Below are 56,620 nucleotides of genomic sequence, written 5' to 3' on the forward strand. Positions count from 1 at the left end.
GATCTACACCGAGCGCGGTTCCGAAGGCATCACCATGGGTGCCATGGACGTGCTCTACAGCTATGGCTTCCAGTACGAAAACTCGAAGAAGCCCTACGAGATGGAAGGCCTCGTCAACTCCGAGAAATCGGTGAAGGGGCTGGAATTCTACAAGGCGCTCTACGACTGCTGCACCCCTCCGGGCGCCTCGAACAGCTACATGGGTGAAGGCGTCGATGCCTTCAAATCCGGCCAGGTGGCGATGCACATGAACTTCGCCTTCACATGGCCGGGCCTGCAGAAGGACGAGAATGTCGGCGGCGACAAGATCGGCTATTTCGTCAATCCCAAGGGGCCGGACGGCGACCAGTTCGCGCAGCTCGGCGGCCAGGGCATTTCGGTGGTGTCCTATTCCGACAAGCAGGAAGCGGCGCTGAAATACATCAAGTGGTTCGCCAACAAGGACGTGCAGGCCAAGTGGTGGTCGCTCGGCGGCTATTCCTGCCTGAATGCGGTGGTCAAGGATCCGAAATTCCCGGCCAGCCAGCCCTATGCTCAAACCTTCCTCGACTCGATGGCCATTGTGAAGGACTTCTGGGCCGAGCCGAGCTACGCACCGCTGCTGCAGGCGTCGCAGAAGCGCTTCCACGACTATGTCGTCGCCGGCCAGGGTTCGGCCAAGGATGCGCTCGACGGGTTGGTCAAGGATTGGACGCAGGTCTTCCAGGACGATGGCAAGATGTAGCCGCGAGGCAATATCCAGGCTCCTCCCGAGCTGTGACCGCCGCGTCCCGTGCCGACCTTGGCACGGGACGCGGTTCAGATAAATTCCATCACAGAGACGCCCAAGTGACCGAAGCAGGACTCACCATGCTCAATCGGACCGCGGAGAACGTTGCCCGGGCAACCCCGGAACCGTTGGCGCGCAAGGTCCGGGGCATCAGCGACAAGGGCCTCGCCTGGCTGTTCATCTCGCCGACGATCCTGTTGCTGCTCGCCATCAATATCTTCCCGCTGTTCTGGGCGATCTATCTGTCGTTCACCAATTTCCGCGCCAACCGCCCCAACGAAGTGGTGAAGAACCTCGGTTTCGCCAACTACCAGCGCATCCTCGGCGACCAGGACATCTGGATCGCTATGCAGACGACGGCGCATTTCGTGTTCTGGACCATCCTCTTGCAGACGCTGATCGGCTTCACACTGGCTTGGCTGATCGACAGGAAGTTCCGCGGCCACGCCTTCTGGACGACGCTGATCCTGGTGCCGATGATGCTGTCGCCGGCGGTGGTCGGCAATTTCTGGCGCTTCCTCTACGAGCCTCAGATCGGGCTGTTCTCTTATGTGATCTCGTTCGTGTCGGGCATTCCGCCGACAAGCATCCAGATGCTCTCCAACGTCTCGCTGGCACCGTGGTCGATCATCATCGTCGACACCTGGATGTGGACGCCATACGTGATGCTGATCTGCCTCGCGGGCCTGCGTTCCATCCCTGAATACATCTATGAGGCGGCCGAGGTCGACCGTGCCTCCAACTGGCGACAGTTCTGGTCGATCACCCTGCCGATGGCGCTACCCTTCATCATGCTGGCGGTGCTGTTTCGCGGCATCGAGAACTTCAAGATGTTCGACATGGTCAATCTGCTGACCGGCGGCGGACCGGGCTCCACCACCGAGGTGGCCTCGATCACGCTGAAGCGGCAGGCCTTCGAAAGCTGGCGCACCGGCTATTCGTCAGCCTTCGCCATCATCCTGTTCGTCGCGGTGTTCGGTCTCGCCAACATCTACGTCAAGGCGCTCAACAAGGTGAAGCAGAGATGAGCCTGACCACTGCCCATTCGGTCGTCGCCCCCTCGGCAGGTTCGAAGCGCATCGCCGGCGCCATCATCATCGCCTACGCGCTGATCTCGATCGTGCCGCTGTTGTGGATCTTCGCCACCAGCTTCAAGACGCCGCCGGACTCGATCGCCTATCCGCCGAAGATCGTGTTCCAGCCCAGCATCGAGGGCTACTGCAATTTGTTCACGACGCGGACCAGGCAGACGCCGGAATACATCAACTCGCTCGGACCGGCGACCGGCTTCTGCGACGAGACGGTGCGCAAGCGCAACATGGTGATCGCCGGCCCGTCCAACTTCCTGCCGCGCTTCATCAATTCGCTGGTCATCGCCTTCGGCTCGACCTTCTGCGCCGTCTTCCTCGGCACGCTGTCGGCCTATGGCTTCTCGCGCTTCAAGGTGCCGCTCGCGGACGACCTTCTGTTCTTCATCCTGTCGACACGCTTCATGCCGCCGATCGCGGTCGCCATCCCCATCTATCTGATGTACCGCGAGCTTGGGCTGTCGGACACCGCGCTCGGCATGATCCTGCTCTACACGGCGGTCAATGTATCGCTGGCGGTTTGGCTGCTCAAAGGTTTCATCGACGAGATTCCGCGCGAATACGAGGAAGCCGCCATGATCGACGGCTACACGCGGCTGCAGGCCTTCTGGCGCACCGTGCTACCGCAGGCGACCACCGGCATTGCCGCGACCGCCATCTTCTGCCTGATCTTCGCCTGGAACGAATACGCCTTCGCCGCGCTCCTGACCTCGGGCACGGCGCAGACGGCGCCGCCCTTCATCCCGACCATCATCGGCGAAGGGGGACAGGACTGGCCGGCGGTGGCGGCCGGCACGACGATCTTCCTGGTGCCGATCCTTGTCTTCACCATCCTGCTCCGCAAGCAATTGCTGCGCGGCATCACCTTCGGCGCGGTACGCAAATGAGCATGACCAAGCCCATCAAACGCAAGTCGCGCTGGCCGCGCTGGGCAAGGCGCGGGCTGATGGAAAACATCGCGACCGCACTGATCGCCATCGGCTTCCTGATGCTGTTCCAGCCCTTCGCGCTGTCGCTCTACACCTATTCCTTCATCACCATGCTTGCCGGCACGGTGATGTTCATCGTCGTCTCGAAATTCCCGGAATAATCATGGCCGAAATCCGCGTCCAACATCTGAGAAAGGCCTTCGGCGATTTCGTCGCGGTGCAGGACTCCAACTTTGTCGTCGAGGACGGCGAGTTCTTCGTCATGCTCGGGCCATCGGGTTGCGGAAAGACGACGACCTTGCGAATGATCGCCGGGCTCGAGCTGCCGATGCGCGGCCAGATCCTGCTCGGCGGCGACGACGTCACCATGCTCCGGGCCCGCGAGCGCGACATCGCCTTTGTCTTCCAGCTGTTCGCGCTCTATCCGCACATGAATGTGCGCAAGAACATCGGTTTCCCGCTTTTGGCGCAAGGCATGCCGTCGGCCGAGATCCGCACCCGCGTCGAGGAGACCGCGAAGCTTCTGCGCATCGACCATCTGCTCAACAAATCGGTCTCGGGACTGGCGGGCGGTGACCGCCAGCGCGTCGCGCTCGGCCGCGCCATCGTGCGGCGGCCGAAATGCTTCCTGATGGACGAACCGCTGGGGACCCTCGACACCGAATTTCGCGATTTGATGGTCCATGAGTTGCGCGAGCTGCACAACCGTATCCATGCGACGACTGTGTACGTCACACATGACCAGATGGAAGCGATGTCGATGGCCGACAAAATCGCCGTCATGAACCACGGCGTTATCGAGCAGTTCGGCACACCGCGCGAGATCTACGACCGCCCCGCTACCATGTTCGTCGCCGACTTCATCGGCTCGCCGCCGATGAATTTTCTGGGCTTCGGCGGCGGGCTCGCCAAAGGTGCCAAGGAGATCGTCGTCCAGGGTGCCAAGGTAGCGGTGCCGGAAGTGCGCGAGGACATCGCGCCGGCCGACATGGCGCTCGGCATCCGGCCCGAGCACATCCGCTTCGACGATGCCTCCAAGCTGCGCGGCGCGATCTACGGCACCGAATATCTCGGCACCACGCAGATCGTGGCGGTGGAGACGGCAGACGGCATCATCAAGGCGCGCGTGCCGGCCGAAATTCGGCTCAACACCGGCGACCATGTCGGCCTGACGCTGAACAGCGCGCGGCTGTCGCTGTTCGACAAGGGCTCCGGGCGCGCGGTGAGGACGGCGATCCACGATACTGCTTCGGAGCGGAGAGTGCAGTATGGCTGATGTGCGCATCAAGGGCGTGACCAAGAATTTTGGCGAGCAGACCGCCGTCAACAGTCTCGACCTGCATATAACGGACGGCGAATTCGTCGTGCTGCTCGGACCGACCGGCGCCGGCAAGACGACGACGCTGCGGCTGATCGCCGGGCTGGAGCGGCCGGATGCCGGAACGATCGAGATCGGCGGCCACAATGCCACGAACCTGTCACCGGCCGAGCGCGACACCGCTTTCGTCTTCCAGCAATATTCGCTCTATCCGCATTTGTCGGTGTTCGACAACCTCGCCTTCCCCCTGCGCTCGCCGGCACGGAAAATACCGGAAGACCAGATCCGCCGCCGGGTCGAGGAGGTGGCGAAGATGGTGCGCATTCATCACAAGCTTGCCAACCGGTCGACGAAATTGTCGGGCGGCGAAATGCAGCGCGTCGCCATCGGCCGCGCGCTGGTGCGCAAGCCGTCCATCTACCTGATGGACGAGCCGCTGTCGTCTCTGGACGCCAAGCTGCGCGCGGATCTCAGGCTCGAATTGAAACGCATCCAGTCCGAGCTCGGCGCCACCATGCTCTACGTCACGCACGACCAGATCGAGGCCATGACCATGGCCGACCGGATCGGCATCCTCGCCGACGGCGTGATGGTGCAGATCGGCTCACCACGAACCATCTATTCCGAACCGGCAAACCTGCATGTCGCGGCACGGCTTGGCCAGCCCGCGATCAATCTTCTGCCGACCGGGCTTCTGCCTGATAGCGGCGCGCCGGCCGGCACCAGGACGATCGGCGCACGCACCGAGCATCTGGCTATCGAGAAAGCCATGCACGGCCATGCCGACGGCGTCGTCGACTGGGTCGAACATCTCGGCGACCAGAACCATCTGCAAGTGACAGTGGGGCCGAAGAAACTGGTGACGCTGACCGATCCCGACACGGATCTGGCGCAAGGCGACAAAGTGATGATCCGCTACCGGTCGCCGCTCTATTTCGGCGCCGACGGACAACGACTGATGTGAATGGTTTTCGGCATCCCCGCCAAGGTGATGCCAGCTTCTGATTGACGATTGCGAAATACGGGACGAATTCGATGAAGCACTTTTTCAACCGCAGGGAAACGATCGTCACCGAGGCGCTGGACGGATTGTTGCGCACCATTGGCTCAGGCGACCTCGCGCGCCTCGACGGCTATCCCGAGATCAAGGTCGTGCTGCGCGCCGATTGGGACAAGTCGAAGGTTGCCATCGTCTCCGGCGGCGGCGCCGGGCACGAGCCGTCGCATGCCGGCTTCGTCGGCAAGGGCATGCTGACGGCTGCCGTCTCGGGCGAGATCTTTGCCTCGCCAAGCGTCGAAGCGGTGCTGGCGGCCATCCGCGCGGTCACCGGGCCGGCGGGTTGCCTGCTGATCGTCAAGAACTACACCGGCGACCGGCTCAATTTCGGCCTGGCGGCCGAGAAGGCGCGCGCCGAAGGCTTTCGTATCGAAATGGTGATCGTCGCCGACGACATCGCGCTGCCCGATATCGCCCAGCCGCGCGGTGTTGCCGGCACATTGTTCGTGCACAAGATCTCAAGCCATCTGTCTGAAGCCGGCCGCGATCTGGCCGAGATCGTGTCAGCCGCACGTGCGGCTGCGAAGGATATCGTCTCGCTCGGCATGTCGCTGTCGTCCTGTTCGATCCCAGGCCAACAGCACGAAGACAGGTTCGGCGCCGACCATGGAGAGCTTGGACTAGGCATCCACGGCGAGCCCGGCGTTGAGCGCATCGCGGTGCAAAGCGCCGACCGGCTGGTGGCTGTTATGGCGGAGCGGCTCGTGGTGCGGCTCGACCCGACGGCCACCTATGCCTTGCTGATCAACAATCTGGGCTCGGTGCCTCCGCTCGAAATGTCGCTGGTTGCCAATGCGGTGCTTGCCTCGCCGCTCGCCAAGACCGTCAAGCTGACGATCGGCCCCGGGCCGCTGATGACGGCGCTCAACATGAACGGTTTCTCACTGTCGCTGATCAAGCTCGATGCGGCGCGAGAGGCTGCCTTGCTGGCACCGGTCGGCCCGCATGCCTGGATGCCGGCAAAGCCGGTCGTTGCGCCTGCTGTCGAACCTATGACCAAGGCAGCCGGACAAGGCGCGGCGCGCAAGGCCAGCCAGGATGCAGGCACCAGGCGCTTGATCGCCACTGTCTGCGAAAGGCTGATTTCGCTCGAAGCGACATTGAACGGACTGGACGCCAGGGTGGGCGACGGTGACACCGGCTCGACCGTGGCGACCGGCGCGCGCAGCATCCTCGAACGGCTCGATACGCTGCCGCTTGCCGGGCCGGCCGCGACCCTTGGCGCGATGGGCGATATCCTGAGCGCCTCGATGGGTGGCTCCAGCGGCGTGCTGCTATCGATCTTCTTCACGGCGGCGGCGCAGGCAATGGACAGCGATGCGAAGCTATCCAAGGGGCTGCTCGCCGGGCTTGAACGAATGACCTTCTACGGTGGCGCAGAACCGGGCGATCGCACCATGGTCGACGCGCTGGAGCCGGCCTTGAAGGCGCTCGACGGCAAGGGTCTGGAGGAAGCCGCGATAGCGGCCCGACGCGGCGCCGAGGCCACAGCCGCGATGGACAAGGCCAAGGCCGGACGGTCCGCCTATGTCGGCGCCAAATTGCACGGCGTGGTCGACCCCGGCGCCCATGCGGTGGCCGAAGTGTTCGCGGCCGCCGCCACGCTGCTAGTCACGGCCTGACGCATGCACCAGTTGTCGAACGACCGTTCTTTCGCTACTGCGGGCAAGGTGGAAACCGGGAATTCGGGCGACATGACGGCGCTGGACCTTTCGAGGCTGATCACGGCGGCCGCGGACACGATTGCCGCTCACGCCGAGGAATTGACGGCGCTCGACCAGGCGATCGGCGACGGCGACCATGGGCTGAACATGAAGCGCGGCTTCGAAGCCGTGCGCGCCGAGGCCGATGCGTTCGCGGCAAAGCAGCTGCCCGACGCCCTGAAGGCGATCGGCACCAAGCTGGTGATGACGGTGGGCGGTGCCTCCGGCCCGCTCTTCGGCACGCTGTTCATGGCGCTCGGCAAGGAGATTTCGGCGGAGCCCGACCATGCCAACCTGACGGCTGCCTTCGGCAAGGCGATCGAAGCGGTGGCCGCGCGCGGCAAGTCACAAGTCGGCCAGAAAACAATGCTCGATGTGCTGCAGCCCGTGCGTGACGCGTTGGCCGGGGGAAAGACGGCGGCTGAAATAGCCGACATCGCCGACGCCGCGGCCGAAGCGACCGTGCCGATGAAGGCGCTGCGCGGCCGTGCCTCGTTCCTCGGCGACCGCTCCATCGGCCATATGGATGCCGGCGCGCGCTCGACCGCGCTGCTGGTGCGCACGGTGGCGCAAATCATCGGGGACAAAGCATGAGCAATGTCGGGATCGTGATCGTGTCGCATTCGCCGCTGGTCGCGGAGGGCACGGCCGACATGGTACGCCAGATGGTGGGCGACGAAGTGCCGCTTGCGTGGTGCGGTGGAAATGGCCATGGCGGGCTCGGCACCAATGTCGAGGCGATCATGGGCGCCATCGACAGGGCCTGGTCGGAAGCTGGCGTTGCCGTCCTTGTCGATCTCGGCGGCGCCGAGACCAACAGTGAAATGGCGGTCGAGATGATCGGCGAGCCGCGTGCGCACAAAATCATCGTCTGCAACGCGCCGATCGTCGAGGGCGCGGTGATGGCGGCGACCGAGGCATCCGGCGGCGCCTCGCTGCGGGAAGTGGTCGCGACGGCGCACGAATTGTCGCCGTCGTGAGTGAACGGGATTTTTGAAGACATGTCGGAAACCGCCGAAGCGACCGTCCTGATCACCCACGATGTGGGCCTGCATGCGCGTCCTTCGGTGAAGTTCACCAAGCTGGCCAAGAGCTTTGCCGCCGACGTGGAAATTGCACTCGCCGCCAACGGCCCATGGTTCGATGCCAAGAGCATCGTCAAGGTGATGGCGGCCAAGGCACCGAAGGGCACGGTGCTGCACATCAGGGCCAAAGGCGATGGTGCCGATGATGCTGTCCGCGCGCTGATCGAACTGGTGCAGCGCGATTTCGACGAGGATGCCGGCCATGTCCGCTCGGCTTGAGTGCGATCCATGCCTTGGCCTGCCCGCTGGGAATGCGGGCCATGCGCATTGAGGGTGTTCCAGCCTCGGCCGGCTATGCCGAGGGGCCTCTGTTCGACCTCGGCCGGCCTGCAAGCATCTACGCGAGCAAGGCAAGCGCCGCGGAAGAGAAGATGTCGCTGGAGGCAGCGATCGGCAAGGCGGTGAACCGGCTCGTGGTCATGATCGAAACCGCCGACAGCGATGCCGCCGGCATACTCGAATTCCACCTCGCCATGCTGGAAGATGACGCGCTTAGCGGACCGGCCTTCGCGTCGATCGCTTCCGGAAAACCCGCCGACGTGGCCTGGCGGCAGGCACTCGATGCCGAGATCGCCGGCTACGACGCCTCGGACCAGGATTATTTCCGCGCCCGCGCCACGGACCTGCGCGACATCAGGGATCAGGTGCTGCGCGCCCTGACCGAGGACGGTGGCAGCACGGCACCGGCCGGCGCCATCCTCCACGGCGAGGACATCGCGCCGACGCGCTTTCTCGAAACCGACTGGAGCAATGGCGGCGGCATCGCGCTGGAGGCAGGCAGCACCGCCAGCCACGTCGCCATGCTGGCGCGCTCGCGTGGCGTGCCGATGGTCGTGGGTCTGCGCGAGCCGCTCACCGCTGTTGCCGGCATCGCGCTGCTCGACGCGGAGCACGGCAATATCGTTCTGGCGCCCTCGCCTGTGGAGATCGGCTCGTTCCGGCAGGCATCCTCCGCCTTCACCGCCCGCCAAGGCGACGCGCGCACCTTTCTGGCACGGCCTGCGGCGACGAAGTACGGCACCGCGGTGCGGGTGCAGGTCAACATCGCCGACCCCAGCGATGTCGAGGCCATCGACATCGCGACTTGCGACGGTGTCGGCCTGATGCGCACGGAATTCCTGTTCGGCAAGACGCTGCCGGATGAAGAGACCCAGTATCGCGCCTATCGCAAAGTGCTGGAATGGGCCGGCGAAAAACCAGTGACGATCCGTACCGTCGATGCCGGAGGCGACAAGCCGGTGCCGGGCTTCACCGTCGAGGAAGGCAATCCGTTCCTTGGCCTGCGCGGCATCAGGCTGTCGCTGGCCAGGCTCGACATATTCCGTGTTCAAATCAGGGCATTGCTGCGCGCCGCACCACACGGCAATCTCAAAGTCATGTTTCCGATGATCGCCACATCAGAAGAGTATGAACGCGCCGCCACCCTGTTCGCCGAGGAACGGGCAGCCCTTGCCGCGCGCGGCATCGCGCAAGAAATGCCGCCGCTCGGCATCATGGTCGAAGTGCCTTCGGTGGCCATCGCGCCGGAGGCGTTCGCCGGCGTCGCCTTCCTGTCGATCGGTTCCAACGATCTGACGCAATATGTAATGGCGGCCGCGCGCGACAATGCCGCTGTGGCCCACCTGAATTCTGTTCGTCATCCCGCGGTGCTTAGGCTGATCGGTTCGGTCTCGGCCTTCGGACGGGAAACCGGGATTCCCGTCAGCCTGTGCGGGGATGCCGGCGGCGACCCCGCCTCGATCCCGTCGCTGCTGGAGGCCGGCCTGCGCGATCTCTCGGTCGCGCCGGCGCAACTCGCCATGGCCAAGGCGGCCATCGCGGACGTCCCGGTCTAGGCGGCAGGCATGATCGATATCAAACCCGAGCCCGGCTCCGAAGAAGCGATCCGCGCCTACAAAACGATCCTGTCGCAGGTCATCGACCAGCGTCCGTCCGGCATGCGCCAGCGCCTTGCCGACGCGCTTGGCAAGCACCGCAGTTTCGTCACGCAGATTTCGAGCCCCACCTATTCGATCCCGATTCCGTCGAAGCATCTGCCCGCCATTTTTTCCGTCTGCCATTTCAGCCAGGCCGAGCGGGACCAGTTTCTCGCCGCCTACCATCAGGCCCATCCAGGGAAGATCTCGATCGCCGCGGGCGCGCGCAAGACAAGGCACGTTTCGCTCATCGTGCCGGATTTCGGCGACGACAAACAGAATGCGGCGCTCGACCGCGCGATCAACGAATTCATCCAGAAGGTCACCAGCATCACCGGCAAGAGTGGCTGATTGCCCCTTGATGTCAGGCTATTTCGGGAGGAGACGGCCGTGAAGAAATTCATGAACTCGGTGGACACGGTGCTGACCGAGAGCCTCGACGGTTTCGTGGCCGCTCATGCCGACATCCTGGTGCTAGGCGAGGAGCACAAATTCATCCGCCGCAAGATGCTCAAGCCGGGCAAGGTGGCGCTGATCTCCGGCGGCGGCTCCGGCCACGAGCCGCTGCATGGCGGCTTTGTCGGCCATGGCATGCTGGACGCCGCCTGCCCCGGCCAGGTGTTCACCTCGCCGACGCCGGACCAGATGCTGGCGGCCGCGCAGGCTGTCGACACCGGCGCCGGCTGCCTGTTCATCGTCAAGAACTATGAGGGCGACGTGATGAACTTCGACATGGCGGCGGAAATGTCGGAAGGCGTGCTTCAGGTGGTGACCAATGACGACGTCGCTGTCGAGAATTCGTCCTACACGACCGGACGGCGCGGCGTCGCCGGCACGCTGGTGGTGGAAAAGATGGTCGGCGCCGCCGCCGAGCACGGGCTGGCGTTGCCGGCGTTGAAGGCGCTGGGCGAGCGTGTCAACGACGCGACCCGCTCGATGGGCGTGGCGCTGACCAGTGGCACCGTGCCGGCGGCCGGCAAACCGACCTTCGACATCGGCGATGGCGAGATGGAATTCGGCGTCGGTATCCATGGCGAGCCCGGCCGCCGCCGCGACACCTTGAAGAGCGCCGATGCGATCGCGCAGGAGATCTGTGCCACGATCCTTGGGGATCTGGATGGCCAGGCGAAAGGCCCGGCGCTGCTGTTCGTCAACGGTTTCGGCGGCACGCCGCTGATGGAGCTCTACTTGATGTACAACAGCGCTCGCCGGATTTTCGAGAAGCATGGCATGACGATTGCCCGCTCGCTGGTCGGCACCTATGTCACCTCGCTCGACATGGCCGGCTGCTCGATCACGCTGACCCTGCTCGACGACGAACTGACGGACTGGTGGGACGCACCTGTCCACACGGCCGCGCTGCGCTGGGGCCTATAAGGCTGGCTTCGGCCGCGCTTTTCTGCAACCATTCTGGACAATCCACTTAGCCATGGATTTGCCCGGGTTGATGCTGCCCTCCCTCACCTTCGCCGAAGAAAGACTGCTGCTGCGCTTGGCCGATCCGGAGGCCGCGGCGGTCGAGGACAATTTGTCGGCGAAGGCACTGTCGGCGTTGCTCGACAATGCCGAATTCCACGGTGTCCTGCCGATTATGCTGCGTAAGCTCAGGGAGCGCGGCGACGCGCGCCTGTCTCAAGATTCAGGCCTGCAATCCAAGCTGGATGATCTGCGCCAGAAGGCGACGATCGCCACCGGCCATTCGATGCTGCTGCAGTATCATGGTGACCGCATCATGAAGGGGATGGCGGCGGAAGGCATTCCGGCGCGGATCGTCAAGGGACCGGTCTTCGCGCGAAAACTCTATCGCAACATTTCCGACCGGCCGTTCACCGACATCGACATCCTCGTCGAGCCCGCCAACCTTGCGCGGGCAAACCAGGTGATCGCGGCGTCAGGCTTCGAGCTTGGCAGCAACGAAGCCGAATCCTACCAGCTGCAGGAGTTCAAATGGCAGGAGAAGGAGAACTCCAGCCTGCTGGTCGAGCTGCATGGCGACCTTGTGCACGACACCGGCATGCGGCGGCGCCTGTCCCTGGGCTTTCGCGAGCTGGGCATCATTGACGGCGAGGCGACGGACACGCCGGCAGCCCTTTTGACGATCGCCATCGTGCATGCGGCAGGGGGGCATAAATTCCACCGGCTGCAGCTTTGTGTCGACGTGCTGCAAGGCGTACGGGCGCTACAGTCGCCGAAAGCCGAGGAACGCTTGCTCGACGCCGCCCGCATGACCGGCATCGAACTCGAACTGGCGATCGTGCTCAACGTGACCGGCCAGTTGTTCGACGAATCGCATGCGCTCGAACTCGCCGCTCGGATCAAGCCCGACCTGTCGATACGGCTGGCCAAAAAGCTGATCACGACGAACACGCTGCTCAGGGTCAATTCCCGGGAGAAGATCGGCTCGCGCCTGCGTCGCGATGCGTTCCGCTGGATCCAGCGGCTGGCCAAGGCCAGGCCATACGCGGCTTGAAGTGGCCGTCAGTCCCGTGACGTCAATGTGGCGCTTATCAGCGCCGCCGCATCGGCCGGACGCGCGCCCACTTCCAGGGTGAAGGCCGGCACCGAGGAGACCAGCTTGCCGATCGTCGCCAGCCGGCGCTTCTGCAGCGGCAGCAGGCCGGTCATGCCGGTGCGGACATTGTCCATCGCCAGCGCCACCGTCGCGTCGGTCCGGGCCATGGACGTGAGCCGGGTTTCTTCGTCGGCCGATCGCGCAAGGTGCAGGAGTGCTGCTACCGGACGGGCGGTCGGGTTCTCGATTTTTATGATCCCACCCAGCTTTTCCAGCGAAACAGCCTGTTCGCCGTAACGGTCCCAGGACGGCCCGAGACATGGCGCCACAAGCGGGATCATCCGCGCGGTCTTCTCATGGATCTTGACGTGGCGGGGCAAACCCCAGGCAACAGGCCTGGCGGAAGCGACATCCAGGATCATGGCATCGTCGGAGCACAGGCCGAATCCTTGCGTTGCCAAGGCCAGCGATGTGGTGGTCTTGCCGGTACCGCTCGGGGCATGGACCAGCACGACGGCGTCGCTGCCCGGCAGCGTCAGGCCCGCCGTGTGCAGCATATGTTGGCCGCCGGCATCGAGTGCTGCGTCCAGCATCAGCATCGATGGCGTCCAGGCGGCCTTGCTGTCGGGCACGATGCGGAGTCGAGCCCAGCCCTTCTCGTTGATCTCGACGGTCTGGCGCCCCGGCAAGACCAGATGCACGCTGGCGCCGTCCGTGATCATCCGGCAGTAGCCGTCGTCCGGTATCTCGCCGTCAAAGACCAGGGATCCGGCGGGTGTCTCGTCCAATGTTTCCGCCTCGACGATGTCGAGATGAAAATCCGCTTCGGTCGAACCTTCGACGCGCAGGCTGGCGAGCATCCTGTCGAAGCCCAGCCATAGTCCGGCGCGGTCGGCCGAAATGCCGAGGACATGGCCGTTGAGATCATAGAAGGCGCAAGGTCTGGTCAAGCGGCGCGCACTTTCGAGGCGCGGTCATGGTGGCGATAGATCTCGACCATGCCGGGAAGGCTGTCGCTGACCACCGGCCCGCCGTCGAGGCAGACCCAGCAATGCGCCGACAGCCGCGACGCTTGCAGCGACTTCGGATCGACGCCGAAGCGCAACTCCGGATCGAAGCCGGCAAGGCGCAGGAAACGGTGGCCGAGCAGTCCTTCCCGCAGGCATCTGCGGTCGCGCATCAGCCAGGGACGGCGCACGGCACGGTTGACACGGGCGATAATGTAGGGGGCTGGCAAGCCGCGATAGGGCGTCGGCGAAGCGAGGGGCGCCCATTTCAGCACCTCCTCGAAGCTGCGGTTGGCAATGAGGACCGGCATCAGCCGCGCGCTTGCCCAGAGATGGCAGCGAAACAAGGCGCGCAAGAGAGGACTGTCCGCCATCAAGCAGTCCTTTCAGCTATCGAGTCCTGGAGCGGCGAGAATGCCTTCCGAAACAAGATCGGTGGCCAGCGCCGCCATGTCCTCGTCAAGCGTGCCCTTGTCGACCTCGAACTCCTCGCAAAGCAGGCCGACGATCTGGCCGAGGTTGCGCGCGCCATCCACTTTGTCGAGAAAAGCTTCGGTCGTGCCGTTGCAGGTATAGAGTTGACCGCTGCGCGCCAAAAGCACGACCGCGCCGTCGCCGACATGCTGAACCGAGGCATCGTCCGCCAGCCGCAGAACCGTTCCAGAGGCAATTTCCATCACGAACCCCAAAAGCGATGCAAAACCCCGAAATGAGATAGCGCGGTGGTGGGGCGCTGTCTATCGGCCGGCTGGGTAGGGCCCGCAGGCCTCTATGTTTGCGACAGGCTCTCGTCAGGCCGCAACGTCCATCCACGGCCGAAATCGTCCCAGAAGCAGTCGTCGGAATGACGCGGCAGGCGAGTGCGTTGACCGGCAAGACCGTTGCTTTTCTTCCCTTGGGTAAGGTAAGAACTCCCCGGGACCTGGGGAGATAAGCGTATGCGTTACAATTGGGAGCGGGCTCCAACGACTTTCGAACGTCATCGAAAAGCTCTTGCGACAGCCATTTTGATCTTCGGCGGTGTCGGCCTCATGCTGGTGGCCTTGCCGATCTAGTGCAATCCACATTTCCAGCGAATCCTGTTCGTTAGACGGCTATCGATGGATCGCTCAGCGGAGCTGTCCGGTCACGGCGATGAAGCGGCGATCACGCCCTTCAAAGCCTTGGCTGAAGCGCTGCACCAGCACGACGATCACCGCCGGCTTGCCAGCCGGTGTGTATTCATAGGATTCCGACAGGCTGTAGGAGCTCGGGCAGTTCCTCGAGCCCGGTACGGCCTTGTCCTCATGCAAGGTCCTGAAAGGCTTGCCGTCCTGGCCTTGCAGCGTCAGCCGGAAACCGAGCGCCTTGCCCGATGTGTCGCCTTGCTGGGTGTCATCGAAGCTCGCCGATCAATCGGCCGTGCTGCCGGCCAGAATCTGTTCCAGCTGGATCGTCGAAACCCCGGTTTCGTCATAGAGCGGCGAAAGCCATTTCCGTGACACCTGCTCAAGGCGAGGAATGTCGTTGTAGGCGACCATCTCACCGGGAAAGGTGAACTTGTCGGAAGCCGTCTGCTTGCCGCGCGATGCGATGGCATATTTGGCAAGGGTGGGTCCTGCCTTGGCGGCCGCTTGCGCCCTTGCCTAATCAAGGCTCAGCGTCGATTCCTCGGATTCGTCGACAATCAGGATCGGCTTGCCACCGACGAACTCGTCGGTTCTGATATCAATGATATCAATCTCGGAATAGCCGGAGGCCGAGGCACCGGCGTCAAGCGTTCCATATTGTTCGAAGGCGAAATAAACGCCATCGGGCGAGAAGCCGATGATGCGCCGTGCCGCGGCATCTCCGGCATGGGCGCTCCCGGCTGAAACCGCCAGTGCCACGCCAATTGCCAGCCCAATCGCCGGCCTTGCCGCGATAGACCACCGATGGTGCATTCGTTCCCCCCTCAGGTACCGCACTTCACGACACCGCGCGTGTCAGGTCAAGACGCGGCCGACTGAGACGAAAATGCAGGGAGACATCGCCCGAAGAAACAACATAGGCTATTGCCGAGGACCGCAAATCGTTCCTGGGGAGGTTACGGATGGCTTCACGCTATCACGAGGTCTATGACGGCTGGAAACGCGACCCGGAAAAATTCTGGGCGAAGGCGGCCGAGGCCATCGACTGGTATTCGCCTTGGGACAAGGTGTTCGATACGGCCGCCGGCGTCTATGGCCGCTGGTTCACCGGCGCGACCTGCAACACCTGCTACAACGCCCTTGACCGGCATGTCGCCGGCGGGCGGGCCGACCAGATCGCACTGATCCATGACAGCGCCATCACCGGAACGGTGAAGAAGTTCACCTATGCCGAGTTGAAACGCGAAGTGGTGGCGCTGACCTCGGTGCTCAAGAACCGCGGCGTCGGCAAAGGCGACCGCGTCATCATCTACATGCCGATGGTGGCGGAAGCGGCCATCGCCATGCTCGCCTGCGCCCGCATCGGCGCCGTGCATTCGGTCGTGTTCGGCGGCTTTGCCTCGCATGAGCTTGCCACCCGCATCGACGACGCAAAACCGAAACTGATCATCTCGGCCTCCTGCGGCCTGGAGCCGGGCCGGGTGGTCGCCTATAAGCCGCTGCTCGACAAGGCGATCGAGATGTCCCGCCACAAGCCGGACGCCTGCCTGATCCTGCAGCGCGACCAGTTGCGCTGCGATTTGAAGGACCATTTCGACATCGACTATGCCGATGCCGTCGCCCGCGAACGGGCGGCCGGCGCCAATGTCGACTGCGTGCCGGTGCTGGCGACCGACCCGCTCTACATCATCTACACGTCGGGCACGACCGGCCAGCCCAAGGGCATCGTGCGCGACAATGGCGGCCACATGGTCGCGCTGAAATGGACGATGGACAACGAGTTCGGCGTCAAGCCGGGAGAAGTGTTCTGGGCGGCGTCCGACGTGGGCTGGGTGGTCGGCCATTCATACATCGTCTACGGACCGCTGCTGCATGGCTGCACCAGCGTGATGTTCGAAGGCAAGCCGATCGGCACGCCCGATGCCGGCACCTACTGGCGGGTGATCTCGGAGCATGGCGTGGTCGCGTTGTTCACCGCGCCGACCGCCTTCCGCGCCATCAAGGGGCAGGACCCCAAGGGCGAGTTCGTGCCGAAATACGATCTGTCCAAATTCCGCACGCTGTTCCTCGCCGGCGAGCGCGCCGACCCCGAAACCATCAAATGGGCGGAACAGAAGCTCAACGTGCCGGTGGTCGATCATTGGTGGCAGACCGAGACCGGCTCGCCGATGACGATCAATCCCGCCGGGCTCGGCCTGCTGCCGGTGAAATACGGCTCGCCCGGTGTGCCCATGCCGGGTTACGACATCCGCGTGCTCGATGATGCCGGCCACGAGGTGCAGCGCGGCACGCTGGGCAATGTCGTGGTCAAGCTGCCGCTTCCGGCGGGCTGCCTGCCGACGCTGTGGAATGCCGATGCCCGCTTCCGCCAGGCCTATCTCGATGAGTTCCCCGGCTTCTACAAGACGGCCGATGCCGGCATGATCGACGAGGACGGCTATCTCTACGTGATGGCCCGCACCGACGACATCATCAACGTCGCCGGGCATCGGCTGTCGACCGGCGCGATGGAAGAAGTGCTGGCCGCCCATCCCGACGTCGCCGAATGCGCCGTCGTCGGCATCGCCGATGCGATGAAGGGCCAAATTCCGCTGGGCTTCGTTGTGCTGAACGCCGGTGTCGCGCGCGAAGGCGGCGCCATCGAGAAGGAGGTCGTCGCGCTGGTGCGCGAGCGTATCGGCCCGGTCGCCGCCTTCAAGACGGTGGTGACCATCAAGCGGCTGCCCAAGACGCGGTCCGGCAAGATCCTGCGCGGCACCATGCAGAAGATCGCCGACAAGGAAGCTTGGACGATGCCGGCGACCATCGACGACCCCGCCATCCTCGAGGAAATCACGGCGGCGCTGAAGGCGCGTGGCATCGGCGTGTAGGGAGCACTGCCGGCATCTGGGTGGCGCTACCGTTCCGCGATGTTGCGGCGCTGCGAACTTTTGTGACGGCCGCAGGGCGGGACGGCCGAAACTTTGCGCAATCTCGAAATGAGAGCGGCGGCCTATCTCAGGCCGCTGTCTTCGACCGCACTTCCGACTTGTCGAGATAGTAGCTCGAGTACTTGTCGAAGAATTTCTCCGACGCGCCGAACGATCCGTATTTGGCCAGCTTCTTCAGATCGACCTTGTTCAGCACCGCGCCGACGATCTTGTTGGCGACATAGGGCTCGGATTCCAGCATGGAGCGCACCATGGCGCGCGGCGTGCGGCCCCATTCGGCGACCAGAACGAAGCCGTCGACGAGCGGCGCGAAGGCCTTGGCGTCGACCACCGGCCCCAGCGGCGGCAGATCGACGACGATGTATTCGAACGTCTCCTTGGCGTTCTCGATGAAGCGCCGCATACCGGCCGAGGAGAGAAGCTCACTGGTGTGCGAGAAATGCCCACGCGACACCGCCGGAATGATCGCCAGCTTGGTCTGCCTGTCGATCTTGCCTACGGACTGCCAGGTTTGACCGCTCACCACGGCTTCCATCAACCCTTGCTCGGCTTCCATGCCGAGGCTGCGGCTGAGGCCCGGATTGCGCAGGTCGCCGTCGATGAGCAGCGTCCTGGCGCCGTTGGCGGCGAGCAGACCGGCGAGATTGGCCGCGACCGTCGACTTGCCTTCGCCGGGCAGGACCGAGACCACGCCGATGACGCGGCTGGCTTGCCCTTCCATGACGACATCGAAAGCGATCTTGGCGCTGCGCAGCGTTTCGGAGAACATCGACGCCGGAGCGTCGATGCTTACCCGCATTCGCGCGCGCCTTTCAATGGCGGCCGGCGATCTGGCGACCTTGAGATCGGGCTCGTCCGGTTTGTCTTCCTTCGTCGGTTTGCTGCCGATGGTGGGCAGGTAACCGAGGAATTTGAGGCCAACGCGGTCGCGCACCTCGTCGCCGGTCCTGAAGAACCGCTCGTTGAACTCGTTGAGCCCGCCGAAGCCGGCGCCCATCAGAACGCCGAGCACCAGCGAAAGGCCGAGCACGATGACGGTGCGCGGGCTCGAGGCGGCAAGCGGCGTCGACGCATCCGAGATGATGCGGATCTTGCCGACCGGGAAGGATTGCTGCTGCGCGGCTTCCTCGTAGCGGCCGAGGAACGTCTGGTAGAGTGTGGTCAGCGCCGTCGCCTTCTGGTCGAGCTCGCGCAGTTTCACCTGCGACTGATTGTCGATGGAGCTCTTGCCTTGCGCGGCGGCGACATTGGCCCTGAGCGCGGTCTCGCGCGCCAGCGCCACCTCATATTCGTTGCGATAGTTTTGGGTCAGTTGCTTCAGTTCGCCGAAGATCTGCGCCGATATGTCGGCCTTCTCCTTGGCGAGCGCCACCGCCTGCGGATGCTGCGGGCCGAAATTCGCCTCCACATCCTGCTGCCGCTTGGCGACGGTGAGATAGCGCGTCTTCAGCGCCGCGATGACTGCGCTGCTTGGCTGGTCGCTGGATATGGCGGCGTCCTTGAAAGCGTTGTCCGAACCGCTGTCGACGATCGACTTGTATTGCTGGTAGCGGGCGCTGGCACGTGCCGTGTCGGCCTGCGCCACGATGAGCTGGGCGTTCAGGTCGGCGAGCTGCTTGTCGCTCATCAGCTGGCCGTCGCTGTTGGCGGACAGGCCGTGTTCGGCCCTGAATTTCTCGACCGCCAGCGATGCCTGCTGCGAGCTCTCGCGCAGTTCGGTCAGCCGGCCCTGCAGCCAGACCGCCGCGCGCTCGGTGGCGTCGAAGCTGGCATCGAGCTGATCGGCGAGATAGGCGTCGGCATAGGCCTTGGTGATGGCTTTCGCCAAACCCGGATCCGTCGCTTGATAGCCAAGCGCGATGACGTAGCTTCGCCCGACGCGATCGGCCCGGATCTCGTTCTGCAGCTTGAGGATGGCATAGTCGCGTCGCGACGTGGCGATCAGCGCATCGCGCGCGGCGGGGTCGAGCTTGGAGATATCGCCGACGCCCGGCGTGGCCTGGCTCGGATGGACATACTGGATCAGACCGCGGATCATCCCGACGCCCTGGGCAAGCGCCGACTGGGGCGGGTTCATGAACGCGTCGTTCTGGTCGAGCTTGAGCTTGTCGACGACCACGGCGGCGAGCCGGGTCGAGGTCAGGATCTCGATCTGGCTCAGGATGGCCGAATCGGTCTGCATGGTTGTCGATGCCGCCGAGATGTCGTCGACGATCTTGTTCAGGCCCTCATCGATCAGCACGCTGGAGACCGACACAAATTTTGGCGGCGTCGTCTGCAGATAGAGCAAGCCCAGGAAAAGACCGATGATGGCGCACACGCCAACCACCTTGGCCTGCCGTGCGGCCATGCCAAGCAGCCGCTCGATATCGATGAAGTCGTCGCCGTCTCCTGCGTCCGAATTCGGCAATGGCATCCTCTTGTCGAGAGGAAAATTGGCATAATTCATCTTCGGTCCAATTCTGGCTTGTCTCGCTCGCGGGCCCCAGAAAGATCGGGAGCATTGGCGGACGCGACACACGCTTGGTGCCGGACAGCGAGGAGCCGACCGGCCCCTCCGCCGTCAGCCATCCGACAATGCTCCCGAAAGATGGGCATTATGCGGCTTCTTCCTGGCGTTCATGCGTCCGGACGAACTCCCGGAGCATCTCGAAAACCGGGCCCTTCATGTCGTCGCGCGCCAGCGCGAAGGCGATATTGGCCTGGATGAACCCCTCCTTGGAACCGCAGTCGAACATGCGGCCCTTGAAAGGCTGGGCAAAGAATGGCTGCTCCTGCGACAGGCGGACCATGGCGTCGGTCAGCTGGATCTCATTGCCGGCGCCGCGTTGCTGGTTGCCCAGAAGCTGGAAGATCTCGGGCTGCAGGATATAGCGGCCGTTGATGTAGAAGTTCGACGGCGCGTTGGCCGGCGCCGGCTTTTCGACCATGGCCGTCACCTCGAAGCCGCCGCCAATGTCGGCGCCACGGCCGACGATGCCATATTTGTTGGTCTCGGTCGGATCGCAGCGCTCAACGGCGATGACGTTGCCGCCGGTCTCGGCATAGAGGTCGGTGATCTCGGCCAGGCATCCGCGCCCTCCGAAGGAGACCATGTCAGGCAAAAGCAGGGCGAAAGGCTCGTTGCCGATGACCTCGCGCGCGCACCAGACGGCATGTCCGAGGCCTTGCGGCGATTGCTGGCGGATAAAGGAGGTGGCGCCGGCCACCGGAAGCAGGCTTTCCAGCGACTGCAATTGCGCCTTCTTGCCGGTCTGCTCCAGGGTTCCGATCAATTCCGGATGGAGGTCGAAATAGTCCTCGATGACCGCCTTGTTGCGGCCCGTCACGAACACGATGTGTTCGATGCCGGCCTCGAAGGCCTCGTCCACCGCGTATTGCACGACGGGCTTGTCGACTACGGGAAGCATTTCCTTCGGCATCGACTTGGTCGCCGGCAGGAACCTTGTTCCAAGCCCCGCCACCGGTATCACGGCCTTCCTGATTTTCTTCATCGCAAATTCCTTCTGAGGAGATCGACTTCAGTCCATTCACAGGCCACGAGAAATCCCTTCATGTGCCTGCATCTTCACCTCCCCACCCCAACGGCAAACTGTGCCGCTACTCTTCGCAACCGCACGGCGATCGGCATGCCCATATGCCCGACCGCCGCCGGGTCGCTGAGCGCAGTCCGTATCGCCTTGAGCGGGGACCGCGCCTTGATGTGCTGAACCATCGCCAGGAACGAGGCTGCCTTGCGCAGGCTGCGGCCGCGCCGGGCGAACGCTGCCTGCGCAGCCTCATCCATCTGGTGGGTTTGAGCGAATACCGCATCTGCTTTGCGCATCGCTTCGACGTGATGAAGCTCGAGCACACGGGAGATGGAGCCGCTACGAATATGATAGGCATAGCCGATAGTAGGCTCGACCACGCATCTGCCGCCCTTGGCGAGAGCGTCGGCAAACAGGATGTAGTCCTCGCCGATCCTCAGTTTCTCGTCATAGCGCAGCTGGTTCTCGTCGAGGAAACTGCGCAGGAAGATCGGCTTGAGGTAGCCGAAATTGAATTTCGATTCGAACACGACGTTGCCGGCGATGTAGGTGGCGAGCGTTATCTCGCGCAGACCTTCCAGATACTGGCGCGGGAACATCGCGTCCTCGACCACACCGTCCTCACGGACGACCTGGAGATTGTCGACGGCGATCTCGGCGTCCGCCTTTTCGGCGCGGCCTATCATGGCGGCGATGCGGCCGGGAAAGACGGCGTCGTCGGAATCGAGAACCGCGATCCACCTGCCGCGCGCGGCGTCGAGCCCGGCATTCCTGGCCCCACCGGGGCCTTTGTTCTTTTCGAGCGCCACGACGCGCACGATGTGCTCGGGGTAGGCCCGCGCCACATCGAGTGTGCCGTCACGCGATTTGTCGTCGACGACGATGATTTCAAGGCTGACACCCTTCTGGGCGATGGCGCTGGCGATCGCCCGATCAAGGGTTGCCTCGGCATTGTAGGCGGCAATCACAAAAGAAACGTCGGGGACGAAGGCACCATCAGGCTGCATGCTTGCCCCCTTCCTCTGGTGAAGGCTGGCCGTAGAGGCGCAGTTCGCGGACACCGACAAGGCCGCTGACGACGCCGACATGCATGATGCCGCGCAGTACGCTGCGGTTCCTGCGCATCGGGCTGGCGGCAACCGGAAGTGCGGCGGCAAAGCAATAAGCGGCCTTTGCCGCGGCAAGGCCGGCCTGCTTCACCCGAGCGATGCCGCTGGCATTGCGGCCCAGGAGATGGCCGTGCGTCTGACCGACCCGGAAACGACGGCGGCTGAGCCAGTCGAACGCGGCTCTGGCCCTCGGCACCGCCTCGTCCACCCATGCTTCCGGGGCAAAGGCGATCTGGCCGCCTGCCTTGTGCATCTGGTCGAAGAATTCGGTGTCCTCACCGCCGGTCTGGCCGCGCGCCAGGCTGAAGCGGCGGTCGCGCAGGCTGTCCGATCCCATGCGCAGCAGGACGTTGCAGGTGTACCCGGTGCGGATTTCGCCCCGCACGCGAACCGGCAAGGTGGAATGGAAATCGCCGCGGCGCATCCAGTCCGGCGCATCCGGGCGATAGAGCGCGCGCACCGGGCCGAGAACCGCGGCGGCGCCGCTCTGTTCAGCCATTGTCACCAGTTCGGCGAGCCAGTGGGCGGTGGCGGTCTCATCGTCGTCGATGAAGGCCAGGAAATCCGCCTTGCTGGCGTCGAGGCAAGCGTTACGGGCAATCGAGATGTTACGCGCCGGGCAATGCCGGTAGCGGACCGGCAGCTTCAATTCCTGCGACAGCGCCGTCACCAACGCCCTGGCGCTTGGCGTGTCGTCATTGTCGGCGACGATGACGCCGACCTCGAAGCCGTCAGGCATGGCAAGCGCGGCGAGCGAGCGCAGCGTGTCGGCCAGTTCCGGCCGCCGGAACGTGCACACGCCGATGTCGATGCTGCGGTTCCTGGCCCCAGCCACCATTATGCCGCCCTCCGCCACGCGCCGAGGCCGAGAAGCTGCAGCCAGAAGCCGACGGACCAGCCGAAATGCATGACCATCGCCGAGACGCCGGCAAGCGCGATATCGGCATTGCGCTGACTGATGGCCGTCACCAGGCCGTAGCCCAGGCACACCGCCACCCACAGCAACAGCGGCAGCGCCGCAATCCAGTGCACGAAGGAGAAGGCCGCCAACAGAACCACCGGGAAGACCGCCAACGGCACCATCTGCCGAACCTTCGGGATCACCCGGTGCTTCAGCACATTCTTGGCCCGGCCACGGCCATAGCCGAGGTACTGGAAATAGAGGCCGCGCAGCGAAGTACGCGGATAGTAGACCATCTGCGTCCTGCCGCTCATCCAGATCTTGTAGCCGGCCTGCCTCAGCCGATAGTCGAGTTCCGCATCCTCGTTGTGGCTGAACGTCTCGTCATAGCCGCCGACGGCCTGGAAGGCCGATATCCGCATCAGCGCGTGATGGCCGTGGTCGACCCACTCGCCGGCGGAGAGGTGGCGATGCTTGGAGCCGCCGGTGCCGAGCTTGGAGTTCTGCGCCGCCGCCGCCGCCTTCTGCACGGTGCCGCTGCCGCTGGTCAGCATCGAAACCACCACCGAATCGGCGCCGGTGGCCTGCGCCTCCTCGATCAGCCGGTCGCAATAGTCGTCGGGATAACCGCCATGGGCATCGATGCGGATCAGATATTGCGCGCCCTCGCCGAATTTGGACACCGCCAGGTTGATCGCGGCACTCTGGATGCGCCTTTCATTGTGAAGCAGGATGATGCACGGATCGTTCTTCTGGCGCTCGCCGACAATTGCCAGCGTACCGTCGGTGCTGCCGCCATCGGCAACAAGGATCCGCGCGCCAAGCCGTTCCGCCGCCGGGCAGAGCTGGTCGAGCAGCGCACCGATATGAGTTGCCTCGTTGAGGCACGGGATCACGATCAGGCTGGCGGCAGGCGCTTGCGTCATCGGGCGATGTTTCTCCTAGGCCAAAACTTCGGTTGTGAAAGGCTCGCGCCCGATGGTCAGTCGGCGAAGTTTCTCGACCAGGGCGCTGCAGTCGCCGCGATCGTAGCTCCACATCCTCGGATTGTGGGCCAGCACGCGCGCCTTGAGCCTGCCGAAGCGGTGTTGTTCCATCCTGCCAAGTGCTGTTTCCAGCGCCTCGGGCGTGGCCTGCGGCAACAAAACGCCGATATCGCGATGCCGCAGGAACCGTCCGGTCTCGGTGTTGTCCATCGAGATCGGCACCGCGCCGAAGCGGCAGCCTTCATAAAGGCGGTTGGGCAGCAGCCATTCGGAGTTCTGTCCCTCCTCGAAGAAATCGATCGCCCAGGAGAAATGGACGTCCTGATAGATCGCCGCCATGTCCTCCGGGTTGCGATACGGCCCGCGAAACGACAGGTAAGGTTCGGCATCGACGAAGGCATGGAAATCCCGGAATTCGGAAAGTGCCGGGCGGCCGCGCAGTACGATCTCGAACCGGCCCTCCATACGGCGCGTGAAGCCGGCCAGCAGTTCGAGCGAGCGGCGGCACCGAAGCGCCCCGAACCAGCCGATACGCCATGGCGGCGCGCCAGGTGCTTCCACCGCCTCGCGTTCGCCAGGCAGAACAGCCGCTGCCTCGAAATACTTGTTCTCGACCAGTTCCACCGGTGCCGCGACCTGGCGGAAGGGTTTGAAATAATTGGCGATGAAGGCGGGCGAACTGGTTACCAGCAGCTTCACGTCCCGCGCCAGATGGCGCTCGGTGGCGCGCAGCGCCTTGCCCAGGAAATCGTCGCGGAGCACCAGGCGATGAATGTCGAGGCATTCATAGACGATCGGGACCGCGGCGCCGAAAGCCGACCTTGCCCGGCGCGCCAACGCCAGCATTTCCAGGTTGCGCGCGATGATGATGTCGGGCTTCGGCATGCCCTTGAGCTTCGAACCTATCGAAACTGCTGTTTTCGCCACGGCCGCCAGACGCTGCGCGAATCGGCCGTCACGCGTCGCGCCAAGGTCGACCGGCCGCAATCCTTCGATATCGGCAACCGGGGTGGCGGTACGGCGGAAGCCAGCCAGGATGACCTGGGCGCCACCTGTCCGGAGCATCGTGATCCGCCGGCGAACCGCCGGATCGGAAACATCGTGTACAAGGTACAAGACATGCAGCATGAAAACTCGACCGCTGTTTGACCCACCCGAGGCGAGCCTAGTACAGCTCTTGCTGCATCGCAACATTTTTGCTGCGGCGTAGCAAAAATCGACCCGGTGCGTTGATCAAGGCGAATGCCAAGCAGTCAGGAGAACCACACGCTTCGGATGGATTTGTCACTTCATTTCAAAGGCTTGCTGGCTCGGGAAGCTTCCCTTGGGGAGTCAGGCCGCGGAAGACCATCGACTGGCGATAAATTTGTCCACGATGCATATTGCGCTGCAGCATAAAATGCGTGGATCGAGACGAAGCAGGATGGCGCCCTAGGTATTGGCCGAGCCCCGAGCCAAATTCGGTTTCTTGAATAGGTACTTAAGCCACATTTTGATGATGTCTCGATACCTGATGTTCTCTTTTCGCATGACCTCCCCGGCGAATCCCGACCGGAGCAGGTGCTTCCAATAAAGCCACGCAAACGGGTGCCACTCTCCAGCCTTCCACGGCTTAACGCTCTCCGTAAAGTGGATGATTTTCGGCACGGTATGCCTATCTCTCGACATCACGCGCCATGCGGCTAGATCATCGTACATAAACTCTCTCTGGAAATTCCACGTCGCATCCACCTGCTTCCACTTACCCCACAACATAACATTCAGGGCGTCCTGATCGGCATATTCAAACTTGGATGGATGCTCCAGCAACAGATTCAATGCACCTCCCAGAATTCCATCAATACGAGCGCGCTGCATGTCAAGTACCATCATCCCCGCGTTAAAATATTGACCGGGAAGGGTCAAATTATACTTCTGCGCGAACGCTTCGGTATTTATACCAGGATCAGGAACAGCCGCACAAACACAGTGACCCAAATCACATTGCCAAAGCTCTTTCAGACTGCCCGTCACAACCATATCGATATCCAAGTATATGAGACGAGATATCGATTCATCCAGAACCTCGTCCATGATAAGACGCAAATAGGTAGCGCGGCTTATTTGCAGAAGAGGAGGCAATGTCAAAGCATCGTGACCAACAATTGAATACCAGCGAACCTCCATCCCTCTCAATTCGGCCGATATTAATTTTTGCAAATCTTCACTTATAGCATCGTGTATAATATGCACATTGAAGGTGTCATCATGACCAGAATTTGATTGGACTGATTTCAATAGTGTAACTAGATGCGGTACATAGTTTGTATCTGACACGCATACTATGTTGATATTTTCATCAACAGAATTTCTCATCACCGTTCCTTAAACAAAAAAAGCCGTTCTGATCTCTCGAACGCCAAAAATGCCAGCCACCACGACCCGGGAGATGCTCCACGGCTCAAAAATATCGCGACTTTGCACTTGGTTGCTTGAAATTTGCTTTAGTCATAGCCCAGGCAAAGCCGAAATGCACTCGAGCTTTTTCTGGTCGGCGGCGCAAAGTGGCGAGAATACCTCGCAGAAGCCGAGCGATGATCCTGTCCGGCAAAAGTAGCCGCCGATTGACGAAGTATCCAATTGCCAATTCCTCCCGCAGAAGCTTGGTCTCGCTCCATGTCTCGGCGTTGTGGTTGGGATTGCTGTAGCTGACATCCCTGGTGTCGATGCGCAACATCGCGTGACGGCGGGATGCCAAATAGTACTTGGTCCATTCCTGGTCCTCGGCCGAAAAGACCTCCTCCCGGAAGGGACGCTCTCGCAGCAGTCGAGTAGGGATCATGGCCATGGTATTGGACAGGCCATTTCTGCCGTTGAAGTTGTGATTGGTCATAACGGTATGGCACTCGTGTGGGGCATCCTGTGCTGGTGGATGCCTCCAGTAGACAATCTCCATGCCCCCACTAAGACCAGCGTCCCATCCTTTCGCTATCAGGTCAGGCGCCCGAATGAGCATGTGGCTGCTGATGATGAGCGTGAGAGGCTGGTCGTTGACTGCGACACCGAGATTGATCGCTTTCGAAAAATTGAAGTCCTCGGAAGGATATGTCACGATATCCGCACCAAGCTCTTCAAACGCGCTGGATACGGCCGGATCGCGCGATGAATCCACGATGATCAACCGTTTCGGAGGCACGCTTTGTCTTCGCAGCGCTTCTATCACTTCGATCAGGAGCGGCGTGCATTGATATGCGCGGATCACCGCCGCGTAATGCGGCGAAGAGCTGCAATCCGGCATTCCAATGACCTGGCTCATTTCGGCGGCATCACGGCTTGGACAGCATGGACCATGTCGGAGGGACCATCAGCTAGCCGGCAGATGGGCGCCGCATGTGTCCAGGTGTCGTAAAAAGCAGCAGCTTTGGCATCGAAGGATCTGAAAACGACGTTCGGGATTCCGAGAAGCGTGCTCAGAATATGAGCATGCAACCGATCGGTGACCACAATACGCCCGCGACTCAACAGGTCGATACCCACCCTCAGCCGGGTCTCCGCGTAGCGTCGGCGTGCGATAAGCGCCAAGGGCGCCAGCAGCGGATAGGCGGCAGGAAACTTACGCGTGAATTTGGAGAACAATATGTCCCCCAATCGAGCCGCGGTTCTGGGATCATCCAACCAGTCTCTCGCCTCCGCGGAAAGCCCCATCTGGTTCAGCTGCCTCTTGATTTCTTCATGCGGCGCCACCGCTTCCTTGTCAGTGCGCAACAGGCAGAACGCGTCCACATTTGCCGGCTTGCGGACGATCCGGTCCATGGCGAATGCCATGTCCGGACAGAGCACCACTTGGCAATCGAAATTCGCCCTGGCAAAGGCTTCACTTTTTGTGTCACGAGCCAGCAATGTGAAATCGGAATGCGCGGCGATGGCGTCACGCGTCTCCTGCAACACCGCCGGTGAGTCGAAATGGATGCTTTGAGACAGCTGGATGGTCGGTCGATTGGGAAAGCGTCGAAGGATTTTCAAACGAAACTCGTGGTGGTGAGGATATATATCCCCGAAATTGCCCCCGCCATGCATCAAGAGAACGGATGCGCGCTCGATGTGTCGGTCAGATGACGGGCTGTAGGTACTCCAGTCGTGGAATGCCACTTGGCTGCCGGGAAGCTCGCGTTTGAAAAAATCCAATTCGCCCAACAAGATCGCGCAGTCGCCGACGTTGGGATGCTCCGGTGGATCAATAAGGTGGATGCGCTCGCCGCGTCCGGCTATCAGCGGGAGCAAGACTTCTCTGATACGATGCCGCAAGGCAATTTGAAGATCTTCGGTCGTTCGGCTCCCTTGCGGGGGGTCTTCCAGCCATTTCTGGTGCGTCATCAGAAGTCGATCCTTTTGTGTGTCGCTCTTTCCATCTTGCCCCACCGACTGCGGTGCACAATAGCCATATCCGTTTTAATGCTGCACTGCGGCATAAATGCTTGCGCCCTGACCAGACGGGGAATAAAAACGATCGCATCGGACATTGATCGAATATCGATCGCGGGCGGGGATGTGTCGGTTCTGAGTGTACTGGAGGCGCCGGCGCGTGGATGGAATCAAGGGAAGACTGGCCAAGGGCGCGGCATGGATCACCGCGGCTCGGCTCATCACCAATCTCCTGGGCTTGGTAAGCACGCTTGTCCTAGCGCGGCTGCTCACTCCCGGCGATTTCGGAATTGTCGCCCTCGGCTGGACCGTGCTCGCGATCTTGAACTCAGTCACCGAAATTTCGATCGGCGCTGTGCTCATCCATCATCCAAATCCCACCAAGGAACATCTTGATACCGCCTGGACGCTAAGCGCGGTGCGTGCCGCGGCGGTCGCCGCGATGCTTATGGTCGTCGCGATGCCGGCCGAATCGGCGTTCGCGGAACCGCGCTTGCCGCCGGTGCTGGCGGCGTTGGCAATTTCGACACTGATAGGAGGGCTTGGCAGTCCGCGTCGAATCCTCCTCACGCGCGACCTGGTGTTCTGGCAGCAATTCCTGGTCGAAGTTTCCCAGAAGCTTGTCGGGCTCATCGTGTCGGCCGTGTTCGCGTTCATCTTCAAAAGCTACTGGGCGCTTGTTGCGGGAACGTTGGCATCGGATTTCACTGGCCTCGTCATTTCCTATATAGTCGCGCCCTTCAAGCCAAAGCCCGGCTTGCGGCACTGGCGCGAGATGTTCGGCTATTCCATCTGGCTGACTCTTGCACAGGCTATCAACACACTGAACTGGCGGTTCGACCATCTGTTGATCGGAGCCTTCCTCGGCAAGACCCCGCTTGGATATTATTCGGTGGGCGACAATCTCGCCGCCATGCCGACGCGCGAGGCGATCGCTCCTTTGACCTCGGTGCTGTTTCCTGCATTCGCCCATGTGAAGAACCGCGACGACGGCGGCCTGGAGAAGGTCTACCAGTCGTCGCAAGCGCTCGTCACGATGATCGCATTGCCCGTCGGTGTCGGAATGGCGCTGATCGCCGAACCATTGGTCCGGCTGACGATGACGGACAAGTGGCTTCCCGCCGTAATCGTGATCCAGGCGTTGTCTGCCGTGTTTGCCATTCAAACCCTGGGAAGCCTGGCGCAACCGCTGGCGATGGCAACGGGGGACACGCGATTGCTGTTCAAGCGTGACGTTCAGGCATTCATCCTGCGCGTCCCCTCGGTCATCGTGGGACTTTGGCTTGGTGGACTTGCCGGCGTGGCAATCGCGCGAGCGGTGGCGGGGGTCATCGGCATCTTTTTCAATCTTCAGGTCGTGCGGCAACTCACCGGCATTGGCTATCTTGCACAGGTGCGCCCCAATCTGCGAAGCCTGGCAAGTGCCGGAGTCATGATCGCGGCCGTGCTCGTCTCTCGGTCGGCGCTTCCATCCGGCGTCGAAATGTCCGAGATGATTTTGAACCTCGCGTCACAGATCGCCATTGGAGCGATCTCTTTTGCCGGAGCGCAATTGCTGCAGTGGAATTTGATGCGACGACCTGTAGGACCCGAAACTGAACTGATTGCCCTGGGCAAGCGGCTTTTGACGGGCAGGGGCGCACGCCTGCTTGGACGGTGGGCATGACAGGGAAAAGGCACGACACCGCGGTCGTCTTCGTGACCGACAACGGATATCTCGGTCCGTCACTCCTGGCGGCACTTCAGTTGACGGCGCAAGGCATCGACGCGTTGACCGACATCATGATCTACACGGTCGGTGTCGATCCAGCACTGATCGACACACTTCAGAACCGTGCAGGTCGGGCGATATCCTTCATCGCGCTGCCCGACACGTCCTATGTGCCACCGGATGGCGTGGCGTTTGCCAAGAACCACGTGCCAGTCACCGCTTTGGCGCGGCTCGTGATAGCCGACCATTTGCCGTCGCAGTATCGCAACATCGTTTACCTTGATGGCGATATCCAAATCGTTGGAGACATTGCGCCGCTCGTCCGGCATCGGGTCCGGGACGGTTGGATCGCGGCCGGCAGGGGTAGCGCCTGGCTCGATCCCGACGATAGATTGGGGCTTAATCCTAAAGGCTATTTCGATGTGTTGGCGGGAGCCACGCGTCAGAGCTACTTCAACTCCGGAGTGCTGGCATGCAACCGGGACACTTGGGCCATTTATGGTCCCAAAGCGCTAAACGCATTCTTCAGCAACGGCGACACATTCATTCGGCACGACCAGAGTGCGCTCAATGCCGTCTTTGAGCAAAATGTCGAACCGCTCTCGCCGGCCTATAATTTCCACAATGTCTACGCCAAGCTCAAATGCCACGGAATTCTCGCGCCAAAGATCATCCATTTCACCGGCCCCGCCAAACCCTGGAAGGCTGCCGTCCCGCCATGGGGATGGCGTTTCCACAAGTCTTATACCGATCTCATGGAGCGCTTTCCGGAGCTTGCGTCGGTCTTCAAAGTCGAACCTTACACGCCGCAGCCGACACCCGGCCTGCGTGCGAGGATTTCAACCCTTCGGGGCGCTCGCACTCGAATATCCCAGCGCCGGGCATTTCGTGCCTATGTCAAGCGGGACTTCTTCGCAGTTAGATGACCGCCGCTATGTCGATTAATTCAGGGCGCGAATATTGGCTCAAGACCGCTTCAATTCCCTGCATGCAATTCGTGGAATTGCCGCTATCGTCGTACTAACGAGCCACTTGGTGTTGGCAATTCCAGGTATCGATTTACTTGTGTGGGCAGACCCAAACGCGACACGCCATTTCACCTGGCGCTGGGAAAACGTAATTACCTATTCTCCGCTCCACATCTTCTGGAGTGGGCACGAAGCAGTACTGGTGTTTTTCATATTAAGCGGCTTTGTCTTGACGTTGGCTATTCTCAAGGCACGGGATTCTTTTGCCAATTATGCAGCAAAGAGAATAGTGCGAATTTGGATGCCCTTTGCCGTCGCATTGTTGCTGGCAATAATTGCATCAAAGGCTCTTTTCGTTCAACCCATCGGAGATGGATACAGCGAATGGCTCCAGCACATGCCACCTGGTGCGATTTCAATCAAGTCCGTCGTGGGTCATTTGTTAATGACAGGACTGACCCAACATATGACGCTATCGCCCATAATGTGGTCTCTCGTACACGAGATAAGAATATCCATCGCGATGCCATTCATAGTCTGGGGCGTTCTGAAATTTCCAAAGGCCATGGTAACTTTGTCGTTGGTCCTCTTGGTGCCCGGGGCGATCTGGCCCGAAGCATTTAGCCTTACCGCCAGCAGCGTAACGCAGTCTCTTCTGCAGACCTCCATTTATATCCCGATCTTTGTCGGCGGAGCTTTCCTGGCCGTCTATCGAGACACACTGAAAACAGCTATCGCCAAATATCCAACCGTTGTCGTTGCGTTGATGTGGGCCATGGGAATTCTTCTTTTGGAGGCTCGTTGGATCATCTATGACGGGTTACTTTTCAGCCACATCTCCTCCGGAGTTGGTGCTGGCCTCATAATTCTTATGGCGTTCGCTTCGCCCGGGAGCAGCCGTTTCCTCGATAAGCCGCCGCTGATATGGCTGGGGGATATATCTTACCCATTGTACCTCACTCATTTCACTGTGCTCATCGCTGTCGCGAAAATAGGTACGTTGATTGGTGCTCCTGCGTGGATCGTCCTGCCCATGGTTCTTGCAGTGTCGCTTTTGGTAGCCGACATTTTCCGAAGAATGGTCGATAGCCCTGTGCAAAATCTCAACAAGATGTTTTCGGCCAAGCCCCGAACCGCCTAAAGCGCGTCGCGTCGAAACGGATTCAGGCGACACGCTTGGTCTTTGTTTTTACGCATGTCGTCTTCCCGAACCGAGATCACTTTTGGGCGACGTGCATTGACCCGCGGCGTCCCATTGAAGTGGCATGGTGGCCAGCCCGTGAGCGTCGAGCGATCGACATGATCGCCTCAATTCACACACCACGATGACGCGCTGCTCAGCTGGAGTGATGGCGCGTTGGTGACGTTGCACGGGGCTACACGAATTCAAGGCCGGCTATCCAATTCAAGCTGGCCTATTTTCCGTCGACCTAATGCATGTCGCGCAAACTGCCCAGAGCGCGGAGCGCACAACGCCGGGTTAACAGCAGTCGTGATTGTATTCAGCTGCTCACGCGGCCAGCCTGCCAATCGAGTGATATTCGATGCCGTGGCGCGCCACGACCTTGGGATCGTAGAGGTTGCGGCCATCGAAGATGACCGGTGTGGTCAGTGCAGCCTTCAGCGCATCGAAGGACGGTGCGCGAAAATTCTTCCATTCGGTGGCGATCAGCAGCGCATCGGCGCCGCGCAATGCCGCTTCCTTGGTGCCGCACAACATCAGGTCGTCACGCAGCCCATAGATGGCCTGGCATTCCTGCATGGCCTCGGGGTCATAGGCCTGCACGGTCGCGCCGGCGCTCCAAAGCGCTTCCATCAGCACACGCGCCGGCGCCTCACGCATATCGTCCGTGTTGGGCTTGAAGGCCAAGCCCCACAGCGCGAAGGTCTTGCCCGTGAGATCACCCTTGAAATAGCGGTGCACCTTGTCGAACAGGACGGATTTCTGGTCGTTGTTGCGCTCCTCGACGGCGCGCAGCAGCTTGGCGTCGAATTTGACGCCCTCGGCGGTCTTGATCAGAGCGCGGACGTCCTTGGGAAAACACGAGCCGCCATAGCCGAGGCCCGGATAGATGAAGTGGTAGCCGATGCGCGGATCGCTGCCGATACCCTTGCGCACCTCCTCGATGTCGGCGCCGAGCTGCTCGGCGAGGTTCGCCATCTCGTTCATGAAGCTGATCTTGGTCGCCAGCATGCAGTTGGCGGCGTATTTCGTGAATTCGGCGCTCCGAACGTCCATCACGATCATCTTCTCATGGTTGCGATTGAAGGGCGCGTAGAGTTCGCGCATCACCGCTTCGGTGTCCTCGCTGCTGGTGCCGACGATGATGCGGTCGGGCTTCATGCAGTCGGCGACGGCGGAGCCCTCCTTGAGGAATTCGGGATTGGAGGCGACGTCGAAGCGCAAATCCTCGCGCCCCCTTTTCTTCAGCGTCTCGGCGATCCTAGCCTTCACCTTTTCGCAGGTGCCGACCGGCACGGTCGACTTGCCGACGACGATCTTGGCGGTATCCATCTCGCGCCCGATGGTCTCGGCGACCGTCAACACGTATTTGAGGTCGGCCGAACCGTCCTCGCCGGGCGGCGTGCCGACCGCTATCATCTGGATTTCGCCATGCCTGACGGCGGCCGCCGCATCGGTGGTGAACTTGATGCGGCCGGCGGCGTGATTCTCCCTGACGATGCTTTCAAGGCCTGGCTCGAAGATCGGGACTAGGCCCTGGTTGAGCCGCTCCACCTTGCTTGCGTCGATGTCGACGCAAACGACCTGGTGTCCAACCTCGGCAAGCACCGCCGCCTGCACGAGGCCGACATAGCCAATTCCAAACACCGTCAAGTTCATGCGGTTTGATTCCCATCAGGCAGCGGGCCTCGTCTCGGCCCTGCCGGTTCAATTCGTCTTTCCGAACTCCTTTATACTGCACACCAGCGATTCCGGAAATTGGCAGGGCTGGCCGAGCGCGGTGAAGGCGACACGTTCGACCTGCAGCGAAAGCTTGCGGCCCGGATCGGCGAACGCTCCCATCCAGCCCTTCATCGTGTCGCTGCCCCAAAAGCTGAAGAAAATCCTCTGCGCATGGCTGGGCAGCTTCGCAGGATCGGTAATGGTGTTCACAAGCTGGCCATTGAGATACCAGCGCAGACTATCCTTCTCCCAGACGAAGGCGTAGTCGTTGAAGGCACTGTCGGTGCCACCGGGCACGTCGACCAGCTTCTCGTTCTTGCCCTTGCCGGCGATATAGGCGTTGACCTGCACCTTGGACGTGTCCTTGGTGAGGACCTCGAAATCGATCTCGTCCCAGGGCTGCTTGTCGGACGGGCCGATATAGGAAAAGAAGGCCGCATTGAGGCCGGCGCCTGTATCGGTTTTCATTCGCGCCTCATAGGTACCATAGCCGAAGCGCTGCTTGGTCTGTATCTCACCGCAGGCGAACTCACGATCCTTGGTCTTCTGCTTCGCGAAACCGAGCGAAAGAACGCCGTCGGAAAGCTGGACCAGGCCTTTCGACCAGGTGCAATTCTGATGGCTGCCGTTTGTCCAGCCATCTGAAACGTACCAGCGCTCGCGGTCGAAACTCTTGAAGTCGTCGACGAAAGAGGGCGCGGACTGGACATCCTGCGCATGAGACGCGGTTGCCGGCAGGCTGCCAAGAGCGGCGAGCAGCAAAGCGACTGCCAGGCCGGACCGCCAGCCGAAATGCAGGGGGGTGTCGATTGCTGTCGTGGACATGATTTTGGGATCCGAATTCATGACAAACTCACCTTTGCGCTGTGCGTCCCCAACCCAAAGTCGACGCTTGAACCGCTTCCAAACGGGCCAACCTTGACCTCTTCAATCCCCCTCCCAACTTCCTCCAGTCTTGCATCACCTCCGTCGTAACGGTCCCGCGCCGCCGCCTTCACCCACGGCCCGCTCCTGCCCGCCAGGCCGATGCGACGGTGGCCGGCGAATCGGTGGCCGCGTTCTCGTCGAAGACCACATCCAGCGAATGCCGGAGCTCGCGCATCATGCCGCCCTGGCGCGACAATGCCGCGATGCGGCGCTCGCTGTTCAAGATCGACTGCGTCAGCGCGCTGACCTCGGACGCGCGGCGGTCGGAGGCGGAACCGTTTTCCACGGCTTCGACTGGGAAGGCCGCGTTGGTCGCCTCCTTGCGGTAGCGGCTCTCCAGGCTGGTTTTCTCGGCATCGATTTCAGCCGCGACCTGCTCGAACAGCTTCGCCAGCCGGTCGAGACGCGCAACGTCTGCCTGCCTGTCGCGGATAGGATCCCTTGATCTGAAGCCGAATATCGAGGCCATGAGCTTAAATTCCCGTCATCGCCGGCTTTCTGGACCGGCTTTCCGTCCGGGCCACTGGCCGATCCCCGCAACCGGGGCTCAAAAACTCGTACCGCGTCCACTTCTCCGAAGAAGAGAGACTTGGGACCAGTCCGATCGGGGGCCAATTCGGCTGACCGTTCAATTTGCTGCATCGCAACATAGACTGCCATCCTTGGAGCCGCGAGGCAACCACCCAATTCGTAAACTCATGAATCCGATCGAAATGGTTTGCGTGGCACGCTCCCGGGCGGCAGGCAGCACCGGACGGTCCCGCGCCTTACCGTCCCTTGCCCGTGCTGGTTCCGTCCATCAGGAAACGCAGCGTCGGCACGCGCTTGTTCCTGGACACGAGGCCAACACTGCGAAACAGCGCCTCGAGCTTGTCCGATGCCACCCCCTGGACGATAGGAATGAGGTTGGATTGGCTTGCGAAGGCGTAGGCCGCGGCCGAAGCCAGGCCTCGCTCGGCCTTCACGTCGAGGAAATTGCGCAGCCGGTATTTGTCGCGCACATGCCGCTCGTGCCGCCGCAGTACCGCCTTGGACCCTTCCGGCAGGCTGTCGATGGCCAGCAGCGCCAGATCGGCATCGGCCAGCCGCTTCAGGTCTTGCGTCTTGTGGCGGCCACTGAGCGAATCGGCGCGCACGATGGCGCCGTAACCGCAGGAGCGGATGACCTTGAACCGTGCCCCGTGGGCGACCGCCCGCGCGTAAAGCACATAGTCCTCGCCCAGTCGCAGGCTTTCGTCGTAGCGCAATCCGTGGCGGTCGAGGAAGGCACGGCTGATCACGGGCTTCAAGAAGCCGAGCTCGCCTCTTTGCACGCGGCGTCTGGAGATATTGCCTTCCACGAAGCTTTCGAAATCCAGGAATTCCGGATCGGCGGCAAAATCCGGGGCGACGATTTTGGTCGCGTCACCGGTCGCGTCATCTCTGATAAGCATGATGTTGTCGGCGGCGAAATCCCAGTCGGCGCCGGCAAACAGGTTGCGAAACCGGCCCTCGAGGAAGAAATCGTCGGCGTCCAGAATGCTGACGAACGGCGCTCGTGAGCGGGCGATCGCGGCATTGCGGGCAAAGGACGGGCCGCGGTTGACGTCGAGGCGCATGACGGTAAGCCGACCGCTGCCATCATCGGCGGAGCGGGCGACCTCGGCCGTAGTGTCGGTAGAGCCGTCGTCGACGACGACGACCTCCGCCACTTCCGGTTCGCGCAGCGCGGATCCGATGGCGACCGCGATGGTGCGCGCCGCGTTCTTGGCCGCGATGATCACGCAGACCTGGGATTTCGTCATCGACATGGAATTTGCCTCTTGCACAGGTTCCGTTCTGCCCTCGCCCTGTACCCGATACCCACTGCCATCATGGACTGGCCGGCCGTTCGAAGATGCGGCGGCTGATGTCCGCCGACGCGGCCCAGCCAACCTCGGCCAGATAGCGGACGGGAGCCCGCCCGCACAATTCCCACAACACCGTCCGCCGCTGCGGCCAACGCAGCGACAACAGCCATGGCGCAATGACCATGTTGAGCAGATCCTCATTGCCAATGCGCGACAGGATCGGCTTGGCCCGCTCCGACAGAAGCGTGCCGGTGCCGCCCAGCAGCACATCGGCGGCGCGCAGGCCGAACAGCAAGGTGTCTTCCAGTCCCTGGTTCACCGCGGCATCGAGCACGCGCTGCTGATCAGCCTCGTCGAGTCGGCTGGCGCTGGCCCTGATATCGCAGACATAGCCGGCGCAGGGCTCGCGGTTGAACAGGGCCTTGGCGACGCTGATGCAGGACAGCATCAAAGTGTCGGCGGCTGACGTGAAGGGGACTTCGGCGCCGGAAATCTCGACCAGCCGTTTTCGCCGCAGGAACCCGTCGGCATCGCGGGGACTGGGCGAGCCGGGCTGCTGAAGCCGGTAATGAAGATCGACCGTGGATGATTTCGGCCCATTGCCGCGGACCATGTGCTGTTCGCCGAGGAAGCGGACCCACCAGACCGAACGTGACTTGCCTGACACCTCGTAGCCGATCGAGCGCAACACTTCGCGTGCCTTCGAGAACCCGGCCGGCGAGACCAGGATGTCGACATCGCCTGCAGGCTTCATGAAGTGATCGTCGTAAAGCAGATGCTGCTGGAACGGCCCCTTCAGGAAGACGAAATCAATCCGCCTGTCGAGCAGTGCCTCGTTGATGGCCATCGAATCCATCAGGCAGGCGGCGTTCATCGAAACCGTGCTTCTACGATAGGTTTCAAGCCACTGGAAGAGCTCGGCCGGCCTGTCATTCGCCGGCGCACGCGACAGGGCCTTCAGAACGAAGGTACCGACCTTGTTGAGCCTGGCGATATCGGCGACGACAGCGACGGAAAGGCCAGGCGGCGACACCTCGCCCGCCGAGGCGGCCGTTCCTGCGAAATACAATCGTAAGCAGGCCTGCACATAGGCGATCTCATTGGCGCAGTCCGTGGCGCGCAATCTTTCATAAGAGCTTTCCGGCAAGGCCATTGAGCGCACAGTCTCCAAAAAACGGTTTGCGCATCGCGCTATGCTGCACCTGCGAAGCAAAGCATCCTTAAAAACCGCGGCGCCGTAAAGCCTTTCCTTTCGCAGTGCAAAATTTTGCAACCGCCGGGCTATCGGCGGCGGTCAGTTCAAAGGAGGGATATAGTCTAGTGTCATCTAGAATCAATCGCCTGCGTTATTTTCCCTTAAAATAGTAGAATCAAAGGTTTACAGGGCTTCTGGCAGCAGGGGCCGATTGCATGCGGCCTTATCTCAAAAGAGGCGAGTCTCTTATACCGGGTGACGTTCGCAACCCATAATTGATTAACGCAAGGTAAATGAGGCTTGACTCATAAATGTTGCCATGCAGCTATTGCAATGCAGCATTAAAGTGCTGACGGCAATCGACAGGCCGTTTCAAGTCCTAATGGAGAGTAAAATGGAACAGAATGTTGAAAAGCATGAGTATGAAACGCCAAACCTGACGGTACATGGTTCAATTGAAACCATTACGCAGGGCGGCGGTGGCAACACGGCACTCGACGCGTCGTTTCCCGCGCACACCCCGATCGGCGACCTGACTTTCTCCTGAGACCAGCCTGATGCTGGAGGAGTGACGTTGGGCCTCCAGGATCCAAGACCAAAATGGAGCCGGGGATGAAAATCCCCGACTTTCCGCCTTGAACCGACGACGTGTAGGCCGTGTGTTGCAAACGAGGTTTTAGGATGAACTGGAACCCCTCCGAGCAGGATTGCGTAAGGGCCACCAAGGACGCCGTTGCTTGCGAATTCGGCAGTGGCCTCGCGCTTCTCAACCTGAAATCCAATATTTATTACAGCCTCAACGGTGTCGGGGCCTTCATTTGGGAACTGATCCAGGAATCCAAATCGATCGCCGATATCCGCAGCGCGGTTCTCGCTCGCTACAATGTCGACGCCGAACGCTGCAAGGCCGACGTCGACGCATTGCTGAAAGGCTTGATTGAAAACGGGCTTGCGAGGCTTGAGCATGAGGCCCTCGTCTAGGCAGATGTCACAAAAGGCCGTGGTTCCGCAGCAAAGACCTGTGACACAGGGACATCCCCGGCCGATGAAGCAGCGGCCTGGCGGGCGGAGCCTGGCGAGGGTTTTGTCCTTGAGCGGCTCGGAAGCGTTTTTCCTGTGCCGCTGCCTGCTGGTGGTCGCGGCCGTCCGGCTCGGGCTGACATTGTTCTCCTACAACCGCGTCCGCGGGATGGTGACACGGCTCAACGCGCGCCAATGTGCCAGCATGGGCGAGTTGCGGCTTGTCGCCTGGGGGGTTGCAGCGGCCGCACGGTTCGTGCCGGGCGCCACATGCCTGACCCAGGCGCTTTCGGGCCAATACCTCCTGGCGCGCCAAGGCAATGCCTCGAATGTCCGCATCGGCATCGAGCGCGGCACGGGCGAGCGATTGAAGGCGCATGCCTGGCTGGTCAGCGACAACCACATCGTGCTTGGCGGATCCATCGATGGTTTCGCCCATCTGGTCGACCACGGCAGCCGATGAGCGGCGTGGCCGGAATCCTGCTGCGACAGGGCCCCGCGCCGGCTGAAGCGGCGAGCGGCATCCAGCAGATGCTGGCGCGCATGCGCCATCGTGGCCCAGACGGAAGCTCATGGTGGCTGGACAGCGGCATCGCGCTTGGCCACGCCTGGCTGAACACGACCGACGAAGCCGGCCCCGGCCCGCTGACCATGGCCGGCGGCAAGCTGGCCATCACCGCCGACTGCCGGCTCGACAACCGCGACGAGTTGCTCGCCAGGCTCGGTATCAGGGACAGCTCAGTCGCCGACGCGGTATTGCTGATGCGGGCCTATCTGCGCTGGGGTGAAGCCTGCCCCGTGCATCTGCAAGGCGATTTCGCCTTTGCCGTCTGGGATGCCGAGCGGCAACTTTTGTTCTGCGCGAGGGACCATTTCGGGGTCAAGCCATTCTACTACCACGCCGCGGAGCGACGCTTTGCCTTTGCCTCCGAGATCGGGCCAATGCTCGACCTCGACGGGGTCGATGCGCGCCTCAGCGAGCACCGGATTTCTGGATTCCTGGCCGGGCTTGCCGATGACCCGCAATCCACGCCCTATAGCGACATCTTCGCCCTGCCGGCGCGTCACAGTCTCACCGTCAGCGCGCAACGTCTGGTGCTGCGCCGGTATTGGCAGATCGAACCATCGCAGGGGGTGCCGCGGTCTGATGCCGCGGAAGAATTCGCCCATCTGTTCTCGCAAGCGGTCCGAAATCGCATGCGGGGAAGTCCGTCGGTCGGTGCGATGCTCAGCGGCGGCCTCGATTCCTCCTCGATCGCCTGCGTGGCCGGGCTGCAAAATGCGGCCGGGCGCAAGCCGAAGCTGCCGACCTTCTCACTGGTTTTCGACAGGGGTTCGTCGATGGACGAGCGCTCCTTCATCGATGCGGTGCTGGATCAGCAGAAGGCCGATCCGACGCTGATCCCTGTCGGCAACTATGAGCCTTTCGCTGAGTTCGAACGGGTACTGGAGGAGCAGGAAGGCACCTTCCTGGCGCCGGGCCTGACGCTGACCCGCGGCATCTACCGGACGGCGGGCGCCAAGGGCATCAAGGTGCTGCTCGACGGCCATGGCGGCGACGAAGTCGTTTCGCAGGGACATGGCCATCTGCACGAGCTTGCCAATGGCGGCAGATGGCTGGACCTCTGGCGCGAGGTCCGCAGCGCCTCCAACACCTATGGCGGCAGCACGCTCGGCCTCTATTTCCAGTTTCTCACCATTTACGGACCGGCCTGGCGCATCGCCAGGCTGAGACAGCTGGGGAACCGAGCCGTGAACAGGATAGGCAGGCCTGCCAAATCGCAGCGTGGCCGGAGCTGGCGCGACCTGATCAATCCGGACCTTGTCCGGCGAACGGAGCTCATCGACCGGTTCCACCGAGCCGGCTATATGCCGCCCAGCATCCAGGCCAGCGACGCGCTCAGCCACCGCTGGATCCTGTCCAACGGATATGTCCCGCATTCTTTCGAGGTTCTGGACAAGGCCGCCGCCAATTTCGGCGTCGAGCCGCGTTATCCGTTCTGGGATAAGCCGCTGGTCGAATTCTGCCTGGGGCTGCCGGGCGAGCAGAAGCTCAGTCACGGCTTTGGCCGCTACGTGTTGCGCCAGGCCATGGAGGGTATCCTGCCGGCGGCGGTCCAATGGCGGCGCGACAAGATCGATTTCACCGCCAATCTCGTCAACGGCATGGTGCGCAATCATCGCGACCTGCTGGAGCAGTTGCTGGTTGGCGATGCGGGTCGCATCGCACCTTATGTCAACCTGCCGGAAGTAAACGCCGCCTATGCGCGGCTGCTGCGCCAGCCGGACCAGGCGGCACCGCTCGACGTCCAGTATGTCTGGCGCTCGGCTTCACTGTCGCTGTGGCTGCGGCAGGTCCAGCATGGCGGGAGCCCCGCATGATGTCTCGCCATGAGCCGTTCGGCGGCGATCTCGACCATCTTGCCCAGCGCGGCGGGATCGCGGGAGAACGACGTTACTACCGCGCCTACGGCCTGATCATCGCATCCGATGTGTCACTGCCCGAACTGGAGCCGGCGGAACCGGCGGCGGCCGACATCGAGATCGCCATCGGCCCGATCGATATGCCCAAGCCCTCGGCGGAGGCCGCGACCGTCTTCCGCTTCGAGCCCGGCCGGCAGTATCTGGCCTGGGAGGCCGTCGGCGCATTCCTGATCAGCGACGCGCGCCGCATCGATGTCCAGCCGGCGCCCGGCGTCGACGACGCCTTGCTTGCATTCCCGCTGCTGGGGCCGGTGCTGGCGCTGCTTCTGCACCAGCGCGGCCTGCTGGTTCTACATGCCAGCGCCATTGCGGTGACCGGCAGGGGCGCCATCTTCATGGGCGACAAGGGCGCCGGCAAATCGACGACGGCAAGCGCGTTGGTCCGGGCCGGACACGATCTGCTTACCGACGACGTCGTGGCGATCGACCTGGCAGACCCGAACCAGCCGATGATCGTTCCGGGGTTTCCGCAGATCAAGCTTGCCGCCGATGCCGCGGCGGCGATCTCGCTTGGGCAGGCGCAAGTGCGGCCGCAAGTGCATCCCGCGATCGAGAAAATGCAGCATCGCCTGCACGGCGCCTTCTCCGGCAACAAGGTGCCGGCGGCCAGGATTTACATCCTCGAGCGCGGCGAAAGGGCTGGGATCACCCCCTTGCCTCACATCGCCGCCTTGCCGGCCATCATCAAATTCTCCTACGTGACGCGGTTCGGCCGCGCTGCACTCTCCGGCGATTTCGCGGCGATGCATCTTCGCCACTGTTCAGCAATCGCTAACCATGTCGGCGTGTGCCGGCTGGACGTTCCGACGGGCATCGACAGGATCGGCGAGGCCGTAGCGCTGATCGAGAAGGAACTGGCTGGAGATGCCTAGGTCATCGGTCTTCAGCCTGTCGCTGTTTCGCGATGTCGCGGCGTTCGGTGCCGTCATTGCCCAGATCGGCGGGCGGCGAACCTGGACGGCGCTGTTGTTCCTGATCCTCGGCAGCCTGACCGAAGGCATCTCCATCCTGCTGCTGGTGCCGCTGCTGCATCTGGTCGGGCGCGCCGACCAGGATTTCGCGGTCAGGCTGCCGAACATTGATTTTGTGCGCTGGCTGGTGCCAGGCGGAACGCTGCAGCTGACCACGGTGCTCTGTGCGCTGGTCGGGCTTATTGCCGTGCAGGCAGCTTTCAACCGCTTCAAGTCAGTCTATATGGCAAGGCTGCTCTTCGATTTCATCAACCGCTTGCGCATGAACCTGTTCGAGAGCATCGGCAAGGCGCGGTGGGGCGTGTTCACGCGCATGCGCGGCTCCGATCTCGACCATGCCCTGACCGGTGACATAGACCGCGTCCAGGGGGCGGCCTTTTCCCTGCTGATGCTGGTGCAGATCGCCGTGCTGCTGGCGGGCTATCTCGTGATTTCCATGTTCATTTCGCCGGTCATGACGGCGTTTGCCGTTGTCATCGGCATCGTGATGTTCATAGCGCTGCAGCCGTTCCGCTCGCGCGCCACCGCTTTCGGCCGGATCCTGACGACCAATCGCCAGGATCAGTACCGCACGGTCTCGGAATTTCTCGGCGGCATCAAGGTGGCCAAGAGCCTGAATGTCGAGGCCAGCTATTTCGCGCAGCTGCAGGCCACGCTCGAAAAGATGAAGGCCGACAACATCGCCTATGTCCGCAATTCTTCGATCGGCACCGCCGTGTTCCAGGTGGCGAGCGTCGTGGGCTTGAGCGTCTTCATCTACGTGGCGCTGGTCCGCTTCCACCTGTCGCTGGCCGAGATCGTCGTGCTGCTCCTGGTCTTCATGCGAATCGCGCCGCGCTTCATGGACATGCAGACGCAGGCCCAGCAGCTGCTGATCAACCTGCCCGCCTACACAGCAATGCGTAGCCTGCAGGCACGTTTCGACGCCGAGCGCGAACCGGGCCATATCGAACCCAGGGACGCCCGCAAGCTGTCGCTCGATACGGGGCTGAACATTCGTGATGTCTCCTTCGCCTATGACGACGGCACCGGCAAGGCGGTGGTGAGCGACATCACTTTCGGCCTCCCGGCCGGCAAGGTCACCGCTCTGATCGGCCCGTCCGGATCAGGCAAGAGCACGATCGCCGACATGCTGCTCGGGCTGCTCGAGCCGACCGCCGGCAAGATCCTCGTCGATGGCGTCGAGATCGATGCCGGCAATCGCCGCCGCTGGCGCGATCGGGTGGCCTATGTGCCGCAGGACGTGTTCCTGCTGCATGACACGATCGCGGCGAACCTGCGGCTTGCCGCCCCGCAGGCCGGCAACGACGAATTGTGGACGGCACTGCGCGCCGCGCACGCCGGCGAATTCGTCGAACGGCTCGACCTGGGACTGGAGACGGTGGTCGGCGACCGCGGCGTACGCCTCTCGGGCGGCGAGCGTCAGCGCATCGCGCTGGCGCGCGCGCTGCTGCGCAAACCCTTGCTGCTCATCCTGGATGAGGCAACAAGCGCGCTCGACTGGCAGAACCAGTCGCTTATCGCCCGGTCGATCGACGGCCTGCGCGGCGCGATGACGATCCTGACCATCGCGCACCGGCCATCGATGATCGCCTTCGCCGACTGGGTGGTGGCAATGGAAGGGGGCCGCGTCGTGGAAGTCGGGCAATATCAGCGGCTGAAGGCGAAGCCGGGCAGCCGGCTGTCCCGGATGCTGTCGGGAGAACAATCGGAGACTGAACCCGCCGATGTGGCCTGAGGACGGTGATATCCCCGTGGGATCTAATGCAGGCCCCGCCGGGCGCTGCCAAGCTTCTCGCCCTTGGGCACTTCGGTGGAGTTCTGCTTTCTCTCGGCTTCGCGCAGCCTGTCGGCTGGTGTCGGCGCACTACTGGCGATCATGGCATAAACAACCGCGAAATAACCGGCCTGGATGACCACGGCGCAGATGATGATACGCATCAGTGTCGTGCCAAGCGAAGCCCCACCTAGCCAGGACCAGGCAACGACGATCGCGAGCGCGAAGAGCATCCCAACGATGAATTTTGGAAGCGACATACCCAATAGCCCATAAACCGGCTCGGGTCATATCCAACGATAGCCCCACCCGAGCGCCGTCCCTTGTCATGCGGGCTTGTTGAGTCACCCGCTGCCGACCGGTTGCTTCCGGCCTTTCAACCTATCGTCACTATGACAGGTATAATTTGCAATTCTATTAAGGCGAGCAGAAGGCGGCAAGGGCAACCGCACATATTTTTGATTGAGCTTACGCCTTCGACTCTGCCATGCTGCAACGCACACGATCGCAATTCACTCAACCTGCAGCCGCCATAAGCTGCGAGTACAATCTATAATATTAAGCAGTATTTTAGGTGAATAGTTTCGAATATGGCATCTTCCTAAAGCACTGACATGCTCCCAGCCCTCGCCCCGAGGACGCGTCGCCTAGGAATCGCCTCAAAAAAGTCCTGATTTTTTTATCCTTGCCCATTTATTGTCACAAATGTGCTAAAGATTTCGAAATTTGTGCAGGGCGAGTTTATTATTTAGTCAATTCATGACGCGACTATTTCAAGAGGGTTGGAAATTGTGTGTTGCGCTGCAGCATTTTTTTGGTATCGTGCGGTAAACCATTCGTTCAACGCATGGAGTTTCCGTATGAGGGATATTGCCAAGGCGGCCACGGCGGACTTTTCGCAGGCTGACACCGACTTTCCGCCGCCGATCGGCGGCCTCATCAAGCGGAGCTTCGACATCGCCGGCTCGCTGGCTGGGCTGATCGCGCTCAGCCCGCTGTTCATCATGATAGCGTTGCTCGTCAAGTTCTCCGATGGCGGGTCGATTTTCTACGGTCACCGCCGAATCGGGCGCGGCGGACGGCTGTTCTCCTGCCTCAAGTTCCGCACCATGGTGCCGAACGGCGACAAGGTGCTGACTGCCTATCTTGCGACCAATCCAGAGGCCAATGCGGAATGGATAGCGACCCGCAAGCTGAAGAACGACCCACGCGTCACCCGCGTCGGAGCGGTCCTGCGCAAGCTCAGCCTCGATGAGTTGCCGCAGATCATCAACATTCTCCAGGGCGACATGAGCCTGGTCGGGCCTCGCCCGGTGGTCCGTGACGAACTGGAAATCTACGGCAGCGCGGCCGTCTATTATCTGAAGTCCCGGCCCGGCCTGACCGGCCTGTGGCAGGTCAGCGGCCGCAACGACGTTTCCTATGACAGCCGCGTCGCGTTCGATCGCCACTATGTCGAGAACTGGTCGCTGTTCGAGGACGTTCGCATCATCATCAGGACCGTACCGGCCGTCTGGATGTCACGCGGCTCTTATTGATCGGCCGGCCTGACCCAGGCATCGGGCGGCAAGCTCATCGGGCGATGGGGCTAAAACGGATCGGAATGTTCAGTTGAAGATAGACATGTTGGAAGCCTTTGGCAGCGGCCCATTTTCCGGCCGCTCGCGGCTCGTGGCGACGTGCCTTGCGATGTCGCTCGCTTTCCCCCAGCTGGCCGCCGCCGACGATTACCGTCTGGGTTCCCAGGACAAGCTCACCATCCGCATTGCCGAATGGCAGACCGTCGAGAGCGCGTTCCGCGACTGGTCGTCGGTCAATGGCCAATACACGGTCGGTCCGGCCGGCACGTTGTCGGTGCCTTTCGTCGGCGAACTGCCGGCGGCCGGCAAGACCACGGCGGAGATCGCCGCGGCGATCGGCGAGGCGCTGCAGCACAAGCTCGCTTTGTCGGACAAGCCCGAAGCCTCGGTCGAAATGGCACAATTTCGGCCGTTTTACATTTCGGGCGAAGTGCAGAACCCCGGCCAATTTCCCTATGTGCCCGACCTTACGGTGCTGAAGGCGATCAGCGTCGCCGGCGGCATCAGGCGCAACGCCGACTACGGTCCCCAGCTCGGCAAGGACTTGGTCACAGCCAAGGGCAATTTCGATATTTCCGACGACCTGCGCGTGCGACTGATCGTCAAGCGCGCCCGCATCGACGCCGATATGGCTGGCAAGACGAGCTTCGAAGCGCCGAAGGAGGTCGAGGGCGATCCGCGCCTGCCGACCATCGTCAATGACGAGATGACGATCCTGACCGCCGACCAGAAGGCGCTGAAGCTGAAGCTCGAGGCGCTGGACGATCTCAAGGGTGTGCTGCAGGCCGAAATCGAATCGCTGCAGAAGAAGATCGTCAACCAGCAGAAGCAGGTCGACCTGGCGCAGCAACAGCTGACCAGCATCGGTCCGCTTGCCCAGAAGGGCCTGGTCGCCAATTCGAGACTTCTGGATTCTCAGCAGTCTGTCACCGACCTGCAGGGCAAGATCCTGGATTATGAGACGGCCATCCTCACCGCCAAGCAGGCTATCAGCAAGGCGACGCAGGACGCCATCGACGCCCAGAACACCTTGAGCTCGAAGCTTGCCGTCGACCGGCAGCAGACCGAAGCCGACCTGAACGAGGCCGCGCTGAAGGTGAATATGCAAAAAGGCCTGATAACCCAGGCCACGGATCCGGCGACGACGGCCGCCATCACCAACGACCAGCAGCCTAGCTTGCTCTATTCGCTGGTGCGCAATGTCGACGGCAAGACCAGCGAAATCGCCGCCAAGGAAGACACACCGGTGCTGCCTGGCGATGTGATCAAGATCAAGCTGGCACCGCTGGCCAGCCAGTAGGAAAGCGGAAGTTCGCGCGGCCGTCGCGTTCGATCCATAACGCAAAGACTTTGAACCTCCGCCTGGCCTGCCGGGCGGAGGTTTTTGCTGGCAGGATTTCCTTCACCGGGAAACCAGAACGGCTGTTGACGCGACACCGGGTGGAGAACCGTCTCACGTTCTTTTCCTGGAATGGCTCTGACCCGCTCCAGCTTTACCTAAAGCGCGTCGCGTCGAAACGGATTCATGCGGCGCGCTTTAGGCCGTTGCTTGATGCATGCCGTTGTCGCAAAACCGAGGTCACTTTTGCGCGACATGCATTAGCGCCGGACGGAAAGCCGCTACGCACTTTTCCTGGAACGGCTCTAGCGGCCCCTCATCATTACTCGGCCGCCGCGGGACGATGAGGCCAGGTTGCCTCTCCGCCCTTCGCATTCGCCGGCTCGATGGCGGGGGACCATCGCGTGCGGGTAACAGGCAGCCGCGCCAGCTTGAAGTAGCTGAAATACATCAGGAAGGAGCCCATGATGTAAGGGTTGAGGGTCTCGACTTCGACGAAGGAACGGATGAGCAGCAATACCATCACGCCGAAGAGAACCACCGATTCGGCTTGCCACCTCTTGAAGATCACCGCTGCGACATGGCCATAGAGCGTGCGCAGCAAGATCAGCGATATCAGCACCGCCCCGGTGAAGCCGAGTTCGACAAGGGCCTCGACATAGGTGTTGTGGAAGTGGAAGCCGGTACGGCTGGCGATGTAGAATTCGTTCCAAAGCCGCTCGGGTTCGGCAAAACCCTGCACCCAATAGGCGGCATAGCCGACGCCGAGAATCGGCGAGCGCTGCGCGGCGTCCCAGCCCTGCTCCCACAGATAGGTCCGCCCTGTGAGCGTCGAATCCTTGCCGAAGATACCAAGCACGAAATCCATGAGCCCGAGATTGAGGGCGACAATAGCCACCACGACGATCATGCCGGCGCCGATCAGGAAGATCACCCGGCGATAACGCCGCGACAAAAGCTTGCTCATCGCAAGGAGCGCAATAAGCGCCAGGACGGCCGGTATCGAGGCCATCGAGGTGGCGGAATGCGAGACGACCAGCACATAGGCCGACAAAAGCACGACTGGCACGGTCAGCATGAAGCTCAGCCGGCCACGCCGCAGAAAAGCAAGGAACACGACGGAGAAATAGATGCCGAGCGAGCCGACAAAACCGATCTGGTTCTTGGAGGCGAAGGCGCCGACGAAATTATAGGTGCCGTCGAGCACGTCCTCGGAATAGCCACCGACCTTCAGGGAATAGACCAGGACGAAGAATATGCCGACCAGGGCGCCTATCGTCAGGGTGCGCACGCTGACGGTGCGCGCCGCGACATAAGCGCAGGCGATATGCGAAAAATACTGGACCGCCGTTCTGGCGGTGACGCCGGGCGCCTGCGACCAGAACACGGAGAAGCAGACATAGGCCACGAAGAGCAGCGGCAGCCAGGCACTGGACAGTTGCCGCAGGAACCGGCGGTAGTCGACCAGGATGAGCGGAAGCCAGACGGCATAATAGGCCAGGATCAGCACCTGGCCGAAAATGACGGAATAGGAGAACGCCCAGATCGAGACGGCAACGGCAAAGCTGCCATAGACCGAATTCTTTTCGGGGTCGACGATCAGGGATTTGGGAATTTTCATCTAAAGGGTCCCGTCGACACGACCCGGGACCGGCAGGTCGCAAACCAGCCGGCATATCCGCAAACAAGGGCGTGCAAGAAACGGCGTCTCCATTGTGCAGTGCAATATAACCTATCGCACCCCATGCTCAATGGCAAATCCGGTCACCTTGTCTTACAGCGCGGCGATCGCCGAGAGATCACACCCCATAATCCGGCCGGTGTTGGCCCAGACGATCCGACCGCATACCGACTTGAACTCGGCTGGCGGTAATCTCACAATCTCGAATGGAAAGGCCATCACATAGATCGGCTTTCAGCCAGGATAGACAGGGAGGGGATCACATGCCGATGAATTTCGCGGGACGCTTCGCCGGCCGCGCGGCGGTGATTACCGGCGGCGCCTCGGGCATCGGCCTGGCGGTCGCGCAGAGGATCGTCGACGAAGGCGGGCGCGTCAGCGTCTGGGATCGCGATCCCGCACAGATCGAACAGGCGAAAGCCGTTATTCCCGGCCTGCATGGGGTGATGATGGACGTTGCGGATTCGGCAAGTGTGGAGGCCGCCGCACAATCGACTATCGAAGCCCTCGGCGGCGTCGACATACTGGTCACCAGCGCCGCCATCACCGGGCCGAACATGACGACCTGGTCCTATTCGGCCGAGGATTGGCAAATGGTCATCGACATCAACCTCAACGGCGTCTTCTACTGCAACAAGGCGTTGGTGCCGCACATGCTCGAGCGCAACTATGGCCGCATCGTCAACATCGCCTCGATCGCCGGCAAGGAAGGCAATCCCAACGCTTCCGCCTACAGCACGTCGAAGGCGGCGGTGATCGGCCTGACCAAGTCGCTCGGCAAGGAGCTCGCCAAGACCAAGGTGACGGTCAATTGCGTGACGCCGGCCGCCGTACGCACAGCGATCTTCAAGCAGATGAGCCAGGAGCACATCGACTTCATGCTGTCCAAGATACCGATGGCTCGCTTCGGCGAGGTCGAGGAGGTGGCGGCGCTGATCTCATGGATCGCCTCGGAGGAATGCTCGTTCACCACGGCCGCCGTGTTTGACGTTTCGGGCGGCCGCGCCACTTATTGAGCCGTATCGAGGCAGTTCCGAGTTGGCGCGAGCCAACTACAACTCCGCGTGACGAAGCAACGATTGGAGCTGGACAGGCTTATGGGAGCTGACGACCCAATGAACGTGCCATAACAGGGAAATGCCATGACACGACGAGAGAGCCCGGCAGGTGCGACGCCCCCCGGCCACCGTGCCGGTGATGTGCGATCAACGGGAGCCGCGATCATCATGTTGGAGTTTGCATCGTTTGCTTAGAGCAGATCCCGCCGCGCTGGCCGATGACGAGCTTCTGGACCGCTATCAACGCGCCGCCTTCGGCTATTTCCTGGAGAATGTGAACCCCGACAACGGGCTGGTCGCCGACACGTCGCGGCCCAATTCACCGTGCAGCATCGCCGTCGTCGGTTTCGCCCTGTCCTGCTATCCGATCGGCGTCGAACGTGGCTGGATAGCGCGCGACGCGGCTGCTAGGCTGACCCTTGCGGCGCTACGCTTCTTCCAGACCAGCACGCAAGGCAGCGGCCACGACGTCACCGGCCACAAAGGTTTTTACTACCACTTCCTCGACATGCGGACCGGTTTGCGCGTCTGGCGCTGCGAGCTGTCGATGGTCGACACCGCCTTGCTGATCGCCGGCATGCTGGTGGCGGGCGCCTATTTTTCCGGGAACAATGACGATGAGGCCGAAATCCGCCAACTGGCCGAGGCGCTCTACAGGCGCGTCGACTGGCGATGGGCGCAAGGCAGCAGCCCGACGCTCCGCCAGGGCTGGAAGGCCAGGAGCGGCTTTCTGCACTATGGCTGGGAAGGCTACAACGAGGCGACGATCCTCTATGTGCTGTCCATGGCCTCACCGGACCGCCCGAGTTCCGACGGCAGCTACGAGGCCTGGACGGCGACCTATCAATGGGAAAACATCTACGGCCACGACGTGCTCTATGGCGGGCCGCTGTTCATGCACCAGTTCTCACATGCCTGGATCGATTTCGCCGGCATCCGCGACGCTTTCATGCGCGAGAAGAATTCGGACTATTTCGAAAACAGCCGCCGCTCGACACACCTTCACCGCGATTACGCCCGGCACAATCCTTATGGCTTTGACGGCTATGGCGAGAACCTGTGGGGCCTTTCGGCAGGCGACGGACCAGGCGGCTTCCGCGCCAGCGTGCAGCGACGGCGCCACCGGTTTTCCGGTTATGCGGCGCGCGGCGCGCCTTTCGGTCCGGATGACGGCACGATCGCGCCATGGTCCTATCCGGCGTCGCTGCCTTTCGCGCCGGATATCTGCCTGGCGGCGCTACGTCACCTCGTCGATCGTTACCCGGACGTGATCGACAATTTCCGGCTGCCGAGCGGTTTCAACCCGACATTGGCCAACCGGCGAAAATTCGGCCGCAACGGCTGGGTGTCGGAAGGCCATTACGGACTGGACCAGGGTATTGCGGTGATGATGATCGAAAACCACCGTTCCGGCCTGATTTGGGAGCTCATGCGCTCCAATCCCCACATCCGTCGCGGCTTGGGCAAGGCTGGCTTCACCGGCGGGTGGCTGTCGCGGCCGGCAACCGGGGGGCGCGATGTCAGGTGAACCGACGAGAGCCGCCTTCCCCGTCGACCGCAACGACGTCGAACTGATCAGGGGCGCGCATCCTCCGCACTGGAAGAACCCGATCCCGAACGGCCCCTACAATCTCGTCGTCATCGGCGCCGGGCCGGCAGGGTTGACCGCCGCGCATGACGCGGCGAGCCTTGGAGCGAAGGTCGCGCTGATCGAGCGTGGACTGGTCGGCGGCGCCTGCGTCAATGTCGGCAGCATTCCGTCGAAGTCGATTATCCGCACGGCCAGGCTTTATGCCGACATGCGCGATGCCGAGAGTTTTGGCGGCGACCCCCCGGACCATCTTCGTGTCGATTTTCAACGGGCCATGACACGGATGCGGCAGATCCGGCAGCGGATCAGCCGTGCCGATTCCGCCGCGATCCTGGTTTCGGAAGGAATCGATCTCTATTTCGGCGAGGCGCGATTTGCCGGACGCGATACGGTCGCGGTCGCGGACAGCACGCTGTATTTCAAAAAGGCGCTGATTGCGACAGGCGCGCATCCCGCCTTCCCTGCCATTCCGGGGCTGGTCGAAGCCGGCTATCTCAGTAACGAGACGATGTTCGACCTTACGCAATGCCCGCCGCGGCTCCTCGTCATCGGCGGCGGTCCGCTTGGCTGCGAGACGGCGCAGGCCTTCTGCCTGCTCGGCGCGAAAGTCATCCTGGCGCAGAGCGATCCGATGTTCCTGCCCGGCGAGGAGCGCGACGCCGCTCAGATCCTTTCGGATGCGCTGGCGCGCGAGGGGGTGGAGGTGCGCCTGAACACCGAAGTGGTGGCGGTGCGCAGGGAAGGGGCAAACAAGCTCGCCGACCTGATGCGGGATGGCGACACGACGACGATTTCGGTGGACGAGATCATCACCGGCGTCGGCCGTTCACCCAATGTCGCGGGTCTCGACCTCGAAGAGGCTGGCGTGGCGTACGCTGCCAGCGGAATCAAGGTGGATGATTATCTGCGAACCAGCAACCCGCACATCTACGCGGCGGGCGACGTCTGCCTCGACTACAAGTTCACCCACACCGCCGAGGCAACGGCGCGCATTGTCGTGCGCAATGCCTTGTTTCGCGGCCGCGAAAGGCTCAGTGAACTCGTCATTCCCTGGTGCACCTATACCGATCCGGAGATCGCCCATGTCGGTCTCTACCCCCTGGAGGCGCGCAGCAACGGCATTCCGGTCAAGACCTACACCGTGCTGATGCACGATGTCGCCCGTGCCGTGATGGACGGCGAGGAAGAAGGGTTCGTCAAGATCCATGTCAGGGAGGGGTCCGACCGCATCCTGGGGGCGACGGTCGTCGCCAGCCATGCCGGAGAGATGATCAACACGGTGACTCTCGCCATCCAATCGGGCGTGGGATTGCATGCGTTGGCCGATGTCATCCATCCCTTCCCGACACAGACGCAAGGCATCAAGATGGCGGGCGACGCCTACAGGCGGACACGGTTCACCTCCATGCGCAGGCGCCTGGCGGCGCGCTGGCTGGCATGGTCCAGGCGATAACCCCAAAAACCATTGCGACAAGCTGATCGGCCTTTCGCCACGAGGTGCCGATCGATATCGCTCCCAATGGAATTCCCAACGTGCTGTCTGCCGAAGCCGCGACCGACAGCGTCTATCCGACGATCCCCGAGGCAACCGTGCGGACGCTGCCGGATTGCCTGGTGTGGAGCTCGTCGAAAATCCCGAAAGGAGCGACCGGATGCTGCTCGATTCGTGGCGCCTCCTTGCAAACGACCTCGGCATCCGGCCGGTCGGCCTGCCCAAGCTGGAAATCCTACACGTCCCGTGGTGGGGCGGCCGCCCGCCGAAGCTCCTCGTGCAGAGGCTCCAGATAGTTTGCGGGCGTCAGTCGTGCAGGTCCCGCGCAATCGGTGGGCCGACCGAAAATCCGGAGAACGTGACCTCGAAACCTTCACGCTGGGGCGAACAGCACATCATGCCGACATCGACCATCTTCGAGATCGGGAAATAGGCGAGCCGCACCGGCTTCCAATGACCGTCGGAAGCGTCGAGATACTGGACACGGATCGCTTCGCCGTGGCGGGTCAGGCGGATCCTGACGCCGTCCGGGCCAGCGGCGATGGCCACCAGCGACCAGTCCGAGGTGTCGTTGGTGACAACGACCGAGACATAGGCAAGGCCGTCGGTGTATTCGATGCCGGCCTTGATCCAGTGTGTTTCGCTCAGCCGGACCATCAGCCCGGCCTGGTCGTAAAGCACCTTGTAGTCGCCCTTGACGGTGACCTCGGCGGTGAAGTCGCCCTCGACCCGCCCAGACAGGAAGTGGCCGTTGTCGCGCCAGAAACCATAGAAGGTCTCACGCCAGAAATCGGTCTCCTTACCGGTGCGCACACGCACGCCATCACCTTCGATGGCGTGATGCGGCGGCGGGTTGAGCCAGGTCAGGTCCTGCAACGTCATCGCTTGCACCGGTCCGGTTTCTGGTGAGGTGACGGTTCGCCGGCCGGTCAGCCGGCGCGCCAACTCATCCCGCGAACGTATAAGCGGTCTTTACCGTGGTGTAGAACTCCATGGCATAGCGGCCCTGTTCGCGCGGGCCGAAGCTCGAGCCCTTGCGCCCGCCGAAGGGAACGTGGAAGTCCACACCCGCCGTCGGCAGATTGACCATCACCATGCCGGCTTCCGAGTTGCGTTTGAAATGCGTGGCGTGCTTGAGGCTCGTGGTGCAGATGCCCGAGGTCAGGCCGAACGGCGTGTCGTTGGCGACGGCAAGCGCCTCGTCATAGTCCTGGACACGGATGACGCTGGCGACGGGGCCGAAAATCTCCTCGCGCGAACTGCGCATTGCATTGGTGGCCTCGGTCAGCAGCGCCGGCTTGAGATAGAAACCCGGCGTCTTGCGGTCGAGCCGCTCGCCGCCGAAGGCAAGCGTGGCGCCTTCCCGGACACCGATGGCGATATAGTCCTCGTCCTGCTTGAGCTGGGTCGCGTCGACAACCGGGCCGATCTGGGTCTGCGCGTCGAGCGCATCGCCGATCACCAGCTTTTCCATGCGCTCCTTGAGCGCGTCGACGAAACGGTCGTGGATGCCGTTGGTGACGATCAAACGCGACGAGGCCGTGCAGCGCTGGCCGGTCGAGAAGAAGGCGCCGTTCAGCGCGCAATCGACGGCGACCGCCAAATCGGCATCGTCGAGCACGACCAGCGGGTTCTTGCCGCCCATTTCGAGCTGGAACTTGCGCATGTGCTCGACACTTGCCGCGGCAACGCGCTTGCCGGTTCCCACCGAGCCGGTGAAGGAGATGGCGTTGACGTCGGGGCTGTCGAGCATTGCCTGGCCGACCACCGAGCCCTTGCCCATGACGAGGTTCAGCACGCCCTTGGGCAGGCCGGCGCGATGCAGGATGTCGACGATGGACCAAGCGCTCTCGGGAACGAGTTCGGCCGGCTTGAAGACGATGGTGTTGCCGTGAGCCAGCGCCGGAGCGATCTTCCAGGCGGGAATGGCGATGGGGAAATTCCACGGCGTGATGATGCCGACCACGCCGACCGCTTCGCGCGTGATCTCGACGCCGACGCCCGGCCGCACGCTTGGCACCACCTCTCCCGACAGGCGCAATGTTTCGCCGGCAAAGAAATCGAATATCTGGGCGGCGCGAATGGTCTCGCCAATGCCCTCGGCCAGCGTCTTGCCTTCCTCTCGCGCAAGATTGCGGCCGAGTTCGTCCTTGCGCGCCATGATCTCGTCGGCCGCCTTTTTCAGCACTGCATGACGGGCCAGCGGACCGGAGCGCGACCACGCCGGAAACGCCGCCTTGGCCGCCGCTATCGCCTGGCTCGCCTGTTCGACGCCCGCCGAGGCATATTCGCCGACGACGTCGCCCGTATCCGAAGGATTGATGTTGCGGGACCCGGCATCGCCGACCCATTCGCCATCGATGAGGTTCTTTCGAAACGCTGTCATGTCCTTGCCTTCCTGCTTGCTGGCCGCGCGGCCGCATCTGTCTGAAGGGGTATTTGCCAGACAATTGCGTTGCGGGAAAGCACGCACTGGGCTGGAAGGCCGCGACAAAAGTCCCCGGCCCATGCTCATGCCTTCGATGCAGCGGCGACAGTGCCGCGTCGACAACCAATCCGGCTAACATCGGTGGATAGCGCTCCGGGTCAAGGTCGAATTGCCCTGTACAGATATGTCCAAGACCTTGATTTGCCCGATGCGGCGTGTCAAGCGTCGTGCTGATGGCAGCACCCGAGACGACGATCCAGCGTGCCGGCGCCACCGGCAACATCAAGGCCACTCGGGACGACTGGCTGAAGCTCGCGCTTGAAACCCTGATCTCGGATGGCGTCGAACGCGTCCGTGTGCTGACGCTAGGCCAGCAGCTCGACGTCTCGCGCTCGAGCTTCTATTGGTATTTCAAGAGCCGCCAGGACCTGCTCGACCAGTTGCTGGACCACTGGCGACAGACCAATACCCGATTCATCGTCGAGCGCGCCCAACGCCCTTCCGCGACTGTCATTCGCGGGGTGATGAGCATTTTCGAATGCTGGGTGGACGAAAAGCTGTTCGATCCCCGGCTGGATTTCGCGATCCGGGCCTGGGCGCGCCGCTCCCCGACCATCCGGCGTGCGCTCGATGAGGCCGACGAAGAACGCGTCAATGCCATACGCGACATGTTCATGCGTCATGGCTATGAGGGGGAAGACGCGTTCGTGCGCGCGCGCGTGCTCTATTTCATGCAGATCGGCTACTATTCGCTGGAACTCAACGAGCCGATGAGCAGCCGCCTGCCGCATGTCGCCGCCTATCTGCGCAGCTTCACCGGCCGGGAGCCCTCGCCCCAGGATATCGAGGATTTCTCGCGCTACGTCGAGAAGACCGTCTCCCGCACCCGGTAGCCATCCCCTGAAAGCAAGCTGCGCATCGATGTCGGCAACATCGCCGCCGAAAATTAGCCAGCGCTGATCATGCTCAAAGCGTAAACGACCAGAACAGGCAGGCCAGCGTGGCGGCGGCAAAGATCACGAAGAACAGGCTGCGCAGCAGCACGTTGCGGCGCAACTCGTTCATGACGAAATGACAGCCGATGATCGCGGCCGCAAACAGGAAGCGCCAGTTCAACACCGCCCACAAGATATCCCGCTGACCGAAAGCCCACCTGGCGACGAGGCAGCCAAGGATGGCCGCGAACAGCACGATGACGGTCCAGAAGACCGCGTCCGCGGCGTTGGTCAGGACAATGCTGGCTGCCCTGATCGGCAGGATCATCATCAGCAGGGCGCTAAAGAAATAGACCGCTGCAAGTGGAATGAACGTGCC

The 56,620-nt window shown here is 62.1% G+C and carries 54 protein-coding genes and 1 pseudogene (1 of these 55 cut by a window edge); 30 read left to right on the top strand and 25 right to left on the bottom strand.

Annotated elements, in window-relative coordinates:
• The 14 genes from FJ941_RS14725 to FJ941_RS14790 form a co-directional block, all read left to right on the top strand.
• Positions 1-724: extracellular solute-binding protein (locus tag FJ941_RS14725; RefSeq protein WP_140506584.1), on the top strand; the 724-nt coding region annotated here is incomplete at its 5' end.
• Positions 725-849: 125 nt separating this feature from the next.
• Positions 850-1,797, top strand: a complete 948-nt coding sequence (locus tag FJ941_RS14730; protein WP_095771946.1) for a sugar ABC transporter permease — start codon at positions 850-852, stop codon at positions 1,795-1,797.
• Entirely contained in the window at positions 1,794-2,744 is a 951-nt protein-coding gene (locus FJ941_RS14735) for a carbohydrate ABC transporter permease (RefSeq protein WP_027142892.1), read from the top strand. Before FJ941_RS14730 ends, FJ941_RS14735 begins: the two co-directional genes overlap by 4 nt.
• Entirely contained in the window at positions 2,741-2,947 is a 207-nt protein-coding gene (locus FJ941_RS14740; RefSeq protein WP_140506591.1) for a hypothetical protein, read from the top strand. The genes FJ941_RS14735 and FJ941_RS14740 overlap by 4 nt, the downstream gene beginning before the upstream one ends.
• Positions 2,948-2,949: 2 nt before the next feature.
• On the top strand, positions 2,950-4,062 hold the full coding sequence (locus tag FJ941_RS14745) for an ABC transporter ATP-binding protein (RefSeq protein ID WP_140506593.1): 1,113 nt from the start codon (positions 2,950-2,952) through the stop codon (positions 4,060-4,062).
• Positions 4,055-5,068, top strand: coding sequence for an ABC transporter ATP-binding protein (locus tag FJ941_RS14750; RefSeq protein ID WP_140506595.1), 1,014 nt, complete (start codon positions 4,055-4,057; stop codon positions 5,066-5,068). Before FJ941_RS14745 ends, FJ941_RS14750 begins: the two co-directional genes overlap by 8 nt.
• Positions 5,069-5,139: 71 nt before the next feature.
• The gene (locus FJ941_RS14755) at positions 5,140-6,783 is read left to right on the top strand and encodes a dihydroxyacetone kinase subunit DhaK (RefSeq protein ID WP_140506597.1); all 1,644 of its coding nucleotides are present in this window, start codon (positions 5,140-5,142) and stop codon (positions 6,781-6,783) included.
• Positions 6,784-6,855: 72 nt separating this feature from the next.
• A complete protein-coding gene (gene dhaL, locus FJ941_RS14760; RefSeq protein WP_140506885.1) occupies positions 6,856-7,458 on the top strand; it encodes a dihydroxyacetone kinase subunit DhaL in 603 nt (200 codons plus the stop codon).
• Entirely contained in the window at positions 7,455-7,844 is a 390-nt protein-coding gene (gene dhaM, locus FJ941_RS14765) for a dihydroxyacetone kinase phosphoryl donor subunit DhaM (protein ID WP_140506598.1), read from the top strand. The genes dhaL and dhaM overlap by 4 nt, the downstream gene beginning before the upstream one ends.
• A gap of 21 nt (positions 7,845-7,865) precedes the next feature.
• Positions 7,866-8,168 (top strand): HPr family phosphocarrier protein, encoded by a 303-nt coding sequence (locus FJ941_RS14770; RefSeq protein WP_140506600.1) that lies wholly within the window; start codon positions 7,866-7,868, stop codon positions 8,166-8,168.
• Between the two features lie 41 nt (positions 8,169-8,209).
• On the top strand, positions 8,210-9,784 hold the full coding sequence (gene ptsP / locus FJ941_RS14775) for a phosphoenolpyruvate--protein phosphotransferase (RefSeq protein WP_181169808.1): 1,575 nt from the start codon (positions 8,210-8,212) through the stop codon (positions 9,782-9,784).
• A gap of 9 nt (positions 9,785-9,793) precedes the next feature.
• Complete coding sequence (locus tag FJ941_RS14780) at positions 9,794-10,216, top strand: hypothetical protein (protein ID WP_140506603.1); 423 nt, start codon at positions 9,794-9,796, stop codon at positions 10,214-10,216.
• A gap of 39 nt (positions 10,217-10,255) precedes the next feature.
• Positions 10,256-11,242 carry a dihydroxyacetone kinase subunit DhaK gene (gene dhaK, locus FJ941_RS14785; RefSeq protein WP_140506605.1) on the top strand — a complete coding sequence of 329 codons (987 nt, stop codon included), beginning with the start codon at positions 10,256-10,258 and terminating at the stop codon, positions 11,240-11,242.
• 70 nt (positions 11,243-11,312) lie between these two features.
• Entirely contained in the window at positions 11,313-12,335 is a 1,023-nt protein-coding gene (locus FJ941_RS14790; protein ID WP_181169810.1) for a nucleotidyltransferase family protein, read from the top strand.
• 8 nt (positions 12,336-12,343) lie between these two features.
• On the opposite strand, the gene FJ941_RS14795 is transcribed toward FJ941_RS14790, so the two are convergent.
• From FJ941_RS14795 to FJ941_RS29450, 6 genes and pseudogenes are all read right to left on the bottom strand, one after another.
• On the bottom strand, positions 12,344-13,327 hold the full coding sequence (locus tag FJ941_RS14795) for a serine kinase (protein ID WP_140506609.1): 984 nt from the start codon (positions 13,325-13,327) through the stop codon (positions 12,344-12,346).
• Positions 13,324-13,758 carry a lasso peptide biosynthesis B2 protein gene (locus tag FJ941_RS14800; protein ID WP_140506610.1) on the bottom strand — a complete coding sequence of 145 codons (435 nt, stop codon included), beginning with the start codon at positions 13,756-13,758 and terminating at the stop codon, positions 13,324-13,326. The genes FJ941_RS14795 and FJ941_RS14800 overlap by 4 nt, the downstream gene beginning before the upstream one ends.
• Before the next feature lie 12 nt (positions 13,759-13,770).
• Positions 13,771-14,061, bottom strand: coding sequence for a PqqD family protein (locus FJ941_RS14805; protein WP_140506612.1), 291 nt, complete (start codon positions 14,059-14,061; stop codon positions 13,771-13,773).
• 432 nt (positions 14,062-14,493) lie between these two features.
• A pseudogene (locus FJ941_RS29445) lies at positions 14,494-14,730 on the bottom strand (DUF2259 domain-containing protein); the annotation flags it as partial.
• Between the two features lie 45 nt (positions 14,731-14,775).
• Entirely contained in the window at positions 14,776-14,904 is a 129-nt protein-coding gene (locus tag FJ941_RS29680; RefSeq protein ID WP_281405569.1) for a hypothetical protein, read from the bottom strand.
• Between the two features lie 105 nt (positions 14,905-15,009).
• Positions 15,010-15,306, bottom strand: coding sequence for a hypothetical protein (locus FJ941_RS29450; protein ID WP_246673835.1), 297 nt, complete (start codon positions 15,304-15,306; stop codon positions 15,010-15,012).
• Between the two features lie 149 nt (positions 15,307-15,455).
• On the opposite strand from FJ941_RS29450, the gene FJ941_RS14815 reads away from it, so the two are divergent.
• Positions 15,456-17,363, top strand: coding sequence for a propionyl-CoA synthetase (locus tag FJ941_RS14815; RefSeq protein WP_140506614.1), 1,908 nt, complete (start codon positions 15,456-15,458; stop codon positions 17,361-17,363).
• 127 nt (positions 17,364-17,490) lie between these two features.
• On the opposite strand, the gene FJ941_RS14820 is transcribed toward FJ941_RS14815, so the two are convergent.
• From FJ941_RS14820 to FJ941_RS14860, 9 genes are all read right to left on the bottom strand, one after another.
• Positions 17,491-19,872, bottom strand: coding sequence for a polysaccharide biosynthesis tyrosine autokinase (locus FJ941_RS14820; RefSeq protein ID WP_140506616.1), 2,382 nt, complete (start codon positions 19,870-19,872; stop codon positions 17,491-17,493).
• Positions 19,873-20,020: 148 nt separating this feature from the next.
• Positions 20,021-20,917, bottom strand: coding sequence for a UTP--glucose-1-phosphate uridylyltransferase (locus FJ941_RS14825; protein ID WP_140506618.1), 897 nt, complete (start codon positions 20,915-20,917; stop codon positions 20,021-20,023).
• 74 nt (positions 20,918-20,991) lie between these two features.
• Positions 20,992-21,960, bottom strand: a complete 969-nt coding sequence (locus FJ941_RS14830; protein WP_140506620.1) for a glycosyltransferase family 2 protein — start codon at positions 21,958-21,960, stop codon at positions 20,992-20,994.
• Positions 21,950-22,900, bottom strand: coding sequence for a glycosyltransferase family 2 protein (locus FJ941_RS14835; RefSeq protein ID WP_140506622.1), 951 nt, complete (start codon positions 22,898-22,900; stop codon positions 21,950-21,952). The genes FJ941_RS14830 and FJ941_RS14835 overlap by 11 nt, the downstream gene beginning before the upstream one ends.
• Positions 22,900-23,889: a glycosyltransferase family 2 protein gene (locus FJ941_RS14840; RefSeq protein WP_140506624.1), complete on the bottom strand. Its 990-nt coding sequence runs from the start codon at positions 23,887-23,889 to the stop codon at positions 22,900-22,902. Before FJ941_RS14840 ends, FJ941_RS14835 begins: the two co-directional genes overlap by 1 nt.
• A gap of 15 nt (positions 23,890-23,904) precedes the next feature.
• Entirely contained in the window at positions 23,905-25,077 is a 1,173-nt protein-coding gene (locus FJ941_RS14845) for a glycosyltransferase family 4 protein (RefSeq protein WP_140506625.1), read from the bottom strand.
• Between the two features lie 303 nt (positions 25,078-25,380).
• Positions 25,381-26,304 (bottom strand): glycosyltransferase family 8 protein, encoded by a 924-nt coding sequence (locus FJ941_RS14850; RefSeq protein WP_140506627.1) that lies wholly within the window; start codon positions 26,302-26,304, stop codon positions 25,381-25,383.
• A gap of 85 nt (positions 26,305-26,389) precedes the next feature.
• Positions 26,390-27,244, bottom strand: coding sequence for a glycosyltransferase family 2 protein (locus tag FJ941_RS14855; protein ID WP_140506629.1), 855 nt, complete (start codon positions 27,242-27,244; stop codon positions 26,390-26,392).
• Positions 27,241-28,302, bottom strand: a complete 1,062-nt coding sequence (locus tag FJ941_RS14860; protein WP_140506631.1) for a polysaccharide pyruvyl transferase family protein — start codon at positions 28,300-28,302, stop codon at positions 27,241-27,243. Before FJ941_RS14860 ends, FJ941_RS14855 begins: the two co-directional genes overlap by 4 nt.
• Positions 28,303-28,510: 208 nt before the next feature.
• Between FJ941_RS14860 and FJ941_RS14865 the strand changes: the two genes are divergently transcribed.
• Genes FJ941_RS14865 through FJ941_RS14875 form a run of 3 tightly spaced genes read left to right on the top strand, consistent with a single transcriptional unit; the run spans position 28,511 to position 32,170 of the window.
• Positions 28,511-30,016 (top strand): lipopolysaccharide biosynthesis protein, encoded by a 1,506-nt coding sequence (locus FJ941_RS14865; protein ID WP_140506633.1) that lies wholly within the window; start codon positions 28,511-28,513, stop codon positions 30,014-30,016.
• Positions 30,013-30,987, top strand: coding sequence for a glycosyltransferase (locus tag FJ941_RS14870; protein WP_140506634.1), 975 nt, complete (start codon positions 30,013-30,015; stop codon positions 30,985-30,987). The genes FJ941_RS14865 and FJ941_RS14870 overlap by 4 nt, the downstream gene beginning before the upstream one ends.
• 34 nt (positions 30,988-31,021) lie before the next feature.
• Positions 31,022-32,170, top strand: coding sequence for an acyltransferase (locus tag FJ941_RS14875; RefSeq protein ID WP_181169812.1), 1,149 nt, complete (start codon positions 31,022-31,024; stop codon positions 32,168-32,170).
• 369 nt (positions 32,171-32,539) lie between these two features.
• Here the strand turns inward: FJ941_RS14875 and FJ941_RS14880 are convergent, their stop codons facing one another.
• The 5 genes from FJ941_RS14880 to FJ941_RS14900 form a co-directional block, all read right to left on the bottom strand.
• Positions 32,540-33,871 carry a UDP-glucose/GDP-mannose dehydrogenase family protein gene (locus FJ941_RS14880; RefSeq protein ID WP_140506638.1) on the bottom strand — a complete coding sequence of 444 codons (1,332 nt, stop codon included), beginning with the start codon at positions 33,869-33,871 and terminating at the stop codon, positions 32,540-32,542.
• A 48-nt stretch (positions 33,872-33,919) separates the two neighbouring features.
• Entirely contained in the window at positions 33,920-34,780 is an 861-nt protein-coding gene (locus FJ941_RS14885; RefSeq protein WP_140506640.1) for a family 16 glycosylhydrolase, read from the bottom strand.
• A 148-nt stretch (positions 34,781-34,928) separates the two neighbouring features.
• The gene (locus FJ941_RS14890; RefSeq protein WP_140506642.1) at positions 34,929-35,330 is read right to left on the bottom strand and encodes a hypothetical protein; all 402 of its coding nucleotides are present in this window, start codon (positions 35,328-35,330) and stop codon (positions 34,929-34,931) included.
• 298 nt (positions 35,331-35,628) lie between these two features.
• The gene (locus tag FJ941_RS14895) at positions 35,629-36,651 is read right to left on the bottom strand and encodes a glycosyltransferase family 2 protein (protein ID WP_140506643.1); all 1,023 of its coding nucleotides are present in this window, start codon (positions 36,649-36,651) and stop codon (positions 35,629-35,631) included.
• 61 nt (positions 36,652-36,712) lie between these two features.
• Positions 36,713-37,843, bottom strand: coding sequence for a nucleotidyltransferase family protein (locus FJ941_RS14900; RefSeq protein WP_140506645.1), 1,131 nt, complete (start codon positions 37,841-37,843; stop codon positions 36,713-36,715).
• A 436-nt stretch (positions 37,844-38,279) separates the two neighbouring features.
• Here FJ941_RS14900 and FJ941_RS14905 point away from each other — a divergent pair, with 436 nt between their 5' ends.
• The 6 genes from FJ941_RS14905 (at position 38,280) to FJ941_RS14930 (ending at position 44,098) form a co-directional block, all read left to right on the top strand.
• Positions 38,280-38,432 (top strand): lasso peptide, encoded by a 153-nt coding sequence (locus tag FJ941_RS14905; RefSeq protein ID WP_140506647.1) that lies wholly within the window; start codon positions 38,280-38,282, stop codon positions 38,430-38,432.
• A gap of 134 nt (positions 38,433-38,566) precedes the next feature.
• Complete coding sequence (locus tag FJ941_RS14910) at positions 38,567-38,866, top strand: PqqD family protein (protein WP_140506649.1); 300 nt, start codon at positions 38,567-38,569, stop codon at positions 38,864-38,866.
• Between the two features lie 109 nt (positions 38,867-38,975).
• On the top strand, positions 38,976-39,368 hold the full coding sequence (locus FJ941_RS14915) for a lasso peptide biosynthesis B2 protein (protein ID WP_246672889.1): 393 nt from the start codon (positions 38,976-38,978) through the stop codon (positions 39,366-39,368).
• Positions 39,365-41,287 (top strand): lasso peptide isopeptide bond-forming cyclase, encoded by a 1,923-nt coding sequence (locus FJ941_RS14920; protein WP_140506652.1) that lies wholly within the window; start codon positions 39,365-39,367, stop codon positions 41,285-41,287. Before FJ941_RS14915 ends, FJ941_RS14920 begins: the two co-directional genes overlap by 4 nt.
• Positions 41,284-42,261 (top strand): serine kinase, encoded by a 978-nt coding sequence (locus FJ941_RS14925; RefSeq protein ID WP_140506654.1) that lies wholly within the window; start codon positions 41,284-41,286, stop codon positions 42,259-42,261. Before FJ941_RS14920 ends, FJ941_RS14925 begins: the two co-directional genes overlap by 4 nt.
• The gene (locus FJ941_RS14930; protein WP_140506655.1) at positions 42,254-44,098 is read left to right on the top strand and encodes an ABC transporter ATP-binding protein; all 1,845 of its coding nucleotides are present in this window, start codon (positions 42,254-42,256) and stop codon (positions 44,096-44,098) included. Before FJ941_RS14925 ends, FJ941_RS14930 begins: the two co-directional genes overlap by 8 nt.
• 23 nt (positions 44,099-44,121) lie before the next feature.
• Here the strand turns inward: FJ941_RS14930 and FJ941_RS14935 are convergent, their stop codons facing one another.
• On the bottom strand, positions 44,122-44,397 hold the full coding sequence (locus tag FJ941_RS14935; RefSeq protein ID WP_140506657.1) for an exopolysaccharide production repressor exox: 276 nt from the start codon (positions 44,395-44,397) through the stop codon (positions 44,122-44,124).
• 600 nt (positions 44,398-44,997) lie between these two features.
• Here FJ941_RS14935 and FJ941_RS14940 point away from each other — a divergent pair.
• The gene (locus FJ941_RS14940; protein WP_140506659.1) at positions 44,998-45,675 is read left to right on the top strand and encodes a sugar transferase; all 678 of its coding nucleotides are present in this window, start codon (positions 44,998-45,000) and stop codon (positions 45,673-45,675) included.
• Positions 45,676-45,760: 85 nt separating this feature from the next.
• Positions 45,761-47,017 (top strand): polysaccharide biosynthesis/export family protein, encoded by a 1,257-nt coding sequence (locus FJ941_RS14945; protein WP_181165857.1) that lies wholly within the window; start codon positions 45,761-45,763, stop codon positions 47,015-47,017.
• 361 nt (positions 47,018-47,378) lie between these two features.
• On the opposite strand, the gene FJ941_RS14950 is transcribed toward FJ941_RS14945, so the two are convergent.
• Positions 47,379-48,677: an O-antigen ligase gene (locus FJ941_RS14950; protein WP_140506663.1), complete on the bottom strand. Its 1,299-nt coding sequence runs from the start codon at positions 48,675-48,677 to the stop codon at positions 47,379-47,381.
• A gap of 323 nt (positions 48,678-49,000) precedes the next feature.
• On the opposite strand from FJ941_RS14950, the gene FJ941_RS14955 reads away from it, so the two are divergent.
• From FJ941_RS14955 to FJ941_RS14965, 3 genes are all read left to right on the top strand, one after another.
• Positions 49,001-49,753, top strand: a complete 753-nt coding sequence (locus FJ941_RS14955) for an SDR family NAD(P)-dependent oxidoreductase (protein WP_140506664.1) — start codon at positions 49,001-49,003, stop codon at positions 49,751-49,753.
• A gap of 229 nt (positions 49,754-49,982) precedes the next feature.
• Positions 49,983-51,323, top strand: a complete 1,341-nt coding sequence (locus tag FJ941_RS14960) for a glucoamylase family protein (RefSeq protein WP_140506666.1) — start codon at positions 49,983-49,985, stop codon at positions 51,321-51,323.
• On the top strand, positions 51,313-52,839 hold the full coding sequence (locus tag FJ941_RS14965) for a mercuric reductase (RefSeq protein ID WP_140506668.1): 1,527 nt from the start codon (positions 51,313-51,315) through the stop codon (positions 52,837-52,839). The genes FJ941_RS14960 and FJ941_RS14965 overlap by 11 nt, the downstream gene beginning before the upstream one ends.
• Positions 52,840-53,184: 345 nt before the next feature.
• On the opposite strand, the gene FJ941_RS14970 is transcribed toward FJ941_RS14965, so the two are convergent.
• Positions 53,185-53,760 (bottom strand): DUF1349 domain-containing protein, encoded by a 576-nt coding sequence (locus tag FJ941_RS14970; protein ID WP_140506670.1) that lies wholly within the window; start codon positions 53,758-53,760, stop codon positions 53,185-53,187.
• A 64-nt stretch (positions 53,761-53,824) separates the two neighbouring features.
• Positions 53,825-55,264, bottom strand: coding sequence for an aldehyde dehydrogenase family protein (locus tag FJ941_RS14975; RefSeq protein WP_140506672.1), 1,440 nt, complete (start codon positions 55,262-55,264; stop codon positions 53,825-53,827).
• Positions 55,265-55,539: 275 nt separating this feature from the next.
• Between FJ941_RS14975 and FJ941_RS14980 the strand changes: the two genes are divergently transcribed.
• Positions 55,540-56,199 (top strand): TetR/AcrR family transcriptional regulator, encoded by a 660-nt coding sequence (locus FJ941_RS14980; RefSeq protein WP_181165867.1) that lies wholly within the window; start codon positions 55,540-55,542, stop codon positions 56,197-56,199.
• Positions 56,200-56,272: 73 nt separating this feature from the next.
• Here FJ941_RS14980 and FJ941_RS14985 read toward each other — a convergent pair whose 3' ends face one another.
• Positions 56,273-56,620: the 3' portion of a hypothetical protein gene (locus FJ941_RS14985; RefSeq protein ID WP_140506676.1), read on the bottom strand. The gene runs 138 nt beyond the window's last position; the window shows 348 of its 486 coding nt (coding positions 139-486); the start codon falls outside the window, past its right edge; the stop codon is at positions 56,273-56,275.

The organism is Mesorhizobium sp. B2-3-13 (assembly GCF_006442195.1).
Lineage (GTDB): Bacteria > Pseudomonadota > Alphaproteobacteria > Rhizobiales > Rhizobiaceae > Mesorhizobium > Mesorhizobium salmacidum.

Excerpts from the sequence above, each read along its gene's own strand:
- FJ941_RS14740 (WP_140506591.1), top strand. The coding sequence starts at position 2,741 with ATGAGCATGACCAAGCCCATCAAACGCAAGTCGCGCTGGCCGCGCTGG.
- FJ941_RS14975 (WP_140506672.1), bottom strand. The coding sequence starts at position 55,264 with ATGACAGCGTTTCGAAAGAACCTCATCGATGGCGAATGGGTCGGCGAT.
- FJ941_RS14805 (WP_140506612.1), bottom strand. The coding sequence starts at position 14,061 with ATGGAAATTGCCTCTGGAACGGTTCTGCGGCTGGCGGACGATGCCTCG.
- FJ941_RS14840 (WP_140506624.1), bottom strand. The coding sequence starts at position 23,889 with ATGACGCAAGCGCCTGCCGCCAGCCTGATCGTGATCCCGTGCCTCAAC.
- FJ941_RS14980 (WP_181165867.1), top strand. The coding sequence starts at position 55,540 with ATGGCAGCACCCGAGACGACGATCCAGCGTGCCGGCGCCACCGGCAAC.
- FJ941_RS14955 (WP_140506664.1), top strand. The coding sequence starts at position 49,001 with ATGCCGATGAATTTCGCGGGACGCTTCGCCGGCCGCGCGGCGGTGATT.
- FJ941_RS14735 (WP_027142892.1), top strand. The coding sequence starts at position 1,794 with ATGAGCCTGACCACTGCCCATTCGGTCGTCGCCCCCTCGGCAGGTTCG.
- FJ941_RS14850 (WP_140506627.1), bottom strand. The coding sequence starts at position 26,304 with ATGAGAAATTCTGTTGATGAAAATATCAACATAGTATGCGTGTCAGAT.
- FJ941_RS14920 (WP_140506652.1), top strand. The coding sequence starts at position 39,365 with ATGAGCGGCGTGGCCGGAATCCTGCTGCGACAGGGCCCCGCGCCGGCT.
- FJ941_RS14885 (WP_140506640.1), bottom strand. The coding sequence starts at position 34,780 with ATGAATTCGGATCCCAAAATCATGTCCACGACAGCAATCGACACCCCC.
- FJ941_RS14830 (WP_140506620.1), bottom strand. The coding sequence starts at position 21,960 with ATGCAGCCTGATGGTGCCTTCGTCCCCGACGTTTCTTTTGTGATTGCC.
- FJ941_RS14945 (WP_181165857.1), top strand. The coding sequence starts at position 45,761 with ATGTTGGAAGCCTTTGGCAGCGGCCCATTTTCCGGCCGCTCGCGGCTC.
- FJ941_RS14845 (WP_140506625.1), bottom strand. The coding sequence starts at position 25,077 with ATGCTGCATGTCTTGTACCTTGTACACGATGTTTCCGATCCGGCGGTT.
- FJ941_RS14970 (WP_140506670.1), bottom strand. The coding sequence starts at position 53,760 with ATGACGTTGCAGGACCTGACCTGGCTCAACCCGCCGCCGCATCACGCC.
- FJ941_RS14935 (WP_140506657.1), bottom strand. The coding sequence starts at position 44,397 with ATGTCGCTTCCAAAATTCATCGTTGGGATGCTCTTCGCGCTCGCGATC.
- FJ941_RS14940 (WP_140506659.1), top strand. The coding sequence starts at position 44,998 with ATGAGGGATATTGCCAAGGCGGCCACGGCGGACTTTTCGCAGGCTGAC.
- FJ941_RS14730 (WP_095771946.1), top strand. The coding sequence starts at position 850 with ATGCTCAATCGGACCGCGGAGAACGTTGCCCGGGCAACCCCGGAACCG.
- FJ941_RS14855 (WP_140506629.1), bottom strand. The coding sequence starts at position 27,244 with ATGAGCCAGGTCATTGGAATGCCGGATTGCAGCTCTTCGCCGCATTAC.
- FJ941_RS14890 (WP_140506642.1), bottom strand. The coding sequence starts at position 35,330 with ATGGCCTCGATATTCGGCTTCAGATCAAGGGATCCTATCCGCGACAGG.
- FJ941_RS29680 (WP_281405569.1), bottom strand. The coding sequence starts at position 14,904 with ATGGTCGCCTACAACGACATTCCTCGCCTTGAGCAGGTGTCACGGAAA.
- FJ941_RS14750 (WP_140506595.1), top strand. The coding sequence starts at position 4,055 with ATGGCTGATGTGCGCATCAAGGGCGTGACCAAGAATTTTGGCGAGCAG.
- FJ941_RS14950 (WP_140506663.1), bottom strand. The coding sequence starts at position 48,677 with ATGAAAATTCCCAAATCCCTGATCGTCGACCCCGAAAAGAATTCGGTC.
- FJ941_RS14780 (WP_140506603.1), top strand. The coding sequence starts at position 9,794 with ATGATCGATATCAAACCCGAGCCCGGCTCCGAAGAAGCGATCCGCGCC.
- FJ941_RS14825 (WP_140506618.1), bottom strand. The coding sequence starts at position 20,917 with ATGAAGAAAATCAGGAAGGCCGTGATACCGGTGGCGGGGCTTGGAACA.
- FJ941_RS14925 (WP_140506654.1), top strand. The coding sequence starts at position 41,284 with ATGATGTCTCGCCATGAGCCGTTCGGCGGCGATCTCGACCATCTTGCC.
- FJ941_RS14835 (WP_140506622.1), bottom strand. The coding sequence starts at position 22,900 with ATGGTGGCTGGGGCCAGGAACCGCAGCATCGACATCGGCGTGTGCACG.
- FJ941_RS14860 (WP_140506631.1), bottom strand. The coding sequence starts at position 28,302 with ATGACGCACCAGAAATGGCTGGAAGACCCCCCGCAAGGGAGCCGAACG.
- FJ941_RS14910 (WP_140506649.1), top strand. The coding sequence starts at position 38,567 with ATGAACTGGAACCCCTCCGAGCAGGATTGCGTAAGGGCCACCAAGGAC.
- FJ941_RS14930 (WP_140506655.1), top strand. The coding sequence starts at position 42,254 with ATGCCTAGGTCATCGGTCTTCAGCCTGTCGCTGTTTCGCGATGTCGCG.
- FJ941_RS29450 (WP_246673835.1), bottom strand. The coding sequence starts at position 15,306 with ATGCACCATCGGTGGTCTATCGCGGCAAGGCCGGCGATTGGGCTGGCA.
- FJ941_RS14790 (WP_181169810.1), top strand. The coding sequence starts at position 11,313 with ATGCTGCCCTCCCTCACCTTCGCCGAAGAAAGACTGCTGCTGCGCTTG.
- FJ941_RS14905 (WP_140506647.1), top strand. The coding sequence starts at position 38,280 with ATGGAACAGAATGTTGAAAAGCATGAGTATGAAACGCCAAACCTGACG.
- FJ941_RS14770 (WP_140506600.1), top strand. The coding sequence starts at position 7,866 with ATGTCGGAAACCGCCGAAGCGACCGTCCTGATCACCCACGATGTGGGC.
- FJ941_RS14870 (WP_140506634.1), top strand. The coding sequence starts at position 30,013 with ATGACAGGGAAAAGGCACGACACCGCGGTCGTCTTCGTGACCGACAAC.
- FJ941_RS14820 (WP_140506616.1), bottom strand. The coding sequence starts at position 19,872 with ATGAATTATGCCAATTTTCCTCTCGACAAGAGGATGCCATTGCCGAAT.
- FJ941_RS14755 (WP_140506597.1), top strand. The coding sequence starts at position 5,140 with ATGAAGCACTTTTTCAACCGCAGGGAAACGATCGTCACCGAGGCGCTG.
- FJ941_RS14815 (WP_140506614.1), top strand. The coding sequence starts at position 15,456 with ATGGCTTCACGCTATCACGAGGTCTATGACGGCTGGAAACGCGACCCG.
- dhaL (WP_140506885.1), top strand. The coding sequence starts at position 6,856 with ATGACGGCGCTGGACCTTTCGAGGCTGATCACGGCGGCCGCGGACACG.
- FJ941_RS14800 (WP_140506610.1), bottom strand. The coding sequence starts at position 13,758 with ATGGCGGACAGTCCTCTCTTGCGCGCCTTGTTTCGCTGCCATCTCTGG.
- FJ941_RS14895 (WP_140506643.1), bottom strand. The coding sequence starts at position 36,651 with ATGTCGATGACGAAATCCCAGGTCTGCGTGATCATCGCGGCCAAGAAC.
- FJ941_RS14880 (WP_140506638.1), bottom strand. The coding sequence starts at position 33,871 with ATGAACTTGACGGTGTTTGGAATTGGCTATGTCGGCCTCGTGCAGGCG.
- ptsP (WP_181169808.1), top strand. The coding sequence starts at position 8,210 with ATGCGCATTGAGGGTGTTCCAGCCTCGGCCGGCTATGCCGAGGGGCCT.
- FJ941_RS14745 (WP_140506593.1), top strand. The coding sequence starts at position 2,950 with ATGGCCGAAATCCGCGTCCAACATCTGAGAAAGGCCTTCGGCGATTTC.
- dhaM (WP_140506598.1), top strand. The coding sequence starts at position 7,455 with ATGAGCAATGTCGGGATCGTGATCGTGTCGCATTCGCCGCTGGTCGCG.
- FJ941_RS14965 (WP_140506668.1), top strand. The coding sequence starts at position 51,313 with ATGTCAGGTGAACCGACGAGAGCCGCCTTCCCCGTCGACCGCAACGAC.
- FJ941_RS14900 (WP_140506645.1), bottom strand. The coding sequence starts at position 37,843 with ATGGCCTTGCCGGAAAGCTCTTATGAAAGATTGCGCGCCACGGACTGC.